This window comes from Actinosynnema sp. CA-299493, from assembly GCF_050946825.1.
In the GTDB taxonomy this organism is placed as follows: domain Bacteria; phylum Actinomycetota; class Actinomycetes; order Mycobacteriales; family Pseudonocardiaceae; genus Actinosynnema.
Map to the genome: position 1 here is coordinate 6,013,655 of NZ_CP191993.1, position 57,671 is coordinate 6,071,325.

The window sequence follows — 57,671 nt, forward strand, 5'->3', positions numbered from 1 at the left end:
TTGGTGTCCGTCGAGTTGGTGTCCATCAACGCTCCTCGGGGGTTCGCGCGGCCAGCCCGAGCACGGTGCGCAGCGGCAGGCCCGTCTCCCGGGCGACGGTGACGGCGTCGTCGTACTCCGGCTTGCCGTGGTGCGGTCCGTGCTTGCGGCGCACCGCCATCCCGTGGACGTGCACGGTGTCGGTGGTCCGGGGCAGCGCGGCACGCCGCACGGTGGTCCGCCGCACGCCCAGCGTGCCCGTCTCCACGAGCATCCGCCGTTCGACCCCGTCGGCGGCCTCGGGTGTCGCCAACGCGTGCAGCACGTGCCCCGGCCTGCCCTTCTTCATCGTGGCGGGGGTGATCCAGCTGTCCAGCGCGCCCGAGTCGAGCAGCACGGCGACGACGTACCCGAGGACCTCACCGGTGACGTCGTCCAGGTTCGTCTCCAGCACCACCAGGTCGCGCACCTCTGCGGGTGCCCGGTCGCCGAGCCGGACCACGGCCACGTTGGGCCGGTCGGGCAGCGTCCTGGTGCCCACGCCGTAGCCGGTGGCCCCCATCGTCATCTCCGGCGCGGGACCGTAGTCGGCGCCGATCGCGAGCAGCAGCGCGGCGGCGGTCGGCGTCACGGTCTCGCCGGCCAGGCCGGTGCCCACGACGCGCGCCCCCGCCAGCAGCGCCGAGGTCGCCGGGGCCGGGCAGGGCAGCACGCCGTGCGCGGTGCGGACCGACCCGGCGCCGATCGGCAACGCCTCGCAGTGCACGGCCCGCACGTCCAGGGCGTGCAGCGCGGCGGCCACGCCGACGACGTCCACGAGGGTGTCGTGACCACCCAGTTCGTGCAGGTGCACCTGGTCCGGCTCCTCGCCGTGCAGGCGTCCCTCGACCTCGGCGATGGCGCGCAGGGCGGCGACCGCCACCTCCGCCACCTCCCGGTCACGCACCCGGGACGCCATGGCGATCAGCTCGCCCGCCTTGCGGCTCGTCGCCTCGTCGGACACCGACACGACCGCACGGCGGCCGGTGAGCCCGTGCGTGAGCACCGGTGTGACGGCGAGGTCCCAGCCGGTCAGGCCGGTGTCGGCGACGGCCGCCCGGACCGCCTCCAGCGGCGCGCCCGCGTCCACCAGCGCGGCCAGCAGCATGTCACCGGCCAAGCCGGTGAACGGCGAGATCACGCAGATCCGGCTCACGTCGTCCTCCGCACCGCCACGCGGGCGAGCCGGAACGCGGCCATCGCGGCGCCGAACCCCGAATCGATGTTCACCACCGTGATGCCCGCCGCGCAGGACGCGTGCATCGCGAGCAACGCGGTGACGCCCTCCAGCCCCGCGCCGTACCCGGTCGAGGTCGGCACGGCCACCACCGGGCACGCGACCAGGCCACCCACCGCGCTCGCCAGCGCGCCCTCCATCCCCGCCACGACGATCACGGTGTCCGCCGACCGCAACCGGTCCTGCTCGGCGAGCAGCCGGTGCAGGCCCGCCACCCCCACGTCGGTCACCGTGGTGACGTCGAGCCCCACCGCCGTGGCCAGGGCAGCGGCCTCCCGCGCCACCGGCAGGTCCGCCGTGCCCGCCACGGCCACCACCACGCCGAACCCGATCGACGCCGCCGGACGCCACACCAGCAGCCGCGCCCCGCTGTCGTAGACGCCGTCCGGCACGGCGGCCAGCACCGACGCCGCCACGTCGCCGTCCACCCGCGTGGCCAGCACCGGACCGTCGTTGTGCCGCAGCAGCGTCCGCACGATCCCGGTGATCTGCTCGGGCGTCTTCCCGCTGCCGTAGATCACCTCGGGCAGCCCTTGGCGCGCTTCGCGATCGACGTCGACCCTGGCGAAGCCGAGGTCGACCACGTCCGGTCCGGTCACGTTCTTCCTCCTCGCGCGACCGCGGCAAGCGCGCGCGTGCCGGGTTCGCGCCTGATCATGTCATCCCGGCGCGTCGAGTTCCGCCCACAGCGCCTCCGGGATCGCGGTGGCGGCGTGCGCGGTGTTCTCGGTGACCTCCCGCGCGCTCCGGGCGCCGACGACGACCCCGGTCACCGCCGGGTGCCGCAGCGGGAAGCGCAGCGCGGCGGCGGCCAGCGGGACGCCGTGCTCGGCGCACCGCGCGGCCAGGGCGCGGACGCGCCGCCACACGTCGTCCGAGGCGGGTGCGTAGTCGTAGGTGGCGCCGGGGGCGGGGTTCGCGAGGATGCCGCTGTTGAAGACGCCGCCGACGAGCACGCCCACCCGGCGCTCCTCGCACAGCGGCAGCAGGTCCTCGGCCGCGCTCCGGTCCAGCAGGGAGTACCGGCCGGCGACGAGCACGCAGTCGACGTCGGTCTCGGCGACGAACCGGGTGAGCATCGCCGTCTGGTTCATGCCCGCCCCGATCGCCCGCACCGCGCCCTCGGCGCGCAGCCGTTCCAGCGCCGGGTACGCGCCGGTGACGGCCTCGTGCCAGTGGTCGTCCGGGTCGTGGATCAACGCGATCTCGAAGGAGTCGAGGCCGGAGCGCTCCAGGCTCTCCGAGAGCGACCGGTAGACGCCCTCGGTGCTGTAGTCGCGCACCCGGACCAGGCCCTGCTCGTCGTGGAAGGCCTCGTCGTCGGCCGCGGCCTCACCGGGCACCAGCAGCCGGCCGACCTTGGTCGACACCGTGGACTCCGCCCGGGGTCGGGACGCCAGGAAGGCGCCGAGGCGCCGTTCGGCCAGTCCCGCGCCGTAGTGGGGCGCGGTGTCGAAGTAGCGGATGCCCTCGGCCCACGCCGCCTCCAACGCGGCGGTCGCCTGCTCCTCCGCGACCCCCGAGTACAGGCCGGCCAGCGGCGCGGTGCCCAGGCCGAGGCGGGTCACGGTGACGTCGGAGCGGCCCAGCGGCACGCGTTCGGCGAACCACGGCCGCGCCGGGGGTGCCATCACGCCTGCCCGAGGACGTGGCGCTGCCGGCCCAGCCCGTCGATCTCGGCCTCGACCACGTCACCCGCGCGCAGGTAGGGGAAGTCGTTCGCGCCGAAGCCGACGCCGGCGGGGGTGCCGGTGTTGATGACGTCACCGGGCTCCAGCACCATGAACTGGCTGAGGTACCAGACGACGTGGCGGACGCCGAAGATCATGTTCTTGGTGCGGCCGTCCTGGCGCGGCTCGCCGTTGACCCACAGCCTCATCCCCAGTTCCTGCGGGTCGCCCACGTCGTCGGGCGTGACCAGCCAGGGGCCGAGAGGGTTGAACGTCTCGCACGACTTGCCCTTGTCCCACGTCCCGCCGCGCTCGTGCTGGAACGCCCGCTCGGTGACGTCGTCGGCGATGGCGTAGCCCGCGATGACCGCGTCCGCGTCGGCCGGTGAGCCCAGGTAGCGCGCGGTGCCGCCGATGACGACCGCGAGCTCGACCTCGTAGTCCGTCTTGACGCTGCCGCGCGGGATCAGCACCTCGTCGTCGGGACCGACCACCGTGTTCACCGCCTTCAGGAAGACCACCGGTTCGGCGGGCGGCGGTGTCGCGGTCTCGGCGGCGTGATCGGCGTAGTTCAGGCCGATGCACACGACCTTCCCCGGACGGGCGACCGGGGCGCCGACGCGCTGCCCGGCGAGGTCCACGACGGGCAGCACGCCGTCCGCCAGGGCCTGCCGGACCCGGTCCACGCCGCCGCCCGCCAGGAAGGCCCCGTCGATGTCGGCCGTCAGCGGGGTCAGGTCGCGCGCGACGTCGTGGGCGTCCAGGACGACGGGCCGTTCGGCCCCCGCCGGGCCTACGCGCAGCAGTCTCATCGGTTTCTCCTCACTGCGGGTGCGTCGGCAGCGGCCGGCCGTCGGCGCCGGGCCGGGCGTCGCCGTCCCGGTCCACGTGCTCGCGCAGCCAGCGCTCGGTGGTGGTGATGTGCACCAGGGCGGCGGCCTGCGCGAGGACGGCGTCCCGGTCGACCAGGGCGTGGTAGATCGCCTCGTGCTCGGCCAACGTGCGACTGGCCGCGTTGTCGTCGACCAGCCCGCGCCACACCCTGGCGCGGACCGTCGGACCGGAGATGCCCTCCAGCAGGGTCGTCAGCGTGGCGTTGCCGGTGGCGGCCACGACCGCCCGGTGGAAGGCGGCGTCGTGCTTGTTGAGCAGCTCCACGTCCTCGCGGGCCAGGCGCATCGCGTGGAGGTGGCGCTCGACCTCGGCGAGCCCGGCGGCGCCGATGCGGGTGGCGGCGAGCCCGGTGGCGACCGGCTCGAACAGCCTGCGCACCTCGGTGAGCTCCAACAGCGTGTCGCCCCTCAGCAGCTCCACCGCGGAGGCGATGCTCCCGAGCAGCACCTCCGGCTCCAGGCTGGTCACGTAGGTGCCGTCGCCCCGCCGGATCTCCAGCACCCGTGCGACGACGAGCGCCTTGACCGCCTCGCGCATCAGGTTCCGGGACAGGCCCAGCTCGACGGCCAACTGCTGTTCCGGCGGGAGCTTGGACCCCGGTGGCAGCCCGCCCGACTGGATCATGTCCCTGATGCGGTCGATCGCCTTGTCGGTCAGTGACATTCGGTGGATCTCCCCGGAACGTGGCCCTGCGCGCCGGGGGCAGGCTAGCAAGACATCCCATCTCCGCGAAAGAGATGGGATGTGTCAGCGAGTGGCAGGTTCTCGCCACAACGGCATGAGCAGCCAAAATCCCCATTCTCACGCCGAACCTGGCCGCCCGCTCTGGACATCGATCCGCCCGAGTCCTATAAATCCATCCCATGTCCAGGATTGATTCGTCGCACCGCTGAACCGGGAGTGCCGGGCACGATGACTGAGCTGATCACCGCCGTCGACGCGGTCGACGTGCGGTTCCCGACCTCGCTCGACCTCGACGGCTCCGACGCCATGAACCCCGAGCCCGACTACTCCGCCGCCTACGTGACCGTCCGGACCAGCGGTGGCGGGGAGGGGCACGGGCTCGCGTTCACCGTGGGGCGGGGCAACGACGTCGAGGTCGCCGCGGTGCGCGCCTTGGCTCCGCTGGTCGTCGGTTTGCCGGTGGAGGAGGTCCTGGGCGACCTGGGCGCGTTCTCGCGGCGGCTGACCGGCGACAGCCAGCTGCGGTGGCTCGGTCCGGACAAGGGCGTCATCCACATGGCCGCCGCAGCCGTCGTCAACGCCGTCTGGGACCTGTACGGGCGTCGTGAGCGCAAGCCGGTCTGGCAGCTGCTCTCCGAGTCGTCCCCGGAGCAGCTGGTCGACCTCGTGGACTTCCGCTACCTGGAGGACGCCCTCACGCGTGAGGAGGCGTTGGCCATCCTCCGCCGCGCCGAACCCGGTCGCGCCGACCGCGCGGCCCACCTGCGGCGGCACGGCTACCCGGCCTACACGACGACCCCCGGCTGGCTCGGCTACGACGACGAGAAGCTGGTGCGGCTGTCGGAGGAAGCCGTCGCCGACGGGTTCACCCAGATCAAGCTGAAGGTCGGGGCCGATCGCGCCGACGACCGGCGCCGCCTGCGGCTGGCCCGTGCGGCGGTCGGACCGGACATCAGGATCGCCGTGGACGCCAACCAGGCGTGGGGCGTGCGGCAGGCGATCGACTGGATGACCACCCTCCTGCCCTACGACCCGTACTGGATCGAGGAGCCCACCTCACCGGACGACATCCTCGGCCACGCCGCCATCCGGGCGGCGCTGACCCCGGTGAAGGTCGCCACCGGCGAGCACACCCACAACCAGGTCATGTTCAAGCAACTGCTCCAGGCGGGCTCCCTCGACATCCTGCAACTCGACGCCAGCCGCACCGCCGGCGTCACCGAGAACGTCGCCATCCTGCTGCTGGCCGCCAAGTTCGGCGTCCCGGTCTGCCCGCACGCGGGCGGGGTCGGGCTGTGCGAGATGGTCCAGCACCTGGCGATGTTCGACTACGTGGCCGTCAGCGGCACGACCGAGGACCGCGTCATCGAGTACGTCGACCACCTGCACGAGCACTTCACCGACCCGGTGCGGATCCGCCGCGGCCACTACCTCGCCCCGACCGCGCCCGGCATCAGCGCCGAACTGCACCCCGCGTCCATCGCCGCCCACCGCTTCCCCGACGGGCCCGTCTGGAACAGGCAGGCCACCGCGTGACCGCACCCGAGCTCGCCGGCCTGGCCGCCGTGGTCACCGGCGGCGCCTCCGGCATCGGCCTGGCCACCGCGCTGCTGCTGGCCTCCCGCGGCGCCCGCGTCGCGTGCCTGGACCTCGTGCCGGACGGCCTGCCGGAACCGCTCGTCGGGATCCGGGCCGACGTGTCCGACGACGACGCCGTGCGGGCGGCCGTGGAGCAGGCCGCACAACGGCTCGGCGGCATCGACATCCTGGTCAACAACGCCGGGATCGGCGCCCAGGGCACCATCGAGGACAACACCGACGACGAGTGGCGGCGGGTCTTCGACGTCAACGTCTTCGGCATCGTGCGCACCACCCGTGCCGCGCTGCCGCACCTGCGCCGCTCCCGCCACGCGGCGATCGTCAACACCTGCTCCATCGCCGCGACCGCCGGCCTGCCCGACCGCGCCCTGTACTCCTCCACCAAGGGCGCGGTGCTCGCCCTCACCCGCGCGACCGCCGCCGACCTCGTCCGCGACGGCATCCGCGTCAACTGCGTCAACCCCGGCACCGCCGACACGCCGTGGATCGCCCGCCTGCTCGACCGCGCCGACGACCCCGAGGCCGAACGCGCCGCGCTCGAAGCCCGCCAGCCCCTGGGCCGCCTGGTCACGGCCGACGAGGTGGCCGCCGCCATCGCCTACCTGGCGAGCCCGCTCGCCGGCTCCACCACCGGCACCGACCTCGCCGTCGACGGCGGCATGAGCGGCTTGCGCACCCGTCCCCGGACCCCGACCTCCGACTCCGGCTTCCCGCACCACACCGCGCGCTAGGAGAACCGCCGTGCCGACCACATCCCGCGCCCGCCTCGCCGCCGTCGCCGCCCTCGCCGCCGCGCTGAGCGCCTGCGGCACAACGGACTCCGGGCAGTCCGGCTCGGGCGCACCGGTGGTCGGCGTCGACTACCCGCGCGCCGACACCGACTTCTGGAACTCCTACATCGAGTACAGCCCCGGGTTCGCGGAGGAACTCGGGCTCGAGCTGAAGACCACCAACTCGCAGAACGACGTCGCCAAGCTCACCGCCAACGCCCAGACCTTCATCAGCCAAGGCGTCAAGGGCGTCGCGATGGCGCCGCAGGACACCGCGGCCATCGCACCCACGCTGGAGCAGTTGGCGGCGAAGAAGATCCCGGTGGTCACCGTGGACACCCGCCCCGACACCGGCGACGTGTTCATGGTGGTCCGGGCCGACAACCGCGCCTACGGCGAGAAGGCCTGCCGGTTCCTCGGCGCCAAGCTCGGCGGCAAGGGCAAGGTCGTCATGCTCCAGGGCGACCTCGCCTCGATCAACGGACGCGACCGCACCGAGGCGTTCAACGACTGCGTGAAGGAGAACTACCCGGACATCACGGTCTTCGGCGAAGCCACGAACTGGGACGGCGCGGTCGCCGCGCAGAAGCTCCAGACCGACCTCACCGCCCACCCGGACATCAAGGGCGTCTACATGCAGTCCAGCTTCGCGCTCGCCGGCACGCTCCAGGTGCTCAAGCAGAAGGGCCTGCTGGTCGGACCGGACGACCCGGAGCACGTGTTCGTGGTCTCCAACGACGGCATCCCCGAAGAGCTCGCCGGCATCGCCGAGGGGAGGATCGACGCCACCGTCTCGCAGCCCGCCGACCTCTACGCCAAGTACGCCCTGCACTACCTCAAGGCCGCGATCGACGGCAAGACGTTCGCGCCCGGCAAGACCGACCACGACAGCACCATCATCCAGGTCCGCGACGGTCTGCTGGAGGACCAGCTCTCCGCTCCCCTGGTCACCGCCGACGGCGGTACCTACGACGGCGTCGCGAGCCTCAAGAACGACGACAAGTCCCTGTGGGGCAACAAGATCGGCTGATCGGAAGGGTGGTGCGCGAGATGGCTGCGACCGCGCCCGTCGCCGAGGCGACGGGGATGACGAAGCGGTTCGGGTCCACCGTCGCCCTGCACGGGGCGTCGATCAGGATCGACCGGGGGCAGACCCACGCCCTGGTCGGGCGCAACGGGGCGGGCAAGTCGACCCTGGTGTCCATCCTCACCGGGCTCCAGCCGCCGGACGAGGGCGAGGTGAGGTTCGACGGCCGGCCCGCGCCCCGGCTCGCCGACCGCGACGCCTGGCGGCAGCGGGTGGCGTGCGTCTACCAGAAGTCCACGATCATCCCCGAGCTGACCGTCGCCGAGAACCTCTTCCTCAACCGGCACGGCCGCGGTCGCGGCGGGTTGATCAGCTGGAAGTCGGTCCACCGCGAGGCACGTGAGCTGCTGGACACGTGGTCGGTCGACGTGGACGTGCGCACCCCCGCCAAGGAGCTCGACGTCGAGCAGCGGCAGTTCGTGGAGATCGCCAGGGCGCTGTCGTTCGGCGCCCGCTTCATCGTCCTGGACGAGCCCACCGCCCAGCTCGACGCCGCCGCGATCAACCGGCTGTTCGCCCGGATCGACGACCTCCAGCGACAGGGCGTCACCTTCCTGTTCATCAGCCACCACCTGCGAGAGGTCTACGAGATCTGCGACACCGTCACGGTCTTCCGCGACGCCAGGCACATCATCACCGCACCGGTGGACGAACTGCCCCGCGCCGAGCTGGTCGCCGCCATGACCGGCGAAGCCGCGGCGGAGGCGGGCGGTCGGCGCCGGGAACCGTCGCCGGACGCCCCGGCCGTGCTCGAGGTGGACGGCGCGTCCCTGCCCGGCGCGTACGAGGACGTGTCGTTCCGCGTCCGGGCCGGAGAGGTCGTCGGACTCGCCGGCGCGGCGAGCAGCGGCCGCATCGAGATCGCGGAAACCGTCGTCGGGTTGCGGGCGCCCGCCTCCGGCACCGTGGAGATCGCCGGCGTCCGACCCCGGCCGGGCAGCGTGCCCGCCGCCCTGGCCGCCGGCGTCGGGTTCGTCCCGCAGGACCGCCACCACCAAGGACTCGTGCCCGGGATGTCCATCGCGGACAACGCCACCCTGACCATCCCGCGACGGCTCGGACCCGCCGGGTTCATCGACGGCCGCCGCCGCGACGACATCGCCGAGGCCATGATCGGGAAACTGGCGATCAAGACGCCCGGACCGGAGCTGCCGGTCTCCGGGCTCTCCGGTGGCAACCAGCAGAAGGTGGTCATGGCACGCGCCCTGGCAGGCGACCCGGAGCTGCTGGTGCTGATCAACCCGACCGCCGGCGTCGACGTGCGGTCCAAGGAGTTCCTCCTCGGCAAGGTCGAGGAGGTCGCCGAAACCGGCACCGGCGTGCTCATCGCCTCCGACGAGCTCGACGACCTGCGTCTGTGCGACCGGGTCCTCGTGGTCTTCCAGGGCCGAGTCGTCGCCGAGACCGCCCGCGGCTGGCACGACCACCAGCTCGTGGCCGCGATGGAAGGAGTGGACCTCGATGCCTGAGACCACGACCGCGGCCGCGGTCACCGACGACGGCTCGACGGGCGATCCGGTCGGCGAGCGGCCGTCCGGCGGGCGCGCCGGTGGACGGCGGATAGCCTTCGCCCGGCTGCGGGACCTGGCGCTCGTCCCCGCCATCATCGTGATCGCCGTCGTCGGTCAACTGGTCAGCCCGGTGTTCCTGCAAGCCGACAACCTGATCAACATCCTGCAGACCATGTCCGAGATCGCCGTCCTGGTCCTGGCCCAGACGCTGGTCCTGATCGTCAAGAAGATGGACCTCTCCCTGGAGTCGACCGTCGGCCTCGCGCCCGGGGTCGCCGCCTGGCTCACCGTGCCCGTCGGCGCCGGCCACGGGCTGGGCCTGGTGCCCGGCGGCTGGTCGATCCCGATCACGCTGGCCGTCGGCGTGCTGATCGGCGTGGTGAACGCGCTGCTCATCATCCGGTTCGGGCTGCACGGCTTCATCGTGACCCTCGGCATGCTGATCGTGCTCCGCGGCATCCTCACCGGCATCTCCGGCGGCCAGACCTTCTTCCGCCTCCCCGATTCGATGCTCTACCTCGGCACCGCGCAGTGGCTCGGCGTTCCCGCGTCGGTGTGGCTGTGCTCGGTCCTGTTCGCCATCGGCATCGTGGTCCTCGGCTTCACCGGCTTCGGCCGGTCCCTCTACGCCATCGGCGGGAACGTCGACGCCGCCAAGGCCGCCGGCATCCGCACGGACCGCGTGCTCTGGACCGTCATCGTCACCGCGAGCCTGCTCGCCGCCCTCGGCGGCCTGCTGCTCTCCGGGCGGCTGGCCTCGGTCGCCTCGGGCCAGGGTGACGGCTACATCTTCACCGTCTTCGCCGCCGCCGTCATCGGCGGCATCAGCCTCAACGGCGGCAAGGGCACCGTGTTCGGCGCCTTCACCGGCATCCTGCTGCTGTTCATGATCCAGAACGTGCTGACCCTCGGCGGCGTGCCCGCGCAGTGGATCGGCGCCCTCAACGGCGCCATCATCCTCATCGCCCTGGCGGTCTCCCGCATCACCGGGGGCAAGGCGCAGGAATAAGCGCGCGCCGGTGCGGATTCGCGGCCACCCGGCGGGTGAGCCGCCACTGGGGTCGACCCGGTGATGCCGCAGTCGCAGGCGCCCGGGTACGGGCTGGTCGATCCGGTGGGTCGTGGCGGGTTCGCCGTGGTGTACCGGGCCGTGCAGGTGAGCGTGGACCGCGAGGTCGCGGTCAAGATCGACAGCCGGATGGTGGTCGACGAGAACGACCGCCGCCGGTTCCTGCGCGAGGCGCGGACGGCCGGGCGGCTGTCCGGGCACCCGAACGTGGTCGACCTCTACGACGCGGGCGTGCTCACCGACGGGCGTCCCTACCTGGTGATGGAGCTGTGCACCGGCGAGTCGTTGCTCGACCGGCTGCATGACGGGGGCGCGCTGCCGGTGGACGAGGCGTGCGGAACGCGGACACGACCGATCCGGACTCGGGCGCGGCCTTCAAGGCGGGGCGGCAGTCGGTCTCCGGTGGTGACGCGCTGTCGTTCGTCCGCCGGCGGGGCGGGCTGCCGCGCGGCGAGCTCGACCGCATCGCCCGGCAGCAGGCGTTCATGCGGGGGGGCTGGTCGACAAGGTGCTGTCCACCGGGACGCTGACCGACACGACGACCCTCTCCCGGCTCACCGACACGCTGCGGCGCACGATGGTCATCGACGCGGACTGGAACATCCTCGACTTCGCCCGGCGGATGCGGGACCTGGCGGCGGGCGACGTCGAGTTCGTCACCGCACCGGCCAGGGTCGCACCGGACGGGACGACCACCGCCGACCCGGTCGGGCTGCGTGCTTTCGTCAGCGGACTCGCCGGCGGCGCGCCCACGACTTCGGCGACGGCCGCCGAGGACGACCTGGAGGGCGAACTGCCCCCGCCGGAGGCGGTCGAGCGCTACCGGCGGCTGTTCCCCGCCACCCCCGCCCGGGGCGCCGCGCCGCCCGCCGAAGACGGCACCGGCTCGTTCGTGCGATCCCTGCTGGGCGTCGGTGACCACGCGGGCGGCGACGCGGTGGGCCTGATGAGCGGCAGGTTCGTCGTCTACCGGCACCTCGCCGACCGGCGGTTCGGGGGCCTGCCGACCGGGGCCGGGCAGGACGCGCCGACGCTCCCCCTGCCCCCGGTGGCCGAGGGCGTCCGGGAGGGCCGCGCCCACCTCGTCGCCGAGCTGGTCTTCCGGTACGACCTGCCCGGTCACGGCGACCTGGTGTGGCTGGCCCTGGTGGAGCCGGAGACCGGCTCGGTGCTGTACCTGGAGTGCCAGACGTGCGCGGTGGGCGGCCTGGTGTTCCGGCAGGACCCCAACGTCGCCACGGGGGACCTCGCCATCACCTCCGCGGCCCCGGACGCGGTCCTGGCCGACCACGACTCCTTCCAGCCGCTCGAGGCGCTCGACGCGCCCGTGGGCGACACCCAGCACCTCAGCGGCGCCTACGTCGCCATCCAGAACGTCAAGAACCCCGGCATCGTCCCGCCGACCAGGCCGGCGGGCCAGGACTTCGACGCGTTCGCGCCGCGCACCGACGACTTCGCCGCGGTCAACGCCTACTACCACCTGACCGAGCTGTTCCGGTACGTCGAGGACCTCGGCTTCCCCGTCTCCTCCTACTTCGACGGGACCGACTTCCCCGTCCCCGTCGACCACCGCGGCCTCGGTGACGCCGATGCCCAGAACATCAACGCGCACTGGTCGCCGAACGGCACGGGCGGCACCGGGCACATGTGCTACGGCCTGTGCGACGTGGAGAACCTCGCCCAGCCGCTCGGCCGGGCCGTCGACCCGTGGGTGCACTGGCACGAGATGGGCGGGCACGGCACGCTCGGCGACCACGTCGGCACCGGTCTGCTCGGCTTCGCGCACAGCACGGGCGACGGCCTGGCCGCCATCCGGCAGGACCCGGAGTCCGGGCTGCGCGGCCTGCCGGAGCGCTTCCGCTACGCCCCGTTCCGGCCGTTCCAGACCGAACGGCGCTTCGACCGGGCCGTCCCGGAGTGGGCCTGGGGCGGGCCGAAGGACCCGGCGAACGTGAGCTACCTGGGCGACTACCGGACCGAGCAGATCCTGGCGACCTGCCACTTCCGGCTGTACCGCGCCCTGGGCGGGGACCACGCCGACCTGGCCCGCCGGACCTTCGCCGCCCGCGCGACCACCTACCTCGTCCTGCGCGCCACCGGGAACCTCACCGCGGCGACGAACCCCGGCAACGTCGACCCGGTGACCACGGCGCACGTGCCGGGACGGGGCGCGCAGCTGTGGTGCGAGGAGTTGCAGGACGCGGACCTGCAGAACTGGACGTCCGAGGGCCTGTTCGGCGGTGCGTACAACAAGGTGGCGCGGTGGGCGTTCGAGAAGCAGGGCGGCTACGGCGGCGCCGCCCCCGAGGTGGACGTGCACATCGACGACGGCCGGGCGGGCGAGTACCAGTTCCAGGCCGTGCACTGGCACAACCAGTCGGTGTGGAACCGCACCAGCCCCGACGGCCTGCCCGGTCACCAGAACGCCCTGCCCGGCGTGCCGAACTTCGCGTACGCCAAGGTGAAGAACCGCGGCACCGCGGCTTCCGGCGAGGTCGTGGTCAAGGGTTTCCACTGCCTGCCGGGCGCCGGGCTGACCTGGCCGGTGGACTTCACGCCGATGGGCCCGGCCGCCGGGCTCGTGATCGACGGCATCGCACCGGACAACGGCGAGGAGGTCGTCGTCGGGCCGTTCGAGTGGGTTCCCAACGAGAACGTGCACGGGCACGACTGCGCGCTGCTGATCGCCTCCACCGAGGGCGACTCCAGCAACGTCGACCACTTCACCGGCGACGAGACCGTCGAGGAGTGGCGGCTGGTGCCGCACGACAACAACGTGGGCCAGCGCAACATCGTCATCGCACCCGGCGGAGGAGGTGGGGAAGCGCTCGTGGCCGCGCTCGACGGCGCGGTGTTCGTCGCGGGCAACAGCCGCCCCGAGACCGCCGCGCTGCACGTGCGGGTCCGGCTGCCCGCCCTGCTGGCGCGCAAGGGGTGGCGACTGGACCTGCCCGACGCCGCGGACCTGCGCCTGCGGCCGGGCGAGAAGCGGACGCTGCGGCTCCGCCTGGCCGCCGGCGACGACTTCACCGCCGAGGAGGTCGATGACGACCGGGACCGCGACATCCAGGTCGTGCTCGACGCCGACGGCCTCGTCCTCGGCGGCATGACCTACCGCCTCGACCCCCGGCTGACCAAGCCCTCCCCGGCCTGAACCCGCACCTCTCCGCGGCGCCGGAGGAGCAGCCGGCGCGGTGGCACCGCAGTTCTGCGGCGATCCCCTACCCACGAACGGGTGAATTCGCTCCGATTCGGCGGCGGGCCGGCGTGATCGCTGGAACCTGGGGTGGCACCCCGGCGACAGCCCGGGGCCACCCACACGGAGCGTCGACGTCGCATGAGCGGGAAACCCGAGGAAGAGCCGCCTTTCCAGGGTCTGCACGCCCTGCTGGACGTCTTCCGCGACCTCGTCGAACGTCCGCGCTGGAGCTTGCGCAGGCCGAAGGAGGGCGAGTACCGCGGCGACCGGACGCTGCCGATCCTGTCCCTGGTCGGCGAGGTGCCCGGCGACGTGCCGCGCGCGCTCGCGACCCGGCTGAACCAGCCGGAGCTGGACAAGGTCGCGCACGTCATCGTGGACGCAGCCACCCTGCCGCCCGACGCGGGCGGATCGCTGCTGCCGTTGCTCGACGTCGTGCACCAGCTGCTGGAGTGGGACAACAAGGGCGCGGGCGGGCGGCTGCGGTTCCAGCACTACCGGCTCGCGTCGTGGCTCACCCGGCAGAGGATCGAACCGGTCGACGGCCGGGACGCGCGCGCGGCGAGCCTCGCGATGCTGCGCACCTGGTACAAGAAGGACCGACCCCGGGCGATGGCCGGCGACGGCGACGGCCTGCCGTGGTGGGCGCGCCTGCTCGTGGCCATCGGCGGCCCGCTGCCGTTCTGGCTGTGGACGCACCGCTGGCCGATCGTCGGCCGGGTGCCTCGGTGGTTCATGCGGCAGCCGTTCATGGTGCCGCTGCACTCGACGACGTTCGTGGGCTTCGCCGAGCGCCTCACCATCGGCCGGCGCGGCACCGAGGACCCCGAGCAGATCAAGAAGGTGCTGGCCCACGCCTTCCTGCGGGACCTGCGCCTGGCCTACCGGCCACGTGGTCTGCGCCCGCGGCGCTGGCGGCGCACCGCGTACGTCGTGCTCGTGCTGGACAACGTCACCGACGAGGGTTGGGAGCTGCTGCGCCTGGTCAACGACGTGCGCAACGAGAGGGGCGACCTGGACCCGCTGCTGGTGGTGGCGCGCAGCGACGCCCCGCCGTCGTGGAAGAGCCCGCGCGGGATGCCCCTGGTGCGTGACATCCAGTCCGTGGTGGACCACTGGTACCGGATGCTGCCGACGCTGCGCCAGCGCCAGGAGGGCGACGCGCGGTTCGTGTTCGCCCGCCTGCCCGAGCCGTCCGACGAGCCGTCCGACGCGGACCGCGAGGCCTGGCCGAAGATCCGCTCGCTGCCGCCGCGCAAACCCGCGTGGCTGGCACGTCGAGGCGTCGCCCTGACCGCGGCGGCGGTGCTGGTCGCCGCCCCGCTGGTCACCGCCGGCTGGTGGACGGTGGACCGCTGGACCGCCGACTGCCTGCCCAGCCCGTCCTCCGGCGCGGTCGCGCGGTGGGACGACGTCCTCGGCCAGTGCGTGGGGTACAGCGACAACAGCGACCTGGTGTTCGGCGAGGACCCGCGGCTGCGGTTGGCGCAGTTGGCCGTGTTCCAGCAGAACACCGTCGCGCGCGACCTGCACGAGGCGAACCGCGAACGGCCGCTGGTCAGCCTCGTGTACTTCACCGGTCTGACCCACGACGAGGCGGACGCCGGCACCGACCACTCCATCGCGGACGAGCTGGAGGGCCTGCTGATCCGGCAGCAGCAGCACAACCGCACGGAGCAGACGGAGCCGTTGCTGCGCGTCATCGTGGCCAACGGCGGCAGCCGGATGACAGCCGCGCCGGAGATCGTGCGGGACCTGATGGCGCCGCTGTTGCGCGACGACCCGACCGTGCTCGGCGTCATCGGCATGGACCGGACCGTGCCGGAGACCGAGACGGCGATCGCGCTGCTGGGGCACCTGGGCACGGCCGTGGTGACGATGGTGCTCACCGGCGAGCACCTGGGCGAGGTGTCGCCGCTGTACTTCCAGCTCCCGCCCGGCAACCGGGTCCAGGCGGGGATGGTCGTGGACTACGCGCGCCAGACGTCCCGGCAGCTGACCGTCTACCACCCGCCGGCCGAGGACGCGTACATCAAGACCCTGGTGGACGAGATGTCCACCGCGGTGCAGGCGCACGCGGCCGACCTGGAGGCACGGCTGCCGGTCCACTGGGAGGAGTCGCCGGACGAGGTGGAGGTGCGTTGCGGTCGCGGGGAGATCGCGTTCTACGCGGGCCGCGAGAACCAGTTCGCGGTGTTCCTGAACCGGGTCGTGAGCCTGTGCGGGCGCGAGGAGTCGCCGACCGTCGTGGGCGACGACTCGGTGATCAGGTTCGTGGCGCAGCAGAAGAGCCGCGACCAGTACGAGCTGAACGGCCTGCCGGTGTCCTGGGTGGACCTGGGCGGGCAGGTCGTGGCGGCGGGTCGGTCGTGCCGCGACGAGGGCCGTCCGGCGACCAACCAGAACGAGCAGCCGCTGGTGACGTTCTGCGACGGGTACAACTGGCTCTACCAGGTCTCGGACGCCAAGCCCGCGGCCGCCAACGACTACGCGCGCGAACTGGCGCGCACCCCCGGCCCGCTGTGGCCGGGACAGGGCATCGGTCTGGCCTACGACGCGGCGGGCCTGTTCGTCGCCGCCGTGCGCCGCAACCAGCAACGCCCCGGCCACGGCCCGGAGTACCTGCCCCACCGCGCGGCCGTCGCCCAGGAACTGGTCGAACGCAGCCCGTTCGACGGCGCCACCGGCCAGATCAGCTTCCGCGAGTCCCGGACCGGCGCGCAGCGCCAGCTCATGATCGCGCGCATCGACGACATCGGCGACGCCTCCGCCGTGCCGCACTGCGAGTTCGTCTACCGCGACGGCCAATCCGAACCCTGCCCCACCTGACCGGTCCAGAGCGACATCGTTGCGGCTGCGGCAGCGCGCGGGTGTCCGCCCACTCCCCGATCACCGGCAGCTTCGCGGGCAGCACGACGTCGATCGCCGCCCGCGCACCGCACGACCGGCCACGTCCACCCGATCCGCGCGAACCAGTCGGCCACAACGGCCGCCACCTCGGTCCTCGCGAAGGGCAGCGGCACCACTGCGCCACGGCCCGGGGCGGACCGCACGAGCCGCACCAGCGCGGGCACGGCGTCCGCGCCGAACCGGGCCGCGATCCGCTTCCCGAGCAACCGGACCGCTCGCCGCGGGAACGCCGACAGCACCGCGGGGTCGCACGTGCTCCACGGCCGGCCGGTCGAGCAGGACCGTGAACGCCCCGTCGGTCGGCAGCGGCGCTACGGCCGGCCCGACGCCGTGATGGTCGCGATCACCGCCGCGCCGACGGGGTCGGCCGTCCGGCCAGGTGCTCCCTCGCCGCGCCGGGTCGAACCCCCGCTGCCGCACTCCCCTGGCTCCGGTTTCCGGAGCAGCCCCGCCGCCGCCCGGCCAGGCCCGTGAACGGTCCCGTCGGGACATGATCCGGCGTGATTGCCCGAACGGGCAAGGAGTCTCAGCGGACTCTGAGATCCGGTCGGTACGGTCGGCCGAGCTTTTCCGCACCAGCCCAGGAGGAATTCGGTGAAATCGACTTCCCGATTCATCAGATCAACCCTCACCTTTGTCGTGACAATGCTGTTCTCACTGGTGGGAACACTTGGCGTCGCCTCGGCAGAAACGACCGCGCAAGCCCATACCTGGCACCTGGAGAACTGGGACGCCCCGCAGCGGATGTGCGTCCAGTACGGCACCGACGACCGGGTCCACCGGTCTTACTTCATATTCGCGGTGACCGGGCACTGGTCCACCGATCTGGACTACGGGATGCAGGACCTGCCGCCCGGCTGGAGCTCGACGGAGAGCTACCTCCCGCCGGGTGCCAACTACCCGGACCCGGACGACGGCGGGGTCACGATCAACGGCTGGTTGCTCCTCGGTGGCCCGGTGTCGGTGCCGGTGGGCGTGTACGACGCCCGGATCCGGGTCTCGGACGGCACGGTGACCGAGAGCACCCCGGTCGAGATCGTCGTCACCACCGCGTCCTGGCTCGACTGCATGCAGGCGAGGGGATGAGCACCGGGCAGTGACCTCCGCCCGGTCCGGCGGGATGACGGATACGATCAAGACGGGCGACAGGGCCGGTGACGGCCCCGCCGCCCGCGACATCGTGGCCGTCGACGAGCAGTTCCCGGGGGTGGGCGTGAGGCAGCTGAAGGCACTGGTGGTCCGCGGCGGGTGGGAGGGTCACCGGCCGGTCGAGGCGACCGACTCGTTCATCCCGTTCCTGGAGCGCGGCGGCTACGCCGTGCGGGTCGAGGACTCCACCGCGGTGTACGCCGACGCCACCGCGATGGCCGGCACCGACCTGGTCGTCCAGTGCGTGACGATGTCGCAGATCACCGCCGAGGAGGTGGCCGGGCTGCGCGCGGCGGTCGAGGCGGGCACCGGCTTCACCGGCTGGCACGGCGGCATCGCGGACTCGTTCCGCGCCTCGTCGGACTACCTGCACCTGGTGGGTGGCCAGTTCGCGACGCACCCGGGCAAGCGGCCGGACGAGCGCGCGGGAGGGCCGGAGGACAACTACCTGCCGCACACCGTGAACATCACCGCGCTGGGCCGCGAGCACCCGATCACGGTGGGCATCGAGGACTTCGAGCTGGTCACCGAGCAGTACTGGGTGCTGCACGACGACCTGATCGACGTGCTGGCCACCACGACCCACCCGGCCGAGGAGTGGCAGCCGTGGCACCGACCGGTGACCTGCCCGGCGGTCTGGACCCGCCGGTGGGGCGCCGGGCGGATCGTGGTGACGACCCCGGGGCACGACCTGGACGTGCTGGCGCACCCCCACGTCCGCACCGTCATCGAGAGGGGAATGCTGTGGGCGACCCGCACCGCGTCGGCATCGTAGGTCTCGGGGTCATCTCCCGCGCCTACCTCGACACGCTCGGCGCCCACCCCGCGGTGCGCGTCACCGCGGTCGCCGACCTCGACGCCGCCCGGTCGGCCGCCGTCGCCGCCGAACTGCCGGGCGCGTCGCCGGTGAGCGTGGAGCGCCTGCTCGACGGAGCCGACGTCGACACCGTGCTCAACCTCACCACTCCGGCGGCGCACGCGGAGATCGCGTCGCGCGCCATCGACGCGGGCAAGAACGTGTTCGGCGAGAAGCCCTTGGCCGTGACGTTCGCGGAGGGGCGGACCATCGTCGACCGGGCCGGCGCGGCCGGTGTCCTGGTGGGGTGCGCGCCCGACACCGTGCTCGGCACGGGCACGCAGACGGCGCGCGCGGCGATCGACCGCGGGCTCATCGGGCGCCCGCTGTCCGCGTCGGCCGTGATGGTCACGCCGGGGCACGAGCGCTGGCACCCCAACCCCGACTTCTACTACGCCGCCGGCGGCGGTCCCCTGCTGGACATGGGGCCGTACTACATCACCGCGCTGGTCCACCTGCTCGGCCCGGTGCGCTCGGTGATCGGCGCGGCGGGTCGCCTGCGCGACGAGCGCGTCATCGGGTCCGGACCGCGGACGGGTCAGCGGATCCCGGTCGAGGTCGCCAGCCACGTCTCCGGCGTGCTCGAACACGCCAACGGCGCGCTCTCCACCATCACCACGAGCTTCGACGGCGTGACCACCACCGCCGTGCCGATCGAGGTGCACGGCGAGGCCGGCACCCTGGCGGTCCCGGACCCCAACCACTTCGACGGCGTGACCCGCCTCTTCCCGCTGGGCGGCGCCGAGTGGCAGGCGCTGCCCCCGAGCGCGGGCTACGCCGGGGCCGGTCGCGGTATCGGCCTGCTCGACCTCGTCGCGGCCGGCGGCCGACGACCCCCGCGGGCGGGCGGCGAACTCGCGCTGCACGTGCTGGAGACGATGACCGCCGTGCTCCGCGCCGCCGAGGAAGGGCGGAGGATCGACCTGACGACCACGGTCGAACGCCCCTCACCGGTTCCGCTCACGCCCGCGGAGGAGTGGGCCGCGGCCCGCTGACACGCCGGGGCAGCACCGGGTGGGGGTCGCGAGCGACCCCCACCCGACTTCCTACGACCGGTGCCCGCCGACCCCCGCCGTCGACAGCGCGGCGCCGCAGCTCGGCCGGTGCACCATCCGGTTGGCGCAGCTCGCGAGGTTCCAGGTCGTCGCGAGGAACGACCCGGCCGACGGGTTCGGGTGGAAGTAGTCGTTGGCGTTGCAGTCCCAGTAGTAGTCCAGGTTCCCGTTCGGGGACGGGCAGACGTTCGAGCGGTAGTTGCCCGAGCGGGGGCCGCCGTCCTTGTAGCACATGACGTCGGCGTCGTCGTTGCAGTGACCGGCGCCCGAGGTGTTGGGCGTGTTCGGGAGCACCGCGCCCATCGAGTGGCCCTGCTCGTGCAGCAGGTAGGTGAAGGGGCACCGCCCGTGGACCACCGCGATGCCGGGCGCGTTGTTGACGTTGTTCTCCACACCGGGACGCGTGTCGCCACTGCCGTAGGCGACCCCGCCGCCGCAACCACCGTCGCCCCAGTACACGACGTTGTCCTGACCGGTGGTCCGCTGGCCCTGGCGCGCCACCTCCTGGTCGATCGCGGCGATGTCCCCGTTGCCGTGGCCGCTGCGCATGACCCGGACGGCGGGCTGGCCCCCGGAGTCGCACGCGACGCGCAGTGACAGGTCGCCGCCGTACTCCGCGGCGCGGTTCGAGACCATGGCGTTGGACTGGAGGAAGTGCTGCCTCATCAGCGGGACCATGGTCGCCGACGCGTCGGGAGCCCCGGCGGGGATCAGGTAGATCAGCTGGATCCGGTACGGGTCGGTCGCGCAGTGGTGCGCACGCGCGGCCGAGGTCGTGATCGCCGACGGGTTGACCGCGTCCCGAACGCCCTCGTGCCGGGGCTCGGGCGCGTCCAGGCCGTGAGTCACCTGGTCACCGCTCGTCGTGCGCACCTTGAACAGGCCGTTGCCCAGCTCGCACACCCGGTCCCCGAGTCCCGCCTTCGGCTCGAACTCGTCGGCGTGGCGACAACGCTCGGCGGCCGACGTCGGCTGCGGTGGGACCAGGGCGCTCGCGGCGACCCCGCCGGGCAGTGCCAGGACGGACGCGACGACCGCGCCGGACGCGATCATCGAGAGTGACTTCTTCATGGGAGCTCAGACCTCCGAGGACCAGAAGGACGCGGTGGGCAGGGCGGCGATCGCGGCACGCAGGTTCGGCAGGGGCCCGATGTTCCCGGTGCCGGGGTTCACCTGCGGGGTTCCGGTCGACTTCAGGATGGCGCGCAGCCGGTCGGGGGTGAGCGGGGCGCCCCGCTGCTCGGCGATGCTGGACAGGGAGGCCGCGGCCGCCGCCACGATGGGGCCCGCGCTGGACGTCCCGCTGAACGTGGCCGTGTAGTAGGCGTTGGCGCCACCACTGCTGTGGAGGTTCCCGTACCCGGTGCTCACCACGCAGTTGCCCCAGCCCTGGACGTCGACCCGGCTGCCGTAGGTGGAGAAGTTCAGCCGGGTGCGGGCGGCGCCGCAGCCGGGAGCGGAGCCGGCTCCCTCGATGATCGCGCCGGAGTCGGGCCTGCCGCGCGGGAACCTGCTGCCGAAGCACGGGTTGTCCAGGTTCATCGACCCGTTCCCCGCCGTCTCGACCACGGTGATGCCCGAGGACGTGGTCGCGACGATCGCGTCGTAGACCGCCGGGATCCACTCCGGGGCGACGTACCCGGTGCAGCCGGCCGGTCCCGACGTCTGCTGCTCGATGAGCAGCACGTCGCCGGGCCGCAGCGAGCGGGCCAGGACGATGACGGAGTTGGCGACGTCCCAGCCGCGTTCGGCGTTGGCGGCGTTGGTGACGTGGATCGGGGAGTCGGGCACCAGCCCGGTCACACCGCCCGCGTTGGCGTCGCCGACGAGGATGCCCGCCACGGCGGTGCCGTGGTTGTTGTCGTTGAACGGGTCCCTCGCGGTGCCGTTGGCGACGAACGCGCCGGGGGCGCGCAGCTTGGACAGGTCCTCGTGGGCGAAGTTCCAGGCGTACTCGATGTCGGCCACCCGCACGTTCGTGCCGGTGCCGCCGGGGACCGTCCTTGCGTGGTCGGCGTCGATGCCGCTGCTGGTGGCGGCCGAGCGGTAGCCCTGGCGCGCGGTGAAGTCCGGGGCCATCGGCGGTGCGACGGCGAGTGGTTCGGCGTAGGCGATCTCCACCTCGCGCAGCGCGTTGAGCGCGTCGATGACCGCCACCGGGTCGGCGCCCGGTCGCAGGTCCAGGCGGTGCCACAGGGTGAGGTCGGCCTGCGCGCGACCCGAGCGGGCCGCCGCCTGGTCGGTGAACGTCCGCAGCGCCTCCTCCGGCGCCGTGAACAACCGCCGCACCGCCGAGACCCCGCCGGACCGGAGCACCTCCCGGACCGCGCCGAGATCCGCGCCCGCGGCCGAGGTCAGCTCGCCGCCGCGTAATCGGACCCGGCTCCCTTCCGCGAACTTCACGTGCACGTGCTCGCGGGAGTCGTTCGCGGTCAGGGTGGTCGAGACCGGTTTCTCCGTTGCCCGGTAACCCTCGCCGGACGTCGGCGCGCCGGACTCGACGGCCTGTGCGGGCGTGCCGATCCCGAAGGAGAACGCCGACACCAGGCAGACCGCCGCGGCGAGCGTTCGGCGGCGCAGACCCCTCGACCGCCGGATCGTGGTCACGAGTACCTCGTGTCTGGTGGAACGCGTCATCGAATCCTCACATCCTCGCTCGGAACGGGCTGTTCGCAGGCGGCGGAGGACACACCATCCACAAAGGACGGATCGACTCGCCGACCGGCCGTTCGCCGGTGGTGAGAGCGCCACTCAGCACTGTGGCAGCCGAAAAACGTTTCGGCAATGGCGATGGTCCGGATCCACAGTGGATGTCATCGGAACGCCGGCGGTGACCGGTCCCGGACGCACGAAGGCCGTGGCACCTCGCGGTGCCACGGCCTGGTGGTCCGTGCCGTCAAGCGGTCGGCGGAGTGCTCACTCCTCGAAGGCCATGCCCTCGCCGCCGTCGTCCTCGAAGACCTCTTCCACGACCTCGCCGAGGACCATGCCGCCGACCACACCGGCCGCGACGCCACCGACGACCGCGCCCATGCCCGGACCGCGACGCCCGTGGTGGTCGTCGTCGTAGTGACCGCCGTGGCGCCCGTAACCCGGTTGGCCGTAACCCTGCCGGCCGTAGCCGGGCTGGCCGTAGGCCTGGGGTGCGTGGCCGCCGAAGGCGGAGTGGCCGCCGCGCTGGGAGATCTGCGCCAGCCACTGGTTGATCACGCCGGCCCAGTCGGTGTTCATCGCGTCCTGGTGCGTCACGTGGAACCGGCCGAAGGCGTCGGAGCCGGAGCTGAACATGCCGCCGCGCTTGTCGGCTTCCAGCACCACCACGAGCTCGTGGGGGTTGGTGACGAAGGTCAGCTCGACCTGGTTGATCGCGCCGGCGAACTGGCCGGGCGGGAAGAACTCGATCTCCTGGTAGAAGCCGAGCTCCTGCTGGACGCCGTGGATGCGCCCCGCCTCGACGTCCGCGCTGCGGAACTGGAACCCGAGCTGCCCGAACGCGTCGAGCACGCGGTCCTGGGACGGCAGCGGGCCGACCAGCAACGGGTCGAGGTCGCCCTTGTCGGGTGCGCCGGAGATGACCAGCTCGGTGCGCACGCCGACGGTCATGCCGGGCAGCGGCTGCCCGCCGACGGCGGTGATCGGGGTCTCCCACGGCACGGGGACCTGGAACGGCACCGCCATCGGCTGCCCGGCCGGGACGCGCACGCCCTGGGCGACCACGACGCGCAGGAACTCGGAGACACCGCTGAACTCGTGGTCGCCGTGCTCGACCTCGACGCGCGTCACCAACGACAGCACGACCTGGTCGATGTTCGCGTCGCCGCTGCCGCCCTGGATGCGCACCTGACCGGTGACGACCTGGCCGGGAGTGGCGTGCGGGGTGTCGAGAACGGTGTCGACGGACGGTCCGCCGACGCCGAACGCGCTGAGCATCCGTTTGAACATCGGGTTCATTCCTCCGGGAGGGTGGGTGTTCAGGTGGTGCGGAGCAAGGTGTCGGTCTCGTCCTCGAAGTCGCCGATCAGCTCTTCGAGGAGGTCTTCCAGGGCCGCGATGCCGATCACGCGCCCCTCGGCGTCGGACACCAGCGACAACTGGGCGCGTTCGGCGCGCATCGCGGTGACCGCGCCCGCGACCGGCATGGTGGCGGGCAGGGTCAGCGCCGGGGCCATCATCTCGCGGGCGGTCCTGCGGTGGCCGGCCGCCGCGGCGCGCACGGCCTCGCGGATGTGCACCAGGCCGACGTAGTCGCCGTGCACGTCCACCACCGGGAAGCGGGAGCGCCCGGACTCGCGGCTGCGGCGCTCGACCGCTCGCGCGCTGCTGTGCTCGGACACGCTCAGCGCCTGCTCGACGGGCACCATGACCTGGGTCAGCGTGGTGTTCTGCAGTTGCAGCATCCGGGTCAGCAACCGCTGCTGGCCCTCCGGGATCAGGCCGTGCTCACCGGACTGCCGCACGAGCATCCGCAGGTCTTCGGGCCGGTGCGCCTGGGCCAGCTCGTCCTGCGGCTGCACCTTCATCAACCGCAGCAACGCGTTGGTCACCCCGTTCAGTCCACTGAGGATCCACCGGACCGAGTGGGCGAACGCGCGGAACGGCAGCGCGAGCAGCAGCGCCGAGCGCTCGGGGTTCGAGATCGCCCACGACTTCGGCGCCATCTCGCCCACGACCATGTGCAGGAACACCACCAGCAACAGGCTCACCGTGAACGCGATCCCGTAGGACACGCCCGACGGCAACCCGGTGGCCAGCAGCAGCGGATCGATCAGGTCGGCCACCGCCGGCTTGGCCAGCGCGCCCAACCCGAGCGTGCACAGCGTGATGCCCAGCTGCGCGCCGGCGAGCATCAGCGACAACTCCCGGACACCCGCCACGGCAGCGCGGGCGGCGCGGCTGGTCTCGGCGGCCTGCTCCAGGCGGTGCCGCTTGGCGGAGATGAGCGCGAACTCGGCGGCCACGAAGAACGCGTTGGCCACCAACAGCACCAGGGAGATCGACAACGACCAGGCGGTGCTCATCGGGCGTCCTCCCGGTCCGAGGTCCGGGTGGTGAGCAGGATGCTGTCGGGCACGTTGCGCGCGACCGCCGTCACCCGGACCGACGCGCCGTCGAGCTCCACCTCGTCACCCACCCGGGCCGTGCGGCCGAGCCGGCTCAGCACCAGGCCCGAGACGGTGTCGTAGCTGTCGTGCTCGGGCAGCTCCACGCCGGTGGCGTCGGCGATCTCGTCCACCCGCATCCGACCGGGCACCCGCCACGACCCCTCGCCCGCCGGCTCGATGACGTCCTCCACGAGGTCGTCCTCGTCGTGGATCTCCCCGACCAGCTCCTCGGCCAGGTCCTCCAACGAGACGACACCGGCGAAGCCGCCGAACTCGTCCACCACGCACGCCAACTGCCTGCGCTCGGCGCGCAACCGCTCCAGCACGGCCGGCAGCGGCAGCGAGGAGGGCACCACGAGGGCGGGCGAGGCGATGTCACCGATCAGCGCGTCGGCGCGCCGCTCGGAGTCGACGGTCAACACCTCGGCCAACCCGACCACACCGCGCAGGTCGTCCAGGTCGTCGCCGAAGACCGGGAACCGGGAGTGGCCGGTGTCCAGCAGCTCCACCACGCGCACGACGGGTTCGTCGGCGCGGACGCTCTGCACCACCACCCTGGGGGTCATGGCCTGTTCGGCGACCAGCTCGCGGAAGCCGAGGCCGCGTTCCAGCAGCCGGGACAGCTCGGCGTCCAGGTGGCCCTCGGCGCCGGCGTCGGTGACGATCTGGCGCAGGTCCTCCGGGGTCGCGCCCTGGGGCAGTTCCTCGACCGGCTCGATGCCGACCGCGCGCAGCAGCCGGTTGGCCGCCGCGTCGAACAGGCGGATCACCGGACCGGCGACCTTGAGGTAGACCAGGGTGGAGGCGCTCAGCGCCTTGGCCAGCGGCTCGGGCCGGGCGATGGCGAAGTTCTTGGGCAGCAGCTCGCCCAGCACCATCTGCACCACCGTGGCGACCACCAGCGCGACCACCATCGACAGCGACACCGACACGGCGGGCGACAGGCCGGTCAGCCCGACCAGGTCCGCCAGGCCCGTGCCCAGCAGCGGCTCGGCCACGTACCCCGCCAGCAACGCGGTCACCGTGATGCCGAACTGCGCGCCGGAGAGCATGAACGACAACTTCCGCGTCACGCGCAGGGCCCGCTCGGCGGCCTTGTCGCCGCCCTCGGCCATCTGCCGGAGCCGGCCCCGGTCCACCGCCATGTAGGCGAACTCCTGGGCCACGAAGTACCCCGTGGCCGCGGTGAGGGCCACGATCACGAGCAGGCCGGAGACGATCAACACGGCACACCCGCCGGAGAACCCACGATCAGCCGGGTCCCACCCGGCCTACTACTACAACCGTCTATGTCGGCGTCATCAGGCATACTTCACGGTAGCACGTGAGGCTGTACGGTTCACGGTGAGCAACCGGAGGTGAGACCAGCAGTGACCGACGTCTTACTCAAGATCGGCGAACTCGCCGCCCGCGCCCAGGTCAGCCCCCGCACCGTCGACTACTACACGAGCCTCGGCCTGCTCTCGCCGGCCAAGCGCACCGCGAGCAACTACCGCCTCTACGACCCCGCCGACGTCGACCGCATCCACCTCGTACAACGCCTGGAGGTCCAGGGAGTTCCCCTGGAGGAGATCGCCACCGCGCTGCAGAGCCGGCACGCCGACGTCGGCCCGATCCTCGATCGCATCGACGAGGACCTGCGCACCCTCCAAGCCGCCGCCGAGACGGCGTCACCCGAGGTCCAGGGCCTGCTGGCCGCGGTGGCCACCCGCGTCCACTCCCTCATCACCGTCGCCCTCCAGATCCCGCCCGACCTGCCCCTCCCCTGACCCGGACGACCCGGCCGGCCACCCGATGATTGGGAACCGGCCGTTCGGGCAACATCGACACCATGGCATCGGTGGCGGTCGCCCGACGGGCGTGGGCACGGGTCGCGGCGCTGGCGCTGGTCGTGGCGTCCGCCGGCGGTTGCCAGTGGCCGCGCGACGCGGACGGGACGCTGGACCGGGTGCGCGAGGGCACGATCCGGATCGGGGTCGCGCACAACCCGCCCTGGACGATCATCGACGGCAGCGCGGGGGACGAAGCGCCGGGAGGTGCGGAGACCGTGCTGGCGCGGCGCTTGGCGGACAGCCTGGGCGCCCGCGTGCGGTGGGTGCCCGGCGGCGAGGCCGAACTGATGACCGCGTTGTCCGAACGGGACCTCGACCTCGTGCTCGCCGGACTGGACGCCCAGTCGCCCTGGTCCCAGGACGTCGCGCTGACCACCGACTACCTCACCGCCGACGCGGTCGTCGCCGTGCCCGCCGGCTCGCCCACCGATGTCACCGGACAGCGGGTGCTGGTGCGGGAGGGCAGCACCGACGCGACCCTGCTGGCCGACCACGACGCGACCGCCGTCCCCGTCGCCGACCTCCCCGAACGCCCCGACGGCGCCGCGGTCGTCCCGGACTGGCTGGTGGACGCCACCGGGCTGACCGACACCGGCACCCACCTGTCGAGCCTCGACCACGTCATGGCGGTGCCTCCCGGCGAGAACGCCTGGCAGAGCGCGGTCGAGCGGTTCCTGCTGGCGCTGGACGACGACGAGGTGCGGCGCCTGCTGCTCGACGCCCACCGCGCGGGGGCGTGACGTGGCCGCGGTCTACGACCACTACGAACTGCCGCCCGACAAGGCGGCGCTGCACCGCCGCGCCGTCCGCCTCGAGTGGTGGACGATCGTGTTCTTCGTCGTCGCCATCACCGCGCTCGCCGTCGTGCTCGGCCAGTCGCAGGCCATGAAGGCCGCCTGGGTCGAGGACATCCTCGCCCTGGCGCCGCCCATCGCGTTCCTGATCGCCAACCGCTACCGCAACCGGCCACCCGACGCCGACCACCCCTACGGGCGCCACCGGTCGGTGGCCATCGCGTTCCTGGCCTCCGCCCTGGCGCTGCTGGCGCTCGGCGGCTACATCCTGGTCGAATCCGTGGTGCGGCTCGTGCGGGGCGAACGCCCGCCGATCGGGTTGGTCGAGGTGTTCGGCCACACCCTGTGGCTGGGCTGGCCGATGATCGCCGTCCTGCTGGCGACCATGGTCCCGGCGATCCTGCTCGGCCGCGCGAAGACGAAGCTCGCCGAGCAGCTGCACGACAAGGTCCTGCACGCGGACGCCGAGATGAACCGCGCCGACTGGCTCACCGCCGCGGCCGCCGTCCTCGGCATCCTGGGCATCGGCGCGGGACTGTGGTGGGCCGACGCGGTCGCCGCGATCGTCATCTCCGCCGACATCGTCCGCGACGGCCTGCGCACCACCCGCGTCGCCGTCGCCGACCTCATGGACCGCCGACCCCGCACCGTGACCGAAGACGAACCGCACCCCCTCCTCACCCGGCTCACCGCGCTCGCCCTCGACCAGCCCTGGGTCGCGGACGCGTGGATCCGGCTGCGCGAAGAGGGGCACGTCTTCGTCGGCGAGCTGCTCGTCGTGCCCCGCCCCGACACCGATGACCTCGTGGAACGGCTCGAACGGCTGGGTCGGCTCCTGCGAGAGGCGGACTGGCGCATGCACGACATCGCCGTCGCGCCCGTTCTCCGGATCCAGCGGTGACCCGCGCGGCGCCGGCCCACCGCGGGCTCCCGGCCGAGATGGGCAATCCGCGCTCTAGCGGGTGGCCCGTCCCGAGGTGACACTGGATCCGGCACTTGACCCGGCACAACGGAGGTGGCGAGGTGGCACTGCGGGACGACGAGAAGCGCGCCCTGGCGCAGATCCAGCGGCAGTTGGCCGACGACGATCCCCGCTTCGTCGCCCGGCTGAGCCGCAAGCGCTCACTGTTCCGAATCCCGCAGCGGGTGCTGTTCACCGCGGCCCTGCTCACCACCTACGTGGTCGGCCTGCTGGCCATCATCACGGGGGTGGCCCTGTCCTCGGCGTTCCTCGTCGTCGCCGGAGCCCTCGTCACCGCCGGCTTCCCCACCGCGGTGGCGGTGCGCGCCTGGCGCGGTCGGCGGTTCCGGGCGGAGGAAGTCTTCGAACTGCCCGACGAAGCGGAGTAGTCGAGTCGAGCGGATGAGCCGACCTGCGACAGGTCGCGACATTTCGCGCTGAGAACACGAGCCGCCGTCGCGCGCCGTTCCGCACGGTGCCGGCGGCGGTTCGTATTCCCGGGGGGTCACCGGCACATCACCTTCCGCGATTCCGGTACTCGCGGTACACACGCCCAGGTGATGTTCGACGGCGTAATCCCACCGAACCGGTGACGTGGGCACAGCCGTGGGACCAAGTGCCCTACGGTGGCCGTCATGGAGCCATTAACGCCCTGACTTCCGCGTGCCACCATCGACGGATCCGTGACCGGGCCGGTGTTCTCCGCCCGTGTGCGCGAGCGCCGTCGAATTGAATCCGGCTGCCGTGGAAGCAGCATGAGGAGCTTTGATGCTGGGCGTGCTCGGCCCTTTTCCCGAGTCGGAGTTGTGCCATCCGCTCGATCGCCAGTGGTTGCACTACGCGTTCCTGTCGTCGACCGGTCCGCACGCGGTGATCTCGAACCTGTCGGTGCTCGGCGCGGAGCCGTCGGCGGACGGGTCGGCCACCCGCTGGGAGCCGCAGCGGATGGCCATCCTCCTGGTGTACGACCCCGTCCACGGGTGGTCCTCGACCCAGTTCAACGCCGACGCGCCCGATCCGGCGTGGTCGGCGTTCCGGCTGCCGCACCCGCACGCGTCGCCCGGCCCGTTCGAGGTGGCGGCCGCGGCGGGCCGTCCTGCGGTCGACCTGCGGCTGTCCCGCACCAGCAGACCGTGCACGTCCCAGTGCGCGCCGTTCGGGGACGACCAGTTCCTGCGCTGGCAGTCCGAACCCGGGGTGCGCGGCACGGGGACGCTCCGGTCACCGCACGGTGACGTCAGCTGCGAGCTGGTGGGCTACCACGAACGCGTCCGCGGCCGGTGGAGTTGGCCGGTGCTGGGCGGCTGGGTCTTCGGCTTCGCCAACGCGCCGTCCGACGACCCGGTGGCCCCGCCGCCGTGGTCGGTGGTGTTCACCCTCATCCAGCCGCAGTACCCGCGCGACGCCGCCAACGGCTCGGTGATGTTGTGGCGGGACGGCCGGATGGTGCGGCACTTCCCCCGGCGGCGGCTGGAGGTCGCGGTGCACGGCGAGCTCGACCGCGGCCGGGTGGTGCTGGTGCCGCCGCTGGCGGCCACCCTGTCCACGCCGCCCGCCCCGGTGGTGCCCCGCCGGCTGCTGATCACCGCGCGCCTGGGCGACGACCGGCTCGTGCTCGACTTCCGGCCCACCACGGCCGCCCGGATCGCCAACCCGTCCGAGACCAGCCTGAAGCCGTTCAGCGTGCACGAACTGCTCGGCGACTGCGCGATCGAGGGCGTCGTGTCCGGTCGCGCGTTCGGCTTCGAGACGCACGGCATCGTCGAGTTCGCCGGAGACGCCCGTGACGACTGAAACCACGACACCCGGGACGGCGCCCTACACCGGCGCACGGCTGCTGGCCGAGACGGTGACCGCCCTGTCGGAACGCGCGCCCGCCATCGTGGCCGCCGCCGCCGAGGAGCTGCGGGAGATCCGGCTGGGGCTGCACTTCCACGACGGCAGCCGGGCGACCATGACCGCCCGCCACAGCCGCCTGCTGGTCGAACCCGACCTGGTCGGCGAACCGGACGTCGAGGTGGCCTTCGACGACCGGGCGATGAACCTGGTCTTCGACGCCCAGCGCCCACCCGTGGAGCAGGTGCTGCCGCAGAGCCTGGACGTGCGCGGGCCGCGCGACCGGGTGCTGGCGGTGTGGCGCGCGTTCGTGCTGCTGTCCCAGCGCGCGTCCGGTCTGCGGTTCGTGCAGCAGCTGTGGCGCGACTACCGCGACCAGGCGCCCCGCCTGTGGGGAGGCGCCGTCGGCGATCCGGCGCCCCGGGTGTCCCCGCACGGCGACGCGCCGACGGGCTGGCACGCCGTCGACTTCCTCGCCGCCCGCCAACCGCTCGAACAGGGTGACGGCGCGTCCATCGGCGGCACCGCGAACGCCGCGCCCAGGCTGCTCTGGGACGGCCGCCGCAGCACCGGCTGGTGGGAGGTCAAGCCGGTCGCCGACGCCGACCTGGTGGAGACCATGCGGGCCTGCCGCGCGCGGGCCAACCAGGAGATCGACCTGCTGCTGCCCGACCGCGAGCCGAAGGCGGACCTGTACGACCTGATGCGGTCCTACCCGGCCCGCCAGGGCAAGGGCCTGCGCCCGACGCTGGTGTTCGCCGCCTGCGCGGCCTTCGGCGAGAAGCCCGAGAACGCGGTCCGGGCCGCCGCCGCGCTGGAGCTGTTCCACAACGGCTTCCTCGTGCACGACGACATCGCCGACGAGTCGACCCACCGCCGCGGCCTGCCCACGATGAACACCGAGTTCGGCAACGGGCTGGCGGTCAACACCGGCGACGGGCTCAACCTGCTCGCGGTGGACGCCGTGCTGGCCAACCTCGAAACCCTCGGGTTGGCGCGGACATTGGGGCTCATCCAGGAAGTCATGCACATGTGCCGGGAGTCCATCGAGGGCCAGGCCATGGAACTGGGGTGGATCCACCGCCGCGTGGTGCCGTCCCGGGACGAGGACTACTTCACCATGAGCACCAAGAAGACCGGCTGGTACACGTGCATCACCCCGTGCCGGATGGGCGCGGTCTGCGCCGGGATCACCGACCCGGCCGTGCTCAACCGCTTCGACGAGGCGTTCCGGCTGATCGGGATCGCCTTCCAGATCCAGGACGACATCCTCAACCTCGTCGGCGACGAGGCGCTCTACGGCAAGGAAGCGCTGGGCGACCTGCTGGAGGGCAAGCGCACGGTGATGATGATCCACCTGTTCCGCCACGCCGGTGAGCGCGAGCGGGGGCGGCTCGCCGAGCTCCTGCACCAACCGCGGGCCGACAAGTCCCAGGACAACGCCGACGAGATGCTCGCCGCCATGCGGAGGCACGGCTCCATCGAGTACGCCACCGACCTCGCCGACCGGCTGGCCGCCGAGGGCATCGCCCGGTTCGAGCGCGACCTGGCCATCATCCCGGAGAACGAAGGAAAAGCAGTGCTGCGACAGATCGCCCACTACGTCACCACCCGACCGCTGTGACGGGCGGCCACGACGACTCCGCCCTGCGCGACGGCGACCGGGCCGCGATGCGCTCCCTGGGCAGGATCGGCACCCGGTTGCGCGGAGTGCTCTGCACCCTGGCCCGGCGCGGTGTCGCGGTCCGGCAGGACGACCCGCGGCGGGCCAGGCAGATCCTCGACGCCCTCGCGCCCTGGCCGTTCTACAAGGGCGGCCAGTTCCTGTTCGACCTGTTCGAGTGGGAGGACTTCATGATCGACGGCGAGCCGCCGCCGATCCTGTCCCGCGCGGAACTCGGCGCCCTGCTGGACCTGGCGCTGCGCTGGGCGGACACCGCGGTCACCGCGGTCGACACCCACCTGCCGGGCCCGCTGCGGCACATCGGCGCGAACCCGCAGGTCCGGTGGATGGCCGCCACCGCCCAGTCGACCCTGCGCGGGGTGGTGCGCGGGTTGACCGAAGTGCTCGCCCCACCGCCGGACCCGCCCGACTCCGACGGTGCCGCCGACGAAGCCCTGCCACCCCTGGAGGGCGGTTTCTACCTCTACGAGGACGTCGTCCTCGGCCTGTTCGACCTCATCGGCAACCGCCTGCCCCACTCCACCAAACCCGAACCCGAACCCGATCCGGAACCGGGGTCCGAACCCGAATCCGAGTCGAAGCCCGAATCCGAGTCGAAGCCCGAGTCCGAGCCGGAGCCGGAGCCGGAGTCCAAGTCCGAGCCAAAGTCCGAGCCGGAGCCCAAGTCCGAGTCCAAACCGGAGCCGGAGTCCCAATCCGAAGCCCGGCCCCAGTCCCCGACCTCACATCCGTCCCCGTCCCCGTCCCCGGAGGAGCCAGACCAGGAGCACGACACCGAAGGAAGTGCGATGACCACCAGCCGACAACCCGCACCGACCACGAGCACACCCTCCATCGAGGTCTTCCCGATCGAGGAGACGTTCCGGGCCACCCGGGTCGAAGACCTCACCCACGACTGGACGTTGCGCGGTGACGCCACCCTCATGGGTGACGACGGCCTGCAACTGACGCCGGCCGCGAACAACAAGGCGGGGACGGCGCTGCTGAACACCCCGTTCCCCTCCTCGGCCGGTGTCGCCATCGACTTCGACTTCCACTGCGCCGGCGGCGACGGTGACGGGTTCGCCGTCTACCTCATCGACGGCGCCCACGACACGGACGTCGGCGGCTACGGCGGCGGGCTCGGGTACGGGCTCGGCCCCTCCGGCGCGGGCGTCACCAAGGGCTGGGTCGGGCTGGGCTTCGACAAGTACGGCAACTTCTCCACCACCTGGGGCGGACCCACCACCGAGAACGTGGCCAAGCCGAACCGGATCGTGCTGCGCGGCTCCGGCGACCGCGCCGCCGGGTTCAACTACATCACCGGCGCCGCCGCACCCGGTGGCCTGAACGCGGTGTGGGCGGACCGGGCGCACGTCCAGGTGGTGATCGTCAACGCCGTGATGACCGTGCACGTGACCCGCAGCGACACGACCACGACCGTGTTCGACGGGGTCGACCTCAAGCTGGCCCAGGGCCAGGCGGCGATGCCGGCGACGTTCAAGCTGGGCCTGTCCGCGAGCACCGGCGCGGCGATCTCCCGGCACTGCCTGCGCAACCTCGTCGTGGCCCTGCCCGCCGCGATGCCGCTCACCGTCGACGGAGCGGCCGAGGCCCCGGCGGGCAGCCAGGTCGACTTCACCATCGCCGTTCGCAACGACGGCCCCAACGACGTCCCCGACGCCGTGGTGACCGGCACCCTCGACCCGGCGCTGCCGGACGTGGGCATCTCGGTCGCGCAGACCGGTGGCACCGGAGCGGGCACGGTTCCGGGCAGCGCGGGACTCGGGGTGTTCCAGCAGCCCCTGGACCTGCCGGTCGGCAGCACCGCCACGATCACCCTCACCGGCACCGTCGACCGGGAGGCCACCGGCGTGGTCACCTGCGCGGCGACGATCGAGTCACCGACGCGCAGCAACACCGCGCCGGACAAGTCCGACTCGCACGACACGCGGCTGACCGAGCACATCCCGAAGGACGACCTGCGGGTGTGCCAGCACGCGGCGGTGTCGGTCGCCCCGGGCGCCGAGGGGCACATCGCCTTCAGCGTGGAGAACCCGGACAACAACCCCGTCGACCTGGCGACCGCGGAACTGGTCTTCGACGCGCCGACCGGGTTCGAGTGGACCGGCACGATCACGTTCACCTACTACAACGCCGCCGGCCAGACCAAGGGCAGCGGGAAGACGAAGCTCAAGCCCACCCTGGAGAACGGCGGCGCCCGCCTGCGGCTGACGGGGTTGCAGAAGTTGCAGGCCACCAAGGGTTACGTGCTCACCTACGCCCTGGGCATCAGGGCGAAGGCGGACGCCCGTCCCGGCCGGCACGCCGACGGCAAGGCGGTCTTCGCCGACTCCCGGCCGCTGCGCCTGACCGCGACCGTGCAGGGCGCCGCGCAACCGCAGACGTTCACCAACGATGACACCGCGCTGCCCGTCATCCAACCGGCCCTGCTGGAGGTCAAGCAGGGTGAATCCGGGTTCATGGCCGTCACCGTCGGTTTCGAGAAGGCGGGTCAGGACCTGAGCAGCCTCGACCAGGTGTTCCGCGCTCCGTCCGGGTCCCGCTGGAACGGTTTCACCTCGTACTCCTACTACAGCGACGGCCAGACCACCCAGGGCAGTCAGGGCGACATCAAGCACCAGGTCACCGACAACGGCACCGTCCTGAAGATCACCGGCATGCCGGCGCTCAAGGTGTCCAAGGGCCTGTACCTGACCTACGTCCTCGGCCTGACCGCGGACGAGGACGCCGTGACCGGCCCGCACGACGACGGACGGGCCGAGATCGGCAGCGCCCGACCGCTCACCCTGCACACCCTGGTGATGGACAAGAGCGAACCCTCCCGCTGCAACCGCTGAGCCGGTGTTCCCGCGCGGACCCGACCGGGGTCCGCGCGGGAGCCGCACCCGGCACGACAAGCCGGCACGACGAGGAGGTCTCCTCCATGACCCGATTCCTCTTGACCGCCGCAGCGGTGCTCGCCGCGACGCTGCTGCCCACCGGGACGGGACACGCCGACGTGCCCGCCGGTTCCTGCGCGCTGCCCGCGACCACCGCGCACCTGTCCGAGGGCGTGCCCACCCCTGCCGGGTCGGCGCCGTCGCACGGCACGCTGCGGGCCACTATGCTCTTCGTCGACTTCCCCGACGCGCCGGCCACCGACTCGACCACGAGCCTGCGCGACCAGCTGCTGCCCGGCGGCTCGGACTGGTTCGCCGCCAGTTCGCAGGGCAACCTGACGCTGTCGGTCAACACCGTCACCACCCGCTTCCACCGGATGCCGCGCCCCTCCACCGACTACGGCTGGCGACGCGGCCTCACCGCCGAGGCCCACGCCCGCTACCTGAACGACGCGCTGGCCGCGGCCGGCCGGACGGTGTCGTTCAGCGGCACGCACCTGCTCTACGTCGTGCCCACCCGCGCCGCGGGCGAGATCTCCTTCGCCGCCGCCTACCTGAACCCGATCACCGCGCCCGACGGCACGGTGATCGCCAGGTCGGTCACCTTCGGCCAGGACACGGCGCACTGGGGCAGCAAGGTCCTCAACCACGAGACCGGGCACGCGATCGGCCTGCCGGACCTGTATGGCTACGGCGACCACCCGCACCGGTTCGTCGGCGGCTGGGACCTGATGGGCTTGGTCTCCGGACCGGGTCCGGACCTCCTGGCCTGGCACAAGTGGAAGCTGAACTGGCTGCGCTACGACCAGATCGGCTGCGTGAGCGCGCCCGGTCGGTACCTCGACACGCTCGTCCCGATCTCCGCGCCGGGCGGGCGCAAGGGCGTGGTGATCCGGACCGGCGCGACCACCGTGCTGGTGGCCGAGGCACGGGCGCGCACCGGTCTCGACTCCGCCGCCTGCGCCACCGGTGTCCTGATCTACTCCGTCGACACGGCGGTCGCGAGCGGCAACGGGCCGGTGCTGGTCGCGGACGCGCGACCGCGCTCGGGCGGTTGTGACGGGCACGAGCTGAACGACGCGCCGTTCGACGTGGGCGGCCGGTTCCACCACGCCGGGAGCAACACCACGATCGACGTCATCGGCCGGACCGGTGACGACTACCGCATCACGATCGCGCACGGCGTGGCCCCGTGAGAGCTACCGCCCCGGCGGGGAGGAGTGCTCGTCGGCGTGCGCGGAACGGGTCGCGTGCAGTGACGCCAGGAGCCGCAGCCGGTCGGCGTCGGCGCTGCCCGGTTCGGCGGTGAAGACCAGCATGACCGGCCCGGGGTTGCCGGGCAGCGGGTAGGTGTCCCAGTCCAGGGCGATGTCGCCCACCCCGGGAACCCGGAAGGTCTTGGTGCCGCTGACCGAGTCGCGCACGTCGTGCCGGGCCCACAGCCGTCGGAACTCGGCGCTGCGGATGCTCAGCTCGCCGACGACGGCGGTGGCGCGGGGGTGGGTGGGGTCGGTGGCGACGGCGGCGCGCATCATGCCGATGTAGTCCAAGGCCTGCCGCTCCCAATCCGGGCAGCTCCGCTGACCGGTCAGCGCGTCGTCGAACAGCAGCAGGAGCATGTTGAGCCGGTCGGGCGGGTAGCCGGCAGGGTCGCCGAGCAGCGCCTCCGCCATCGGGTTCCAGTCGAGCAGGTCCAGGTGCCTGCCGAGCACCACCGCCGGGGTGTCGGTCACCCGCAGCAGCCGACGCGTGCTGTCCGGCACCCGGTCCGGGCGCCGGTCCGCCCGTGCGGGCACCGGCCGGCGGGCGGCGTGGGCCAGGGTGAACAGGTGCCGGCGCTCCTCGTCGCCGAGGCCGAGCGCGCCGGCGAGCGCGTCCAGCACGTCGTCGGACGGGCGCACCTCCCGGCCCTGCTCGATCCGCTGGTAGTAGTCGGTGCTCAGGCCGGCCAGCAGGGCCAGCTCCTCGCGCCGCAGCCCGGTGACCTTGCGCCGGCCGCCCGGCTCCAGGCCGACGTCGCGCGGGCGCAGCCGACCGCGCCGGGCCCGCAGGAAGTCACCGAGCTCACGGGCGTAGGGATGAGGGCTGCTCATGCCACCAGTGTCCCCGCCCGCCGGGAGCCGGAGGTAGGTCCCGCGGACCCAGGCAAGCGGGAACGACCGAGCGGACCCGAACCGCTCCTAACGTCGGCGGCACAGCGCACCGAACACCTCCAGGAGCAGCAGATGACCGGATGGACCACCGACCGCATCCCCGACCAGCGCGGGCGGGTCGCCGTCGTGACCGGCGCGAACTCGGGCCTCGGCCTGGTCACCGCCACCGAACTGGCCCGTCGCGGGGCCCACGTCGTGCTCGCCGTCCGCGACACCGCCGCCGGTGAGCGGGCCTCCCGCCGGATCGACGGCGACACGGAGGTGCGCGAGCTGGACCTGGCCTCGCTCGACTCGGTGCGCGCGTTCGCCACCGGGCTGGCCGTCGACCACCCGGTGGTCGACCTGCTGGTCAACAACGCCGGCGTGGTCCTGCTCGGCCCCCGCCGCACCTCGGCCGACGGCTTCGAGCTGCAGTTCGCCACCAACGTGCTCGGCCACTTCGCGCTGACCGGGCTCCTGCTCGACAACCTGGCCGCCGCGCGGGCGGCCCGCGTGGTCAGCCTGAGCTCGATCACCCACAAGAACGCGCACCTCGACTTCGACGACCTGCTGTTCGAACGCGACTACCGGGCCGCCGCCGCGTACGGCAGGTCCAAGCTCGGCACCACGGTCTTCGGCGTCGAGCTGGACCGCCGCCTGCGCGCCGCCGGATCGCCGATCGCGAGCGTGCTGGCGCACCCCGGTCTCACCCGCACCAACCTGACCCCGCGCGCCTGGGAGCACCGCGGCCGGTCGGGGCGGTTGATCGCGCGGCTCGGCCTGCTGGCCACCCAGTCGGTGGAGCAGGGCGCGCTGCCGCAGCTGCGCGCCGCGACCGGGCCCGGGGTGCGGGGCGGCGAGTTCTTCGGGCCGTCGAGGCTCTGGGAGACCGTGGGACCGGTCGCCGAAGCCCGGTTCGGCCGGGACGCGACCGACCCGGCCGTCGGCGAGCGGCTCTGGTCGGCGGCCGAGCGGCTGACCGGCGTCGGCTACCTCTGAGGGCCGGCTCAGTCGACCGGACGTCCACGGTGGTGCGTCGCTTCAGGTGGCCGATGACCGGTTCCAGGCGCAGCACCTCGTGCAGGACCCTCAGCCGCTCCGGTTCGGCGGCGGCGAGGTACCTGGCGCGGACGTCGTCGTCGGTGAACAGGTGCCACGCGGCCATCACACCGACGCGCACGCCGAGGTGTCCCGCCGCACGCGCGACGGGACACCTCCGGTCGGTGCGGTCACCGGTCACCGGTCAGGGCAGCGTCCACCTCTGGTTGGCCGCGCCGTTGCAGTCCCAGATGTGCAGGGCGGTGCCGTCGGCGGAGCTGTTGCCCGACGCGTCCAGGCAACGCCCGGACTGCGGGTTGCGCAGCGCGCCACCGGACTGCGCGGCCCACTGCTGCGCCCCGCTGCCGTTGCACGTCCACAACTGCGTGAGCGTGCCGTTGGCCGTGCCGCCGGACCGCACGTCGAGGCACTTGCCCAGCGCGCGGACCGTGCCGTCACCCGGCAGGGTCCACTGCTGCGCGGTGGTGCCGTTGCACGTCCACAGCTGGATCTTCGCGCCGTCCGCCGTCGACGCGTTGCTGACGTCGACGCACTTGCCGCCCAGGCCGGTGATCCGACCGGCGCGGGTGGCCGACAGCTCCTTGACCCGGATGTTGCGGAACGACGCGTCGTCGCCGTCGCCGTGGTTCTGCAGGCCGAAGTGGCCCTGTTGCAGGCTGCGGACCGGATCGGTGTTGGTGAAGTCGTTGATCTTCACGCCGTTGAGGAACAGTTGCAGCCGCTCGCCTTCCACCAGCAATTCGTAGGTGTTCCACTCGCCGGGCGGGTTGAGCGCGCCGTCCCGGGCGGCGATGTCGGCCGACTTGTACCCGTACACCGCGCCGGTGGTCCGGTCGACCGCGTCGGTGGGGTCGATCTGGATCTCGTAGCCGTTGTTCACCGCCGACCACGGGTCGCTGCTCGGTGGGAACCCGATGAACACGCCGGAGTTGTCGTCGCCGGCCAGCCTCCAGTCCAGCTTCAGCGAGTACGACCGGAACTCCTTGGCCGAGTACCACAGCATCCCCATGCCGCCCTGCGTGGTGAGGGTGCCGTCGGCGACGGCGAAGCTGCCCGGACCGGCCTGGCTCCAGCCGTTGAGGTTGGTCCCGTTGAACAGAGACGTGTAGCCGGTCTCGGCGCGGCAGTCGGCCTTGGTCGTGCCGGCCGCGTAGCGGATGCCGCCGAGCAGGTGCGCGCGGAACCCGGGCTCGGCGAAGGCCTGCTCGGTGTGCCCGCCGGCGGTGTACCAGGACCGGCCGCCCTGGTAGGTCTGGCACCAGGCGATCGGGTGGTCACCCATGGTGCCGCCGGAGTAGGTGCCCTCGTCCAGGCGCGCGAGCACGTGCACGTTCGCCCGCGGGTTGGCCTGGAAGTTGTACCACTCGTCGGTCCGGACCCAGTCCGAGCCGAGGTGGGAGGTCGAGGCGTGGGCGCGGTCCTCGACCCGCACCGTCGCCTGCTGGATCGCCGGGTGGGAGTGGAAGTACCCGCCCACCACACCGCCGTAGAACGGCCACTGGTACTCCGTGTCGGACGCGGCGTGCACGCCGACGTAGCCGCCGCCGGACCGCACGTAGGACTCGAAGGCGCCCTGCTGGGCGTCGTTGAGCACGTCACCGGTCGTGGACAGGAAGACCACGGCGCGGTACTGGGCCAGGTTCGCGCCGGTGAAGGCCGCGCCGTCCTCGGTGGCGTCCACGGTGAAGTTGTTCGCCGCGCCCAGGTCGCGGATCGCCTGGACGCCGTTGGGGATGGACGAGTGCCGGAAGCCCGCGGTCTTGGAGAAGACCAGCACCTTGTAGGAGGGATCGGCGGCGGGCGCCGGGACGGGCGCCGCGGCGAGGATCATCACCGCCGTCGCGGTGATCGTCGACAGCACGGATCGCAGTCGGGACATCAGTTGCTCCTCGGTCGAGCGGTCGTCGTGGTCAGGGCCCGATCCACTTCTGGTTGGCGCCGCCGGTGCAGTCCCGGATGGTCAGCGCGGTGCCGTCGGCGCTGCCGCCGCCCTCGGCGTCGAGGCAGCGCCCGGACTGCGGGTTCACCAGGGCGCCGTCCGGTTGCGCGACCCACTGCTGGGCGCCGCTGCCGTTGCACGTCCACAGCTGGGTGGCCGTGCCGTTCGCCGTGCCGCCCGACCGCACGTCGAGGCACTTGCCCAGCGCGCGCAGCGACCGGTCGGCGGCCGTGGTCCACTGCTGCGCGGTGGTGCCGTTGCAGGTGTACAGCTGGATCTTCGTGCCGTCGGCGGTGGCCGCGCCGCTGACGTCGACGCACTTGCCGCCGATGCCGGTGATCCGGCCGGTGCGGGCCCCGGTGGCGAAGGTGAAGTCGTCGATGTCGAACAAGGCGCCCGCGCCTCCCCTGAACACCAGGTAGAGGGTCGTGGTGCCGGCCGGCCGGTTGGTCAGGGCCGCGGTGACGTCGGTGAACGCGTCCCAGCCGCCCGTCACCGGCACGGTGGCCGAGCCGAGCAGGGCGCCGGTCACGGACCCGGCCCGCACCTCGATGGCGCCGCCCGCACCGGCCGAGGACACCCGCGCGGTGATCGACGTCGCGTCGGACAGCACGTAGGGCTGGAACGCGATCCAGTCGCCGTTGTGGATGTCGCCGACCGTCTTGCCGCCGTGCGCGGAGCCCTTGTCGAAGACGGCGACGCCGCCGGCCGAGCCGTGGTGCTCCGCCTGCCTGGTCTTCGGCTGGGTGACGTGCTGGGTGTGGGTGGTCGCGCCGGCGCGGTCGGTGTACTCCGCGTCCCAGACGCCGAAGATGTTGGCGTTGGGGTCGTGCTCGCCGTCCTGGGGTGTCTGGACGGTGCCCGAGCACCCGGTGGCCTCGGTCAGCTTGTGGCCGTGCGAGTCGTGCCCGAGGACGTAGCTGAGCTTGACCTTGGCGCAGTCGACCGCGCCGTCCTCGGGGTCGGTCACGCTGATCCGGAACGGCACCGCGTCGCCGAAGTCGAACAGCTGCCCGTTCTGCGGCAGGTGCAGCGTGACGGTCGGGGCCGTGTTGCCGACGGTGACCTGCACGCTCGCGGTGGCCGTCCGACCGGTGCCGTCGGTGACGGTGAGCGTGGCGGTGTGGACGCCGTTGGCCGAGTAGGTGTGCTGCGGGTTGGCCGCGGTCGACGTGCCGCCGTCGCCGAACTTCCACGCGAACGTGATGGCGTCGCCGTCCGGGTCGGACGAGCCCGCCGACGAGAAGTTCACCGTCAGCGGCGCCTGGCCGGAGGTCTCGTCCGCGGCGGCCTTGGCGATCGGCGCGAGGCCGCCGGTCGCGTGCTCGATCCGGTACAGCGCCGAGTTCGCGTCACCGGCGAACCAGCCCGTGCCGTAGTCCAGCACGTACAGCGCGCCGTCCGGGCCGAACGCCGAGTCCATCACCTGCGTGCCGGTCCACGGGAAGGCGGTGATCGCGCCCGGCGTGCCGTTGGCGTTGACCGTGATGTCCTTGATCCAGCGGCGGCCGAACTCGGTGGCGAAGAAGTGCCCGTCGTAGGACTGCGGGAACTTCACCGGGGAGGCGAGGCCTGCGTCGTAGCGGTAGACCGGGCCGCCCATGGGCGACTCGCTGCCGCAGCCGAGGTCGGGCACCGAGCAGTTGTCGTACTTGATCCAGGCCGCCTTCGCCGCGGGCAGGGTCGGCAGGCCGGTGTTGCGCGGCGAGTTGTTCGTCGGCCCGCCCGCGCAGTTGTACTTGGCCCCGGAGGCGCCGGTGGCGAAGTTGTGGTCGTTGTAGGTCTCGTCGGTGGTGTTCGAGCCCGTGCAGTACGGCCAGCCGTAGAAGCCGGGGCCGGTGACCCGGTTGAACTCGACCTGCCCCGCCGGGCCGCGGGTGGCGCTCGTCGACCCCGCGTCCGGGCCGTAGTCGCCGAGGTAGACGACGCCGGTCGCCTTGTCCACGTTGAACCGGAACGGGTTGCGGAAGCCCATGGCGTAGATCTCGGCCCGGGTGCCCGCCGTGCCGGGCGCGAACATGTTGCCCGCCGGCGCGGAGTAGCCGCCGTCGGCGTTGACCTTGATCCGCAGCAGCTTGCCGCGCAGGTCGTTGGTGTTGCCCGCGCTGCGCTGGGCGTCGAAGGCGGGGTTGCGGTTGGCGCGCTCGTCGAGCGGGCTGTACCCGTCCGAGGCGAACGGGTTGGTGTCGTCGCCGGTGCTCAGGTAGAGGTTGCCCGCGGCGTCGAAGTCGATGTCGCCGCCGACGTGGCAGCACGTGCCGCGGCTGGCGGGCACGTCCAGGACCACTCTCTCGCTGGCGGTGTTCAGCGTGCCGTCGGCGTTGAGCACGAAGCGGGACAGCCGGTTGACCCCGTTCCAGGCGGAGAAGTCGGTCCCGTCGGAGGGCGCGTCACCGGCCGGGGTCGACAGCGGGGGCGCGTAGTAGAGGAACAGGTGCCGGTTGGTGGCGAAGTTCGGGTCGGCCGCGATGCCCTGCAAGCCCTCCTCGTCGTGGGCGTAGACGGCGAGCTTCCCGGCCACCTTGGTGGTGCCCGCGGCGTCGGTGAGCCGGACCGTGCCGTCCCGGGAGGTGTGCAGGACCGACCGGTCGGGCAGCACGGTCATGGAGATCGGCTCGCCCATCTCGGCCGCGCCCTTGGCGAGCGTCACCTGCTGGAACGAGGGCGCCAACGCGGCTCGCGGCGCCGAGTGCCCCAGCAGTTCGGGCGCTTGGGCGACGGCGGTCGTCGGCACGGCGGCTTGGACCGCGGCGGCCACCAGGAGCAGGGCGGCGGCGCCGAGGCCGGTGCGGGTTCGCGGGGATCTTGCCATGTGATGTCGTCCTCCCGGACTTCGCTGACTGGACGGGATCGAGGGGGTGGTCCGCCGGCCGACAGGACGACCGGCGGACCCGCGATTCCCTGAGCTCAGGGAAGGACCCACTTCTGGTTGCCCGCGCCGAGGCAGTCCCAGATGTGCAGCACGGTGCCGTCGGCGGAGCTGTTGCCCGACGCGTCCAGGCAGCGGCCCGACTTCGTGTTGCGCAGCGAGCCGTCCGGCTGGGCCACCCACTGCTGCGCGCCGGTGCCGTTGCACGTCCACAACTGCGTGGCGGTGCCGTTGGTCGTGCCGCCCTGCCGCACGTCCAGGCACTTGCCGAACGCCCGGATCGTCCCGTCGGTCGACACCGTCCACTGCTGCGCGGTCGTGCCGTTGCACGTCCACAGCTGGACCTTCGTGCCGTCGGCGGTGCCCGCGTTGTCGAGGTCGACGCACTTCGCGCCGATGCCGGTGATCCGCCCGGTGCGCGCGGTGGTGCCCGGCTTGACGTTGAGGGTGTACCAGGCCTCCGTGCTCCACAACGACTTGCCGGACTCGGACGCGAACGGCCGTGGCGAGCGCAGGTGCACCACCCGGTCGTTCTGGAGACCGGCGATCATGACGGTGACCTTCTTGCGGTCCGCGGACGGCGTGGCCGACTGCACGGTCAGCGTCTGCTGGTCGACCTTCGGCCCGCCGTAGGCCGCGGTCGGCAGGTAGCGCCACTGCTTGGCCGTGTACTTGGCGGCGAGGTCCTGCACCGTCTGGGTGGACAGCGGTTGGGTGTACTCCAGCTCGAAGCCGCCCGGGATCGCCCGCATGGCGACGATGTCGAACGCCTCCGCGCCGTTGGGCGTCAGCTTCTGCAGGCCGAAGTTCAGCTTGCCCGCCTGGCCCCAGTTGCCGCCGGCGCCGATGCCGCCGGTGTAGATCGCGCCGTCCGGGCCGAGGCTGATCCGGTTGACCCCGGATTCGAGGCCCTGCGTCATCCGGAACACCGCGCCCTGGTACTCGCCGTCGACCTTCTCCAGGAAACCGCGTTGCAGACCGCCGTAGGTCACGTCGCCGAAGACCATCTGGCCGGCGAACGGTCCCGTGGTCAGCTGCACCGGGTTGCTCGGCGAGTTCGCGATCTCGTTCTGCGGCAGCCACAGCACCGGCGCCGTGATCGCCCGGTTGTCGAACGGTCCGGTCGGGTTGGTGTAGTGGTTGAAGAACCGGTCCTGCTTGATGTGCACCAGCTTCGAGGACGGCAGCCAGCCACCCTGGTTGTCGGTGACGAAGACCTCGCCCTCAGGACCCCAGCCGATGCCGTGCGGCGTGCGCAGCCCGCCCGCGACGTAGGTGACGGCGCCGGTGGCCTTGTCCACCTTGATCGTGGTGCCGCGGTTGGGCGCGGGCTGGGGGTCGGTCGTCGCGCCGCCGAGGTTGATCGAGACCGACAGGTTCAGGTAGAACGCGCCGTCCCGGTAGAGCATCCCGAACGCGAACTCGTGGAAGTTGCCGCCGAACGGCCAGGTCGCGACCTTGCGGTAGGTGTCGGTGACCCAGTCGCCGTTGGTGTCGTCCAGCTCGGTGAGCCCGGTCTTCTCCGACACGTACAGCTTGCCGTCGACGTACTTGAGCCCCATCGGCTCCTGCAACCCGGAGGCGATCCGCTGGGTGCGCACCTTCGTGGGGTCGGTGGCGCCCGTGACGCCGCTGATCAGGTGCACCTCGCCGACCTTGGTGCTCGAACCGCCCCAGGTGGTGATGGCGAGCCGACCGTCCGGCAGCCAGTCCATGCCGCTGACCTGTGGCTCGAACCCGCTCGGGCGCAGGTTCGTGAGGGAGTACGCGGGGTGCACGCCGGTCAGCGGCAGGCCGTCGCCCGGCGCGTCGCCGCTGCCCTCGCACTCCTTGCGACCCGGCGCGGTCACCCGGACCACGCCCGCGTCGGTGCTGAGCGCGGAGTTCGGCACGACGCTGAAGCCGGTCGCGCCCGGCGGCTGCCACTCCAGGGTGAGCTGCTGGCCGCCGCCGTTGTCGAAGTGGTCGATCCGCAGGGCGTGGTAGCCGGCTCCGAGCTGGACCGAGCCGGTCTTCGACTCGCTGCCGTGCAGGCCGTCGTGGTCGACCACCACCGCGTTGTCGATCCGCAGCCGGGAGCCGTCGTCACTGGTGAGGCGGAAGGCGTGGGCGCCCGCCGCGGTGACGTTGACGTTGCCCGTCACCTCGGTCAGGAAGCGGTCGCCGAGGCCGAAGTCCCCGGTGGTGGTCCAGTCGACCGTCGGCATGAGCTTGTCGACGTTCGGCGTCTGGCCGGTCTTGAGGGTGCACAGCCGGGCGAGCTCGGTCTGCATGTCGAAGACCCTGAGCGTCACCCCGGGCTCTTGCGGCGGGGGCGCCGCCGCCGCGGTGGGCGAGGAGACGGACAGGGACGCGGCCGCGACGAGTGCCGTCGAGGCGAGGGAGCCGGCGGCGCGCAGCCACCGGATGCGACGGGCAGGGGACGACATCGGGGGTTCTCCCTTGAGCTAAGCCGGTGAGCAGGGGACTCGACTCGGCAAGGGGTTCTGGGCAGGGAGCCCTGGGAGCCGGCGTGTTAGCCAGGTCACATCCGGCTAGGCGACCGTAAGGCGACTTTTGTACAGAGTCAACGAAAGACCGTACGAGAATTACGAAAGTACTTCGAATGATTGCGCAACTTGCGGCATTCGGCGCTGGCCGCTGCTCCGGATCGGTCAGCTCGCGGCGTTCATCAGGTCCACCGCGCTGTGCTGGCGCGCCGCGTCGCTGCGCTGGAACGGCCCCGCCCACGGCTGGTCGTAGGAGTCGCTGCCGGACCGGTCCCGGGCGTGGGCCGTGTCCGCCTGCCGCTTGAGGTAGGCGGTGTACGGGCGGTCCGGCAACGCCCGGTTCAGCTGACCGAGCCCGCGCGCGAAGGCGCCCTTGAACGACGGGACGTCACCGCCGCCGCCGTTGTCGAACACGATCCCGCCGGGGTTGAGCGCCGCGTTCGTCGTCGAGGCGTCGGCCAGCGCGCGTGCCCTGGCGAGGTGGGCCGGGTCGCCCGTGGCGCGGTGCAGCTCGGTCAACGCGGCCAGCGGCACGCCCTGGTTGTAGCTCCACGGCGTCTGGCCGTTGTTGCGGCACGTGGACGTGACGAGCCCGTCGTTGACCAGGTTCGACCCGTTGATCATCCCGCTGCCCTCGAACCACGCCCAGCCGTCCCGGGCCCGCTGCACGTAGGTCGTCTCACCGGGCAGCCGGTTGTGCAACGCGGCGTTGAGCTGGACGTACAGCGAGTTGGCGATCGCGTTCTTGTAGGTCCGGCTCGACGTCCACCAGATCCCGCCGCCGCACGTCCGGTCCCAGTACCGGTGGACGTGGTCGGCGCCGACGCGGGCCGTGTCGAGGTAGCGGCGGTCTCCGGTCAGGTCGTAGGCGGCGATCCACGCCAAACCCCACCACGCGACGTCGTCGTTGTACTCGTTGACGAAGTCGCCGCTCCAGGCGGTCCGGTTGAGGTCGTAGGTGCGCGCGATGGCGTACCGGTAGCTGCCCATGCCGCTCACCCGCGCGTTGTCGATGATCGAGTGGAGCGCGTTGGCGGCGTTCCACCAGCCGGTGGTGTCGAACAGGCCGGTGCCCAGGTCGTACCGCTGCATCAGCGCGGTGGCCGCCGCGGTGGCCCGGTTGCCGGCGTTCCAGGTCGTGCGGTACCAGCCCGTGCAGGCGATGGACGACGACCCGGCCGGCTGACCGCAGGCGCGCAGCAGCCCGACACCGAGGTTGGCCCAGTCGTCCACGTTGTGCATGGACGTGCGCCAGCCGCCGTGACCCGCCGGCGTCGTGGTCGAACCGAGCTTCGGCTGCCAGGTCACGCCCGCGTCGTAGGAACGGTCGAGCCAGACCGCGTCGCCCTGGCCGCCACCGGAGATCACCGCCCAGCCCATGGTCTCGGTGCTGTCGAAGTGCAGCGCGACCCGGCGGGCGCCGGCGGGCACGGCCTGGGCCACGCGCTCACCCGCCGAGAGGGCGGGATCGCGCCCGTCGCAGTGGAGGTTGCAGACCGGCGCCATCGCGGTCGGCCGGGACGCGGTCGCCGGTCGGGTCGGCGACCGGTGCGCGCTGGGCGGCAGGGCGGGATCGCGGTCGTCGCAGTAGCTGTCGCAGACGGCGGTGGCCGACGGCGGCGCGGGCGCCGGTTCCGGTGGCGCGGCCGGCGCCGCCGGCAAGACCACAAAGGACAGGATCAGGGATGCGTGAACGACGGTGTTCAGCACAGGACCTCCCCAGCGGGAGTGGGTGGCCGACAGGGGCGTGAGAACGCTCTCACGACGAGGCTAGGACCCGCCTTCGCGCAGCGTCAACACGGAGCACCGGACAGATCCGTGTCGGGTTCCCGCCGCTTCCGTCCCGGCTTTTCCCGGTGCCGGCTCGAACCGTCCACAGTGGACGATAAAGACCTCGCGGGCGACATTCCCGGTCGCATGGGCGGAGGCATCGGGGTTTCCCATTGACAACGGGCGGTAAGAGTACGTGTAATTCTTTCATATGTCACTCTGCCCACCTGTCCCTGCACGCAGAGTAAAGGTAGGTACGGCCATGTCCCTGTCGCACCCGACCCGATTACTGGTCTCGGCGCTCGGAGCCCTCGCGGTCACCGCCGGCCTGGTGACCGCGCCGGCCCACGCCGCACCCGCACCCCCCGCATCCCCCGCGGACTCCGTCGCTGCGGTCACCGACCGGATCGCCGCCCGACTGGCGGGCGAGTTCGCCGACGAGGCCCGGCGGGCCGGGCTGCTGTCCGCCTCGACCGCCCCCGTGCCCCTGGCCCGCGCCGCCGGCGACACCGCGCTCGGCCGGGCCGTGCGTGACGCCGACCGGGAGGTCCTGACCGCCAAGGGGCTGCCGCAGGACGGCACGTCCCTGCTCACCGTCCGCCTCGCGCACGCCGACATGGCCGCCGCGCTGCGCCGGGGAGCCACGCCGCTGGTCGCGTCCTCCCCCGCCGACGACGCGCCGACGACCGTGACGGCCCACGACCGCACGGGCCGGCGGATCGCGCTGGCCGCCGACCGCGTGCCGACGCGCCCGGTGTACCTGGTCGAGGTCGACACCGCGACCGCGCTGGCCAAGGGCTCGGAGGTGCTGCGCTCGACCCTGGCGCGGCACGGCCTGTCCCCCGCCGCCGCACGCGCGGCCGTCACCCCCGCCTCGGGCTACTGGGCCACGCAGCTCACGTCGATCCGCCTGGACGACGACCACGAGCCGTGGCACAAGGGCGACGCGGAGATCTTCACGATCACCGCCGGGTTCGGCCTCGACGGCAAGGTCAAGGTCGACACCGCCCAGCTCCCCTACCTCGACGAGGACGGCAGGACCTACTACCCCAACCAGCTTCTGGTCCACTTCTCCGACTACAAGTACGACCTCGCCGACATCGTCATGATGGAGGAGGACGGCGGCACCAACTACCGCGACCTCGCCCTCGCCCTCACCCAGGCGCTGCTGACCATCATCGACGGCGGCGCGTACATCCCGTTGGTCAACGCGATCATCAACGCCCTGCCGGACGGCTGGTGGACCGACGACCCGGACTACGTCGACTCCTGGTACACCCTGTCCACCACCACCGGCGGCACCCTGCGCGGCGCGGCGGGCAACGGCACGATGACCGTCGTCCCCTACTGGGTCGCCCCGCTGTAGCGCGCTCGCCCGAAGGACCACCCGCTCGGCGGTCCCGCCGGACCGGCCACCGGACCGTGGCCCCGACGTCCTGGCGGGACCGCCGTCCGGGTGCGGCGGTGGCCTTCCGGTCCATTAGCTGAACCGGGTGACACCGACCACCTGGCACGAGCCGCTGCGCACCGTGACGGCGTCAGGGTGCCGCGATGAACCGGAAGCGGTTCGCCGGCACCGCGAAGAGGGCGGCCTCGCCGCCATCCGTGGGGCAGGGCACGAGAAACGCGGCAGGCCCCACGCGTGGAGCCGATCTTCACCCGAGCACCGGCGCCGCCCCTGGACGTCCGGTTCCGCACCGGATGTGAATCTTCACTCCGACGAGCGTAATCCCGCTTTCCCCCTGTGTGGCAACGACTTTTCGCGCTGTCATGTCACTACGGAACGCCCGGCACCCGTCGTGCACAGGGGAAGGCAGGAAAATGGGCAGATTCAGGTTCGCGACCGCGGCGTCGGCCATGGCGCTGGCGGCCTGCGGCGTGTTCGTGGCCGCCGGCGGCACCGCCCAGGCGGAAGCGGCGTACGACGACATCGCCATGCAGAAGCAGGAGAAGACCCAGTGGTGCTGGGTCGCCTCCGGCCTGACCATCGCCAAGTACCAGGGCTACGGCAGCACGCAGGCGGACTTCTGCACCCGGGCCAAGCCCTACTACGGGTGCGACAACCAGCCCGCCACGCTGGACGACATGGCCAGGGCCTGGGGCAGCCTCGGCATGGCGCACACCGGCTCGGGCCTGAACAGCGCGGCGTCGTTCGCCCAGGTCTCCACCGACGTCAAGGCGGCCCGCCCCCTCGGCGCGCGCATCGGCTGGACCTCCGGCGGCGGCCACATGAACGTGGTCTACGGCTTCGACACCTCGAACAACACCATCGGCGTGGCCGACCCCTGGCCGGACACGACCACCTACACGTGGTGGAACTACAACGACTACGTCAGCAACAGCTCGTTCAAGTGGACCCACTCCCGGATCGGCATCTCCCGTTAAGGCAGGCGACATGCGCGAAACACCGACGTCCGGCGGACGAGCGGCCGCACGCCTCTCCCGCCTGGCCACCGCCCTGGCGCTGGGCGCGTCCGCGCTCCTGTGCGTCACCGGCCCCGCCCACGCGGCGCCGGCCCTGGAGCCGAGCGCCGTGGACATCCCCGACTACCAGGCCGCCCTCGCCGCGGTGAAGTCACCGGCCGTGCTCAACGCCGTCTGCCGCTTCCTGGGCGTGCCCGTGCCCCTGGGCGGGGCCGAGACGCCGCAGGCGATCCCCGACCAGCCCACGCCGTGCGAGGGCATGCCGGCCTTCACCGTCAAGGACCCGCTGGCGGTCAGCGAGATCACCCCCGGCTTCGTCGCGGGCACGTCCCAGCCCATCCCCACCGAGGCGGTCAAGCTGAGCCACCTGGTGTCGTCGCTGAGCGTCTCGGTGAACGGCCGGCAGGCGACCGTCATGCTCGCGCCCACCCAGGGCGGCGGTTGGCACCTGGCCGCGGTGCGCGAGGGCGACAGCGACGCCGTCTACGCCGGCAAGGCCGAGCCCGGGGGTCTGGTGTTCGCCGAACCTCAGATCCGGGGCTGGTACCAGCTGACGCTGCTCAACGTCACCCCGCTCAACGACCAGGCGCGGCAAGGGCTGGGCGGCCGGGCGTCGATGTCGCTGAGCGACTACCAGAAGCAGGTCAAGGCCCGTTACGCCGACAAGCAGACCGGATCGGAGTACGACAGCAAGGGCTTCTCCAGCGGTTACGGCGCCGGGAACGAGGAGACGGAGGAGTCGTCGTCCGTGCCGCTGGTCGTCGGCGGTTCGAGTGCGGCGCTCGTGCTCGCGGGCGGCGTCTTCCTCCTCCGCCGCCGGCGGCGCGACCCCACCGGCTGAGCACCGGCCCGTCGACGCGCGCGCGGCGCGGCGGGCGGAAAGTCCCGGTTCGGCGATGGGGCCGGCCGCCGTCGAGTACCCGGGCCGAGGAGAACGACGTCCGGGTCGCCGGTCAGTCCGGGTGGTCGGTCGACTCCGGTAGTCCGCTCACCGTCGCAGGCGGGCCGTCGCGCGCAGGGGTGCGACGGCCCGCCTGATCAGGCACGAACGTCCGCCGGCTGGTCCCGGGGTTGCCGCTCGGGCAGTGCCGGGTTGCCGCTCGGGCGGGTGCCGGCGCCGGGGTGAGGTCGTCCGTCGGCTGGTCGGTGGTGGCGGGCGCCGACCGGCACGAGCGGGCGCGGCGGACTCGTCCGTCGACCGGGTCCGGTCGAGACCGCCACTCCAGGCTGTCGCGGTTCGCCGTCCCGCCGGGTTATCCTCCCTTCGAGGGATGAGTCGATGACACACGCCCGGCAGCGGCCGCATTTGCCGTGAGAAGTGTTGAGGTGTGGGGATGCGCAGGTCCGGGTTGGTGGAACACGTGCGTGGCTTCGGCTCTGACGACCACGTCTGCTGGCGGTACCGCGACGTGCGCGAGTTCCGCGACCAGGCACGCGTGTTCCTGTCCGAGGGGCTCGCCCTGGGGAACCGGGTGTGCTACTCCGGCACCGGTGACCTCGACGCCCTGGTCGGGGACCTGGCCGGGATCGACGGGATCGACGAGGCACTGCGCACCGGAGCCGCGCGGGTCGCGTCCCTGGACGCCACGTACCCGGTCGGCACGGTGATCGACCCCGCCGCGCAGGTCCGGGTCTACGCCGAGGCGACCGAGGCGGCGTTGGCCGCCGGGTTCACCGGTCTGCGCGTCGCCGCGGACTGCACCCCGCTGGTCCGCACCCCCGAGCAGCTGGCGGCCTTCGCCCGCTACGAGCACCGGATCGACCGCTACATGACCGACCGCCCGTTCTCGGCGATGTGCGCCTACTCCGGCACCGAGGTGGACGACGACGCGTTCGCGCAGGTCGCGTGCATGCACCCGAACGCCAACACGACCTACCCCGGTTTCCGGTTGCACGCCGCCGGCGACCGGACCACCGTCCTGAGCGGCGAGGTCGACTCGAACGACGACCTGTTCAGCCTCGCGCTGCAACGGGCCGATCCCCGCCCCCACGACGGGCGGCTGGTGTTCGACGGCACCGACCTGACCTTCCTGGACCACCGCGGCCTGCTGCACCTGGCCCGGCACGCCGCCGGCCGCGGCGCGTCGGTCGTGCTGCGCACGTCCTGGCCGGGTGTGTCGACGCTGGTCGACCTGCTCGACCTGAGCAACGTCCGAGTGGAGCGCGCCGCGTGACGATCACCCACCTGCCGCCCCTCGGCGACTTCACCCACCCCGCGGTGTTCTACGCCTCCGACGAGGAGTACCTGGACCTGCTCGTGCCGTTCGTCACCGAAGGCCTGGAGCGGGGCCACCCGGTCGCCGCGTCCGTGCCCGACGGTCGGCTGCGGCTGCTGCGCGACGCCCTGGGCGACGCAGCGAACGAGGTGCTGCTGCTCGACATGGAGGTGGAGGGCCGCAACCCGGGCCGGATCATCCCCGCCGTGCTGCGCCGCTTCGCCGACAGCCACCCCGACAAGCACGTCCGCATCATCGGCGAGCCGATCTGGGCCGGGCGCACCGACGTCGAGTACCCGGCCTGCGCCCAGCACGAAGCGCTGATCAACCTCGCCTTCGCCGGCCGGGACGTCACCATCGCGTGCCCCTACGACACCTCCTCGCTCGACGAGCACGTCGTCGCCGACGCGCTGGCCACCCACCCGCTGGTCTGGGAGGCCACCCGCCGCTACGACAGCGGCCACTACGCCCCCGACGCCGTCGTCGCCCGCTACAACCAGTCCCTGGCCACCGCTCCGGACGCCGCGACGTTCCAGGTCGCGGACACCGCCGGCGTCCGCGACGCCCGCCGCTTCGCCACCGGGCAGGCGGTGCTCCTGGGCCTGCTCGCCGAGCGGGTGGCCGACTTGGTGCTCATCACCACCGAACTGGTGGTCAACGGCCTGCGGCACACCGGCGGCGGGTGCGAGCTGAGCATCTGGCAGGACGGGGCCCACCTGGTCTGCACCGTCCAGGACGGCGGGCGCCTGACCGATCCGCTCGCGGGCCGCCGACCGGCCGCCCCCGACCAGGAAGGCGGCCGGGGTCTGCTGGTGGTCAACCAGCTCGCCGACCTCGTGCGCACCCACACCTCCCCGCACGGCACGACCACCCACGCCTTCCTGCGCATCACGAGCTGAACGCCGGCGGCTCGACCGCCGGCCGATCCGGTGAGGCGCCGCCGTGTCAGCGGCGGTGTCAGGGCGGTGACTGCCCGGTGTCAGGGCGGCGCGTGATCGTGGTTCCGGTGACCGATGTCGGATCCACGGAAGGAACTGCGCCATGGTGAGCACGACGAGCTCGGGTGTCGAGGACGGTTGGGGCAAGGTCGCGGACGTCTTCCGGGCGAACTTCGAGGGCGAACCCGGCGAGGTGGGCGCGGCGTGCAGCGTCTACGTGGACGGCCGTCCCGTCGTGGACCTGTGGGACGGCCTCGCCGATCGGGCGACGAACCGACCGTGGACGGGTGACACGGTCGCCCAGGTCGCGTCCACCACGAAGGGCGCGACCGCGATCTGCGCGCACCTGCTGGTCCAGCGCGGTCAGCTGGACCTCGACGCCCCCGTCGTCCGGTACTGGCCGGAGTTCGGCGCGAACGGCAAGGAGCACATCCCGGTGCGCTGGCTGCTGTCGCACCAGGCCGGTCTGCCGGTGGTCGACGGGCCGCTGACGTTCGAGCAGGCGTGCGACTGGGACCCGGTCATCCGGGCGCTCGAAGCGCAGGAGCCGTTGTGGGAGCCGGGCGCCGAGCACGTCTACCACGCCGTCACCTACGGGTTCCTGGTCGGCGAGGTCGTGCGCCGGATCACCGGCAGGTCCCTTGGCGCCTTCTTCGCCGAGGAGGTGGCCGCGCCGCTCGGGTTGAGCGCCTGGATCGGGCTGCCCGAGGAGCACGAGCCGCGGGTGGCCGCCTTCGAGGACGCCGCGCCGTTCACCCTGGAGGAGCTGCTCGCCGGGATGATCGCGACGACCGGGCTCGACGCCGACACGGTCACCAGGTGGGTCGAATCCATGTGGAGCCCGGACGCGGTCCAGATGCGCGCGGGCGTGCTCGGCGGCGCGATGGACCCCGCGACCGGGTACTTCCGGACGCGAGAGTGGCGCGCGGCGGAGTTCCCGGCCGCGAACATGGTCGCGGACGCGCGGTCGTTGGCCCGGATGTACGCCGCCACGGTGAGCGACGTGGACGGGGTGCGGCTGCTCGACCCGGCGACGGTCGAGACGATGACGGCCGTCCAGACCGACCGGACCCGGATGCACGGGGTGCCGCCGGAGCTGGACCTCCCGGCCCACCGCTCGTTCAACATGTCGCTCGGGTTCTGGCGCGCCTGCCCGCCGATGCCCATGGTCGGGCCGGGGTCGTTCGGCCACCCGGGCTCCGGCGGCTCGATCGCCTTCGGCGACCCGGACGCCCGGGTCGGCTTCGGCTACGTCACCAACCTCTGGAACTACCGGCCCGACGACCCGCGGGCGGCGAACCTCGCCGAAGCCGTCCGGTCCTGCCTGGGGTGACGGTGGTGGCGGTCGTCGCCGGGGTGCCCGCCCCGGTGCTCGTCGCGTTCGGCGCCGTGCTGGTGGCCGCCGCCGCGTGGACGGCCGGGGCGGTGACCGCGGGCACGGCGGGTGATCACGGTGTCGCCGGGTTCGCGACGAGGTCCCGGTGGACCGGCCGGAGACGACGTTCAGGCGGCTCGTCCCCGGCTGACCGGCCGCAGGTGTCGCAGGCCGCCATGAGGGTCCGGGTCCGGTCCGGGGTCGGGGACGTCCGAGTCGTCGTCCACGTCGAGGCCCCGGTCTTCCGGCCGGACCTCGGTGGGCGTGCCGTCCTCGGGGGTGCGGTGGGTGCGGCGCACGACCACCAGCAGCGCCAAGCCGAGCAGGAGGAAGGCGTGCGACGTGATCCGGGGAAGCGCGACCGCCCCGGTGACGAGGTCGTTGACGGAGAACGGCACGAGCACCGCGACGAACGCCGCGACGACCGGGAGCACCCCGACCACCGCCTTGGGGCGCAGCGCGGTCCAGAGCAGGCCGAGCCCGAGGGCGAGGTTCCACGCGGTGCTCTCGTTGAACAGGTGCGTCGACGCCTGACCGCCGCCGGTGTGCCCGCCGTGGACGGAAGTGCTGTCGACGCCGAACACCTGTGCCATCCCGAGCGTGAGTTGGACGACGGCGGTCCCGGCCAGGCCCATCCGCCAGTACCACCCGCGCGTGGAGCGCGACACCGGCGGTGTGACGGGGGTGGCGGCGAGCACGGCCGCGGCCAGGTCGGGGACCTCCGCCGCGGGGCGGACCCGCAGGCTCCGGGTGAGCGCGTCCGCGTCTTCCCGCCACCGCCGGCAGCCGGCGCAGGTAGCGAGGTGCGCGTCGGTCTCCTCGGCGGGCACGGGTTCGGCTTCTCCGTCGGCGCGCGCGGAGAGGGCCTCGCGGCAGGTGTCGCAGTCCACGTGGCGATTGTCCTCCCGGATCCGCCGGAAGTTCCTCGGACGTCACCGACCGCTGCGGCCGACCCCGCCGGGCGAGGTCGGCCACCGGCGACGCCGTCACACCGCCGCGTCGACGCGGCGCCCGGCCCGGACCACCGGGATGATCCCGCCCGCGGCGGCTTGGGCGCGGTGCAGGGCCAGTTCGGCGGTGGGGCCTTCGGCGAGGACGATGCCGGTGCAGGAGCGCTGGTCGGTCAGGTGCTCCAGCACGTCGCCGGGGCTCGCGGTCGGGTACCACTCGGGGTGGCCGGGCAGGTCGGCCAGGCGCTCCAGGCCGGTCCAGCCTTCGAGGACGCCCGCCTCGCGCGGGTAGAGCGCCACGAACCCGGTCGCGACACCACCGCCCGCCACACCGGCACCCACCACACCGGCACCCGTCACGGCACCGCCCGTCACGCCGTCACCCGCCACGGCACCACCCGCCACGCCGTCGAGCAGGTCGGGCCGAGAGCCGAGGGCGACCTGGACCACCGCGTCGTAGACGTTGGCGCCCAGCGCGCGGCACAGGGCCTCGCCGACCAGGGCCCCGCCGATGCGGGCGTTGACCTCGACGACCTCCGGCCCCTCGGTGGTGAGCACGAACTCGGTGTGCGCGAAGCCGCGCTCGTGCCCGGCCGCCGCCAGGACCCGGGTGATCCACTCCCCCAGCTCGGCGAGGTCGGCCGCCGGGAAGGCGACGGGGAAGGACGCGGCCTCCTCCCGGCGCGCGGGCTCGGGTGAGAGGACCCGGCTGAGCACGCCCAGCAGCCGGGTCTCGCCCTGCCAGGTGATGGTCTCGGCGCTGTAGAGGGGACCTTCGAAGTACGGCTCGGCGACGAGGCGGCCCTTGACCGGCGTCACGGCGGCCTCCAGGAGGGCGGCATCGCGTTCGGCCGGAGTGCGCACCAGCCACACCGCCCGGGACGACGTGCCCGCGGAGTCCTTGAGCACCAACGGGAAGACCGGGGTCGTGACCGGGTCGAGGGGGCCGCTGCGGCTCAGCCCGCGCTCGTTGAGCCTGGCCCGGACCGCGGCCTTGTCCCGCAGCACGCGCACCGAGTCGGGTGAGGGGCCGGGCAGTCCCAGCCGGGCCGCCAGCGCGGCTCCGGGCACCGCCCAGGTGTCGGTCGAGCTGATCAACCCGGCCAGGTCGCCGAGGTCGCCCAGCACCCGCTCGCACGCGGCGACGTCGGTGGTGTCGACGTCCACGACGCGCAGCCGGTCGCCGCAGCGGGACAGCTCGTGGGCGTAGATCGAGCGGTCGCCCGTCAGCAGCACCAGGTCGTGCCCCGCCGTGCGGGCGGCGTCGGCGATCCGGCCGAGGCCGAAGGTGAGGGCTTCCAGCAGCACGAGGGTCATGGCACGGGGTCCTTCCGGCGTTCCTGGGTGGGGACGATCGGTCCGCGAGGGCGTCGTGCCCAGTCCATCGCGGCCCACGGCGGGGCCAGGTCCTCCAGCGAGCCGATCTCCACCGGCGTCAGCGAGGCGGGGTCCAGCGCCTCGCGGTGGCGGTTGAACACGCGTTCGGTGTAGCGGTGGCCGGTGTCCGCGCCGATGACCACGTGCGTGCGGACGGGGTCGCGCCGGGCCTCCCGGGACGCGGCCAGGTAGGCGGCGCCGGTGGACAGCCCGGCGAACACGGCGTGCCGGCGCATGAGGTCGACGGCGCCGGCCATGGCGTGCTGGAAGTCCAGCCAGTGGATGCGGTCGTAGAGCTCGTGGTGGACGTTGTCGAAGTGGATCGCGCTGCCGATGCCGGCGATGATCGCGTCGGGGTCGGTGAAGCGCTCGCTGCCGAACGTGACGCTGCCGAAGGGCTGCACGCCCACCAGCCGCACGCGCGGGTCGTGCCGGCGCAGCGCGCGGGTGAGCCCGCCGGTGGACGCGCCCGTGCCCACGCTGCCCACCACGGTCAGGGGTTCGCCGGGCAGCGCCCGGACCAGCAGGTCGGCCAGTTCGGCGTAGCCGAGGTGGTGCACGGGATCGTGGTACTGGCGCATCCAGTGCACGTCGGGCCGGTGGGCCAGCAGCTCCCGGACCCGCGCCACCCGCCTGCTCTGGTCCAGGCGCAGGTCGTCCGCGGGCGGCATCTGGTCCACGGTCACGCCCAGGATCTCCAGTTGGGCGCGCATGGTGTCGTTGACCGTGGTCGAGGCGACGATGTGGCAGTGCAGCCCGTAGCGGTGGCAGGCCATGGCCAGCGCGAGGGCGTAGATGCCGCTGGAGCTGTCCACCACCGTCTGCCCGGGGCGGACCGCACCGGTGGCGACCAGGTGTCGGATCGCGCCGAGCGCCGCGTAGACCTTGAGGGTCTCGAAGCGGACCAGCACGGTGTCGGGCGTGAGCCGGATGAGCGACGGCGTCTTGATGGCGTCGGTGACGTGCTCGTGGACCGGCGCCACGGCGTTGTGGTCGAGCACGGCCCTCACCTGCCGATCGGGCACGGGCAGCGGGTCGTGCCCGGTGTCGCCGTCTTGCGTTCCAGGATCATGGTCGAGGCCCTTCGGGTGTGGTCGCGGCGTCGAGCGCTCCAGCCCTACTGGTCGTCGGGGGGACTTCCCCGGTTCCCGGCCCGCGCGGGGAATCGTGACCACCGGCCTTCTTCGCGGACGCGGGAACCGGACGCCCACGCCGCACGACTTCTACGGTGGTGGCCGGTTCCACGCCGGAGGGAGGCACGGGGTGCGCGGTGTCGGGTAGTGGCACGGGGGTCGAGGACGGGGTGGTGCCCCGCACCGCGCCGGAGCGCGGCC

General features: G+C 72.6%; 45 protein-coding genes and 2 pseudogenes (2 of these 47 running past the window's edge). 28 read left to right on the top strand and 19 right to left on the bottom strand.

The window, feature by feature from the left end:
• The 6 genes in view from larE to ACQPYE_RS25100 are tightly spaced (at most 60 nt apart) and all read right to left on the bottom strand, a layout consistent with a single transcriptional unit that may run on beyond the window.
• Nucleotides 1-26 carry the beginning of an ATP-dependent sacrificial sulfur transferase LarE gene (gene larE, locus ACQPYE_RS25075; RefSeq protein WP_498714833.1) on the bottom strand. 829 nt of this gene lie to the left of the window's left edge, so only the first 26 of its 855 coding nucleotides appear in the window; the start codon lies at nt 24-26; its stop codon lies off the left edge, out of view.
• Entirely contained in the window at nt 26-1,174 is a 1,149-nt protein-coding gene (gene larC / locus ACQPYE_RS25080) for a nickel pincer cofactor biosynthesis protein LarC (protein WP_498714834.1), read from the bottom strand. Before larC ends, larE begins: the two co-directional genes overlap by 1 nt.
• Nucleotides 1,171-1,854, bottom strand: coding sequence for a nickel pincer cofactor biosynthesis protein LarB (larB, locus tag ACQPYE_RS25085; RefSeq protein ID WP_498714835.1), 684 nt, complete (start codon nt 1,852-1,854; stop codon nt 1,171-1,173). The genes larC and larB overlap by 4 nt, the downstream gene beginning before the upstream one ends.
• A 60-nt stretch (nt 1,855-1,914) precedes the next feature.
• On the bottom strand, nt 1,915-2,886 hold the full coding sequence (locus ACQPYE_RS25090; protein WP_498714836.1) for an aldo/keto reductase: 972 nt from the start codon (nt 2,884-2,886) through the stop codon (nt 1,915-1,917).
• Nucleotides 2,886-3,737: a fumarylacetoacetate hydrolase family protein gene (locus ACQPYE_RS25095; RefSeq protein WP_498714837.1), complete on the bottom strand. Its 852-nt coding sequence runs from the start codon at nt 3,735-3,737 to the stop codon at nt 2,886-2,888. Before ACQPYE_RS25095 ends, ACQPYE_RS25090 begins: the two co-directional genes overlap by 1 nt.
• 10 nt (nt 3,738-3,747) lie before the next feature.
• Nucleotides 3,748-4,482 carry a FadR/GntR family transcriptional regulator gene (locus tag ACQPYE_RS25100; protein WP_498714838.1) on the bottom strand — a complete coding sequence of 245 codons (735 nt, stop codon included), beginning with the start codon at nt 4,480-4,482 and terminating at the stop codon, nt 3,748-3,750.
• Between the two features lie 249 nt (nt 4,483-4,731).
• Here ACQPYE_RS25100 and ACQPYE_RS25105 point away from each other — a divergent pair, with 249 nt between their 5' ends.
• From ACQPYE_RS25105 to ACQPYE_RS25160, 12 genes and pseudogenes are all read left to right on the top strand, one after another.
• Nucleotides 4,732-6,039 (top strand): enolase C-terminal domain-like protein, encoded by a 1,308-nt coding sequence (locus ACQPYE_RS25105; protein WP_498714839.1) that lies wholly within the window; start codon nt 4,732-4,734, stop codon nt 6,037-6,039.
• Nucleotides 6,036-6,833, top strand: coding sequence for an SDR family NAD(P)-dependent oxidoreductase (locus ACQPYE_RS25110; RefSeq protein WP_498714840.1), 798 nt, complete (start codon nt 6,036-6,038; stop codon nt 6,831-6,833). The genes ACQPYE_RS25105 and ACQPYE_RS25110 overlap by 4 nt, the downstream gene beginning before the upstream one ends.
• Nucleotides 6,834-6,843: 10 nt before the next feature.
• Entirely contained in the window at nt 6,844-7,902 is a 1,059-nt protein-coding gene (locus ACQPYE_RS25115) for a sugar ABC transporter substrate-binding protein (protein WP_498714841.1), read from the top strand.
• A 20-nt stretch (nt 7,903-7,922) separates the two neighbouring features.
• Nucleotides 7,923-9,428 (top strand): sugar ABC transporter ATP-binding protein, encoded by a 1,506-nt coding sequence (locus tag ACQPYE_RS25120; RefSeq protein ID WP_498714842.1) that lies wholly within the window; start codon nt 7,923-7,925, stop codon nt 9,426-9,428.
• Nucleotides 9,421-10,479, top strand: coding sequence for an ABC transporter permease (locus ACQPYE_RS25125; protein ID WP_498714843.1), 1,059 nt, complete (start codon nt 9,421-9,423; stop codon nt 10,477-10,479). Before ACQPYE_RS25120 ends, ACQPYE_RS25125 begins: the two co-directional genes overlap by 8 nt.
• A 63-nt stretch (nt 10,480-10,542) precedes the next feature.
• Nucleotides 10,543-10,857, top strand: a pseudogene (locus ACQPYE_RS25130) (protein kinase domain-containing protein); the annotation flags it as partial.
• A gap of 14 nt (nt 10,858-10,871) precedes the next feature.
• Nucleotides 10,872-11,069 (top strand): LCP family glycopolymer transferase, encoded by a 198-nt coding sequence (locus ACQPYE_RS25135; protein WP_498714844.1) that lies wholly within the window; start codon nt 10,872-10,874, stop codon nt 11,067-11,069.
• Nucleotides 11,048-13,693 (top strand): hypothetical protein, encoded by a 2,646-nt coding sequence (locus tag ACQPYE_RS25140; protein WP_498714845.1) that lies wholly within the window; start codon nt 11,048-11,050, stop codon nt 13,691-13,693. The genes ACQPYE_RS25135 and ACQPYE_RS25140 overlap by 22 nt, the downstream gene beginning before the upstream one ends.
• Before the next feature lie 183 nt (nt 13,694-13,876).
• Nucleotides 13,877-16,567 (top strand): ABC transporter substrate-binding protein, encoded by a 2,691-nt coding sequence (locus ACQPYE_RS25145; RefSeq protein ID WP_498714846.1) that lies wholly within the window; start codon nt 13,877-13,879, stop codon nt 16,565-16,567.
• A 726-nt stretch (nt 16,568-17,293) separates the two neighbouring features.
• Nucleotides 17,294-17,734, top strand: coding sequence for a DUF5980 family protein (locus ACQPYE_RS25150; protein ID WP_498714847.1), 441 nt, complete (start codon nt 17,294-17,296; stop codon nt 17,732-17,734).
• A 34-nt stretch (nt 17,735-17,768) separates the two neighbouring features.
• The gene (locus ACQPYE_RS25155; protein WP_498714848.1) at nt 17,769-18,572 is read left to right on the top strand and encodes a ThuA domain-containing protein; all 804 of its coding nucleotides are present in this window, start codon (nt 17,769-17,771) and stop codon (nt 18,570-18,572) included.
• A complete protein-coding gene (locus ACQPYE_RS25160) occupies nt 18,542-19,648 on the top strand; it encodes a Gfo/Idh/MocA family protein (RefSeq protein WP_498714849.1) in 1,107 nt (368 codons plus the stop codon). Before ACQPYE_RS25155 ends, ACQPYE_RS25160 begins: the two co-directional genes overlap by 31 nt.
• 51 nt (nt 19,649-19,699) lie before the next feature.
• Here the strand turns inward: ACQPYE_RS25160 and ACQPYE_RS25165 are convergent, their stop codons facing one another.
• The 5 genes from ACQPYE_RS25165 to ACQPYE_RS25185 form a co-directional block, all read right to left on the bottom strand.
• A complete protein-coding gene (locus ACQPYE_RS25165) occupies nt 19,700-20,779 on the bottom strand; it encodes a hypothetical protein (RefSeq protein WP_498714850.1) in 1,080 nt (359 codons plus the stop codon).
• A gap of 6 nt (nt 20,780-20,785) precedes the next feature.
• The gene (locus ACQPYE_RS25170) at nt 20,786-22,315 is read right to left on the bottom strand and encodes a S8 family serine peptidase (protein ID WP_498714851.1); all 1,530 of its coding nucleotides are present in this window, start codon (nt 22,313-22,315) and stop codon (nt 20,786-20,788) included.
• 309 nt (nt 22,316-22,624) lie between these two features.
• A complete protein-coding gene (locus ACQPYE_RS25175) occupies nt 22,625-23,650 on the bottom strand; it encodes a sporulation protein (protein ID WP_498714852.1) in 1,026 nt (341 codons plus the stop codon).
• 29 nt (nt 23,651-23,679) lie between these two features.
• Nucleotides 23,680-24,726, bottom strand: a complete 1,047-nt coding sequence (locus tag ACQPYE_RS25180; RefSeq protein WP_498714853.1) for a hemolysin family protein — start codon at nt 24,724-24,726, stop codon at nt 23,680-23,682.
• Nucleotides 24,723-26,036, bottom strand: a complete 1,314-nt coding sequence (locus tag ACQPYE_RS25185; RefSeq protein WP_498714854.1) for a hemolysin family protein — start codon at nt 26,034-26,036, stop codon at nt 24,723-24,725. Before ACQPYE_RS25185 ends, ACQPYE_RS25180 begins: the two co-directional genes overlap by 4 nt.
• Before the next feature lie 144 nt (nt 26,037-26,180).
• Here ACQPYE_RS25185 and ACQPYE_RS25190 point away from each other — a divergent pair, with 144 nt between their 5' ends.
• The 8 genes from ACQPYE_RS25190 to ACQPYE_RS25225 all read left to right on the top strand — a co-directional run bounded on the left by ACQPYE_RS25190 (nt 26,181) and on the right by ACQPYE_RS25225 (nt 35,995).
• On the top strand, nt 26,181-26,579 hold the full coding sequence (locus tag ACQPYE_RS25190; RefSeq protein WP_498714855.1) for a helix-turn-helix domain-containing protein: 399 nt from the start codon (nt 26,181-26,183) through the stop codon (nt 26,577-26,579).
• A gap of 62 nt (nt 26,580-26,641) precedes the next feature.
• On the top strand, nt 26,642-27,382 hold the full coding sequence (locus tag ACQPYE_RS25195) for a substrate-binding periplasmic protein (RefSeq protein WP_498714856.1): 741 nt from the start codon (nt 26,642-26,644) through the stop codon (nt 27,380-27,382).
• 1 nt (nt 27,383) lies between these two features.
• Nucleotides 27,384-28,337, top strand: a complete 954-nt coding sequence (locus ACQPYE_RS25200) for a cation diffusion facilitator family transporter (protein ID WP_498714857.1) — start codon at nt 27,384-27,386, stop codon at nt 28,335-28,337.
• Between the two features lie 122 nt (nt 28,338-28,459).
• Nucleotides 28,460-28,786, top strand: coding sequence for a DUF3040 domain-containing protein (locus tag ACQPYE_RS25205; protein ID WP_498714858.1), 327 nt, complete (start codon nt 28,460-28,462; stop codon nt 28,784-28,786).
• Between the two features lie 379 nt (nt 28,787-29,165).
• A complete protein-coding gene (locus ACQPYE_RS25210; RefSeq protein WP_498714859.1) occupies nt 29,166-30,191 on the top strand; it encodes a hypothetical protein in 1,026 nt (341 codons plus the stop codon).
• On the top strand, nt 30,181-31,857 hold the full coding sequence (locus ACQPYE_RS25215) for a polyprenyl synthetase family protein (RefSeq protein ID WP_498714860.1): 1,677 nt from the start codon (nt 30,181-30,183) through the stop codon (nt 31,855-31,857). The genes ACQPYE_RS25210 and ACQPYE_RS25215 overlap by 11 nt, the downstream gene beginning before the upstream one ends.
• Nucleotides 31,854-34,757, top strand: a complete 2,904-nt coding sequence (locus ACQPYE_RS25220) for a hypothetical protein (protein ID WP_498714861.1) — start codon at nt 31,854-31,856, stop codon at nt 34,755-34,757. The genes ACQPYE_RS25215 and ACQPYE_RS25220 overlap by 4 nt, the downstream gene beginning before the upstream one ends.
• Nucleotides 34,758-34,843: 86 nt before the next feature.
• On the top strand, nt 34,844-35,995 hold the full coding sequence (locus tag ACQPYE_RS25225) for a M6 family metalloprotease domain-containing protein (protein ID WP_498714862.1): 1,152 nt from the start codon (nt 34,844-34,846) through the stop codon (nt 35,993-35,995).
• A gap of 3 nt (nt 35,996-35,998) precedes the next feature.
• Here ACQPYE_RS25225 and ACQPYE_RS25230 read toward each other — a convergent pair whose 3' ends face one another.
• On the bottom strand, nt 35,999-36,892 hold the full coding sequence (locus ACQPYE_RS25230) for a helix-turn-helix transcriptional regulator (RefSeq protein WP_498714863.1): 894 nt from the start codon (nt 36,890-36,892) through the stop codon (nt 35,999-36,001).
• A gap of 132 nt (nt 36,893-37,024) precedes the next feature.
• On the opposite strand from ACQPYE_RS25230, the gene ACQPYE_RS25235 reads away from it, so the two are divergent.
• Nucleotides 37,025-37,930 (top strand): oxidoreductase, encoded by a 906-nt coding sequence (locus tag ACQPYE_RS25235; protein ID WP_498714864.1) that lies wholly within the window; start codon nt 37,025-37,027, stop codon nt 37,928-37,930.
• A gap of 244 nt (nt 37,931-38,174) precedes the next feature.
• On the opposite strand, the gene ACQPYE_RS25240 is transcribed toward ACQPYE_RS25235, so the two are convergent.
• The 4 genes and pseudogenes from ACQPYE_RS25240 to ACQPYE_RS25255 all read right to left on the bottom strand — a co-directional run bounded on the left by ACQPYE_RS25240 (nt 38,175) and on the right by ACQPYE_RS25255 (nt 46,955).
• Nucleotides 38,175-39,869 (bottom strand): ThuA domain-containing protein, encoded by a 1,695-nt coding sequence (locus tag ACQPYE_RS25240; RefSeq protein ID WP_498714865.1) that lies wholly within the window; start codon nt 39,867-39,869, stop codon nt 38,175-38,177.
• A gap of 31 nt (nt 39,870-39,900) precedes the next feature.
• The gene (locus tag ACQPYE_RS25245; protein WP_498714866.1) at nt 39,901-42,741 is read right to left on the bottom strand and encodes a PQQ-dependent sugar dehydrogenase; all 2,841 of its coding nucleotides are present in this window, start codon (nt 42,739-42,741) and stop codon (nt 39,901-39,903) included.
• Between the two features lie 107 nt (nt 42,742-42,848).
• A pseudogene (locus tag ACQPYE_RS25250) lies at nt 42,849-45,227 on the bottom strand (ricin-type beta-trefoil lectin domain protein); the annotation flags it as partial.
• A 225-nt stretch (nt 45,228-45,452) separates the two neighbouring features.
• Nucleotides 45,453-46,955, bottom strand: coding sequence for a glycoside hydrolase family 76 protein (locus ACQPYE_RS25255; protein WP_498714867.1), 1,503 nt, complete (start codon nt 46,953-46,955; stop codon nt 45,453-45,455).
• 364 nt (nt 46,956-47,319) lie between these two features.
• Between ACQPYE_RS25255 and ACQPYE_RS25260 the strand changes: the two genes are divergently transcribed.
• From ACQPYE_RS25260 to ACQPYE_RS25285, 6 genes are all read left to right on the top strand, one after another.
• A complete protein-coding gene (locus ACQPYE_RS25260) occupies nt 47,320-48,423 on the top strand; it encodes a DUF3103 family protein (RefSeq protein WP_498714868.1) in 1,104 nt (367 codons plus the stop codon).
• 455 nt (nt 48,424-48,878) lie between these two features.
• The gene (locus ACQPYE_RS25265) at nt 48,879-49,442 is read left to right on the top strand and encodes a papain-like cysteine protease family protein (protein WP_498714869.1); all 564 of its coding nucleotides are present in this window, start codon (nt 48,879-48,881) and stop codon (nt 49,440-49,442) included.
• A 10-nt stretch (nt 49,443-49,452) separates the two neighbouring features.
• The gene (locus ACQPYE_RS25270) at nt 49,453-50,322 is read left to right on the top strand and encodes an LPXTG cell wall anchor domain-containing protein (RefSeq protein ID WP_498714870.1); all 870 of its coding nucleotides are present in this window, start codon (nt 49,453-49,455) and stop codon (nt 50,320-50,322) included.
• A gap of 493 nt (nt 50,323-50,815) precedes the next feature.
• Nucleotides 50,816-51,655 (top strand): MEDS domain-containing protein, encoded by an 840-nt coding sequence (locus tag ACQPYE_RS25275; protein ID WP_498714871.1) that lies wholly within the window; start codon nt 50,816-50,818, stop codon nt 51,653-51,655.
• Nucleotides 51,652-52,596, top strand: coding sequence for an anti-sigma factor RsbA family regulatory protein (locus tag ACQPYE_RS25280; RefSeq protein WP_498714872.1), 945 nt, complete (start codon nt 51,652-51,654; stop codon nt 52,594-52,596). The genes ACQPYE_RS25275 and ACQPYE_RS25280 overlap by 4 nt, the downstream gene beginning before the upstream one ends.
• Nucleotides 52,597-52,738: 142 nt before the next feature.
• Entirely contained in the window at nt 52,739-53,968 is a 1,230-nt protein-coding gene (locus ACQPYE_RS25285; RefSeq protein WP_498714873.1) for a serine hydrolase domain-containing protein, read from the top strand.
• 170 nt (nt 53,969-54,138) lie between these two features.
• Here ACQPYE_RS25285 and ACQPYE_RS25290 read toward each other — a convergent pair whose 3' ends face one another.
• From ACQPYE_RS25290 to ACQPYE_RS25300, 3 genes are all read right to left on the bottom strand, one after another.
• Complete coding sequence (locus ACQPYE_RS25290; protein ID WP_498714874.1) at nt 54,139-54,900, bottom strand: zf-HC2 domain-containing protein; 762 nt, start codon at nt 54,898-54,900, stop codon at nt 54,139-54,141.
• A gap of 96 nt (nt 54,901-54,996) precedes the next feature.
• On the bottom strand, nt 54,997-56,277 hold the full coding sequence (locus tag ACQPYE_RS25295; protein WP_498714875.1) for an ATP-grasp domain-containing protein: 1,281 nt from the start codon (nt 56,275-56,277) through the stop codon (nt 54,997-54,999).
• Nucleotides 56,274-57,338 (bottom strand): cysteine synthase family protein, encoded by a 1,065-nt coding sequence (locus tag ACQPYE_RS25300; RefSeq protein ID WP_498714876.1) that lies wholly within the window; start codon nt 57,336-57,338, stop codon nt 56,274-56,276. Before ACQPYE_RS25300 ends, ACQPYE_RS25295 begins: the two co-directional genes overlap by 4 nt.
• 269 nt (nt 57,339-57,607) lie before the next feature.
• Here ACQPYE_RS25300 and ACQPYE_RS25305 point away from each other — a divergent pair, with 269 nt between their 5' ends.
• Nucleotides 57,608-57,671 carry the start of a FecCD family ABC transporter permease gene (locus tag ACQPYE_RS25305; protein WP_498714877.1) on the top strand. 1,049 nt of this gene lie beyond the right edge of the window, so 64 of the gene's 1,113 nt are visible here — the first part of the coding sequence; the start codon lies at nt 57,608-57,610; its stop codon lies beyond the right edge, outside the window.

Bases quoted from the DNA above. Each gene is read 5' to 3' on its own strand.
- ACQPYE_RS25295 (WP_498714875.1), bottom strand. From the start codon at position 56,277: ATGACCCTCGTGCTGCTGGAAGCCCTCACCTTCGGCCTCGGCCGGATC.
- ACQPYE_RS25195 (WP_498714856.1), top strand. From the start codon at position 26,642: ATGGCATCGGTGGCGGTCGCCCGACGGGCGTGGGCACGGGTCGCGGCG.
- ACQPYE_RS25175 (WP_498714852.1), bottom strand. From the start codon at position 23,650: ATGTTCAAACGGATGCTCAGCGCGTTCGGCGTCGGCGGACCGTCCGTC.
- ACQPYE_RS25265 (WP_498714869.1), top strand. From the start codon at position 48,879: ATGGGCAGATTCAGGTTCGCGACCGCGGCGTCGGCCATGGCGCTGGCG.
- ACQPYE_RS25165 (WP_498714850.1), bottom strand. From the start codon at position 20,779: ATGAAGAAGTCACTCTCGATGATCGCGTCCGGCGCGGTCGTCGCGTCC.
- ACQPYE_RS25105 (WP_498714839.1), top strand. From the start codon at position 4,732: ATGACTGAGCTGATCACCGCCGTCGACGCGGTCGACGTGCGGTTCCCG.
- ACQPYE_RS25155 (WP_498714848.1), top strand. From the start codon at position 17,769: ATGACGGATACGATCAAGACGGGCGACAGGGCCGGTGACGGCCCCGCC.
- ACQPYE_RS25095 (WP_498714837.1), bottom strand. From the start codon at position 3,737: ATGAGACTGCTGCGCGTAGGCCCGGCGGGGGCCGAACGGCCCGTCGTC.
- ACQPYE_RS25225 (WP_498714862.1), top strand. From the start codon at position 34,844: ATGACCCGATTCCTCTTGACCGCCGCAGCGGTGCTCGCCGCGACGCTG.
- ACQPYE_RS25090 (WP_498714836.1), bottom strand. From the start codon at position 2,886: ATGGCACCCCCGGCGCGGCCGTGGTTCGCCGAACGCGTGCCGCTGGGC.
- ACQPYE_RS25235 (WP_498714864.1), top strand. From the start codon at position 37,025: ATGACCGGATGGACCACCGACCGCATCCCCGACCAGCGCGGGCGGGTC.
- ACQPYE_RS25230 (WP_498714863.1), bottom strand. From the start codon at position 36,892: ATGAGCAGCCCTCATCCCTACGCCCGTGAGCTCGGTGACTTCCTGCGG.
- ACQPYE_RS25240 (WP_498714865.1), bottom strand. From the start codon at position 39,869: ATGTCCCGACTGCGATCCGTGCTGTCGACGATCACCGCGACGGCGGTG.
- ACQPYE_RS25180 (WP_498714853.1), bottom strand. From the start codon at position 24,726: ATGAGCACCGCCTGGTCGTTGTCGATCTCCCTGGTGCTGTTGGTGGCC.
- ACQPYE_RS25210 (WP_498714859.1), top strand. From the start codon at position 29,166: ATGCTGGGCGTGCTCGGCCCTTTTCCCGAGTCGGAGTTGTGCCATCCG.
- ACQPYE_RS25120 (WP_498714842.1), top strand. From the start codon at position 7,923: ATGGCTGCGACCGCGCCCGTCGCCGAGGCGACGGGGATGACGAAGCGG.
- ACQPYE_RS25245 (WP_498714866.1), bottom strand. From the start codon at position 42,741: ATGGCAAGATCCCCGCGAACCCGCACCGGCCTCGGCGCCGCCGCCCTG.
- ACQPYE_RS25100 (WP_498714838.1), bottom strand. From the start codon at position 4,482: ATGTCACTGACCGACAAGGCGATCGACCGCATCAGGGACATGATCCAG.
- ACQPYE_RS25275 (WP_498714871.1), top strand. From the start codon at position 50,816: ATGCGCAGGTCCGGGTTGGTGGAACACGTGCGTGGCTTCGGCTCTGAC.
- ACQPYE_RS25125 (WP_498714843.1), top strand. From the start codon at position 9,421: ATGCCTGAGACCACGACCGCGGCCGCGGTCACCGACGACGGCTCGACG.
- ACQPYE_RS25285 (WP_498714873.1), top strand. From the start codon at position 52,739: ATGGTGAGCACGACGAGCTCGGGTGTCGAGGACGGTTGGGGCAAGGTC.
- ACQPYE_RS25150 (WP_498714847.1), top strand. From the start codon at position 17,294: ATGCTGTTCTCACTGGTGGGAACACTTGGCGTCGCCTCGGCAGAAACG.
- ACQPYE_RS25145 (WP_498714846.1), top strand. From the start codon at position 13,877: ATGAGCGGGAAACCCGAGGAAGAGCCGCCTTTCCAGGGTCTGCACGCC.
- ACQPYE_RS25270 (WP_498714870.1), top strand. From the start codon at position 49,453: ATGCGCGAAACACCGACGTCCGGCGGACGAGCGGCCGCACGCCTCTCC.
- ACQPYE_RS25260 (WP_498714868.1), top strand. From the start codon at position 47,320: ATGTCCCTGTCGCACCCGACCCGATTACTGGTCTCGGCGCTCGGAGCC.